Genomic DNA, 57,671 nt, shown 5'->3' with positions numbered 1-57,671 from the left:
CTTTAAATAAATCTTCAACACTCAAGGGGCGTTCGTCTTCACGCCAATCAAAACCTTTTAAGATTTTTTCTTTTTCTGGGTATTGAGATTCTGGGTATAGTTTGCCATCTACTTGATTTATTCGATTATATTCTTCAATATCGCCTTCAGCAAAAAGCATGGAAATACTTCCGGATTTTGCTTTGTCTATGCCTATTAGCTCTTGTTTATCATTACGTGTATAAAAAATAGATTCGGCATTTTTAATAATATCGACTTGTCGTAACTCATTTTCTTCATTAAACAGGCCTATGAGTCGCATGCCATAAATTTGATTGTAACCGTCTTCGCTTATTGTATCCTTACTTATAATAAAGGCATTGTTGAAAACCCTCAGAGAATCTATCTTTTCTGTTTCTGTATTTGAAATAAGGTGAATGGTGTCACCAGTCATTTGATTGGCTATGTTCCAAAGAATCGGTTTTCGTACTGTAGAAAATTTATCGCTGGACGAAAAGCGATCTATATTTATTAATTCGGTGATCCCTGTTTTTTGATTTGAATGTATAGAATCTGCCTTTCCGCTAAGGTCGGTTTTAAATATTTTGGCATTGTAATATGCTCTAATAATACGATTTTCAGGTTTACCAGTTACCATGATTTTATCTGCGTGCATGTAGATAGAATCGTTTTCTTGCTGGGTGATTGCTAAGGCCCGTTTTGTAATAAATACAGAATCCTTTTCTTTAAATACCTCGGCGTAATGGCCTTTAATAATACTATTGTTTATGGTATCTGTTACTTTTATGTTATTGCTTGCCGAAGCAAAACTAATATTGTTGTCAAAATATAAACTATCGCCTTCTATAATACGGTTATCATAATCTATTCTTGCTTTTTTTAGAGCATAACCGACTTTATTTTCGGTATCATAAAATCCTTTTTCGCAATAGGTAACACTGGTTTCTGTTGTTATTGTTGAAGGTCCAAATAAAAAGGCATGACCCGTATCGGGGTAAAAATCGAAAAAATTTGAGTTAATCGTCGATTCTTTATTTACCAGTACAACGTCTTCAACAAATTGATATTTTGGAATGTCCATATAATACCTGCCTATTTTACTGGTAATAGTCCCGGATGAGTCTTTTACAACGGTTCCGCCACTTTTATAAAAAGCCTGTTGTTTAACACGGTCAAAATATAAGGTGTCTGAAGATATAGTAGAGTTTGGATCTTTTAAAACAACGTCACCACTAGCAAATGCCAAACCTGATGCACCGCTATATTCAACGTATTTGGAGGTCATGTTAATAGTATCACCTTGTATCATTTTTACATTACCATAGGCTTCTATAAATTTTTCAGCACTATAGTGGATCGCTTTGTCGCACCACAGATTGGCACCTTCATGCTCAATATGAACTTGTTGTGCATCATCCCGTATTAGTACTTTGGCACCTGGATATTTTTCTTCATCATAAGCAAGCTTACCAGCATATTCAATTTTTATTTTCTTTTTTTCTTGTGCGTTGGCAACTATTGAGACAAAGCCAACAACAAGGGTGATAAATAAAACTTGTAGTTTGTTCAAAATATAAAAGTTTGTCGCAAAAATAACGATTATAATGATGTTTAATTATCTGTTGGGATTTTTTTATGATTTACAATGAAATGAAAAACGCCCCAAAATACTTTGGAGTGATTAATCCATAAGAATTTGAAGTGAAACTATTTTAATTGTTTTATAGCGATATATAATTGCTCAATTACGGCGCTCATTTTATTGAGATCTAAGGTTTCGATTGTATCATTTTTGGTATGATAATTTTTATTTCTGTAAAAAGATGTGTTTGTAACCATGACGGCGGGATAGTTAAAATTCCAATAGTTTAAATGGTCGGAATAATCGATGCCTCTTACTAAATGAGATCCTTTAAAAAGGATTGTTTTAATTAAGTCTTGCTCTTTCATTAATAATCCAATTTGATTGCCAAATCTGTCACTTTTTTCATTTTGAACTACAGTAATAAAATCTGCTGTATTACCATATTTTAAATTCATTTCAGGTATGGGATAACTTTGTGACCCCTTTATATCATTATAATAGCCAATCATTTCTAAACAAATCATGCCTTTAACAGCAATGTTGTTTATATGTAAATAATTTGCATGAATATAACTTCCCATTTGCTGTGTTCTAAAAAAAGGAGGCTCTTCTAAAGTATAAGCTACAAAATCGATTCTATAATTCAATTTCTCTTTTGAAAGTAATCTGGCTAATTCTAATAGCCCAGTTACTCCACTAGCATTATCGTCAGCTCCTTGTTGGTTACCATATACATCATAATGTGCTCCAATAATAATGCGCTCATTGTTTTCTATGCCAATAGAACCAATAACATTCTTATACGTTTTATCATTTACAAGGTATGGTTGAAAAGCTACAGAATCACTAACTTTTATTAATTCAGATTTAATATAGTCTGCTATGGTATTGAGTGTTTCTATATTTTGGTAATTCCTGCTTTTTTGGGTTTGAGTGATTTTTATTAAATCATTTTTAATTCTATTTTGGTTTATAAATTTAAGAGAATCTATTGGTTTTGATTGTGTGTTCGCGTAGGTTGACAATATTAAAAAGAAGATGGATAGTAGGTTTTTCATAAGCTAAAACTGTAAACGTAAGAAAGTAAGGTTTTATTAAAACTTTTTAAGAATTTCCATTGGGTCATGTTCTCCACAAACTCTCAAAAAAGAATTATCAGGATATAACAAAAGAGTACCGCCACATTTATAAACATCTATTAGAGGCCAATTTATATAATTAAAAAAGTTGTTTTTTATTAGGTCCGTATTGTCAATTATTTGACCTTTAATTTTTTCATCATAGTTATCTACCATAATAAACAATGCTAAATTTTCTTTTTCTTTAATGGCTTTAACATACTTTTTTAGATTTATATTGTTAACAACATTGCATTTATGATCAATAGCATATCATATTCTATGATAATAGTATCATTCGGTGCAATTTTAAAGTCAGAATTAAGCTCTAGAAAATGTACTATTTTAGATTTAATGGAATTTGAAATATTTCCCCTGTATTCAATAGGTATCATACCATACTTCGCATTTTTATTTTTTAGTCTAATTTTTATGCCTCCTTTATTTTTTAACTTTCTAAATTGTATTTTAGAAAGAGGGTTTCCAAAATCATCTATATATTCTCCATTTTGTGAATAAGAAAAAGTATTAAAAATAAGAGCCATTAATAAAATTTGAATTGAATTTTTCATAAATATTTAAAAGTTATTTTATTAACTGAAATTAAATTGATATGTATTTAATATTAGTTTATAAAAACCTTTTTTTAATTGATTTTTTTTAAGTTTAAAGAAGTGTTTGGTTTTTTATTTTAGGAGCTATCAATTAAAATTTTCAGGGTTTTTCAGATATTTTTTCTTTTCTCTTTTTGTAAATTCTTGAAAAAAAGTGGCTTCATTAAAGTCTATGATATAATCGTTTTTATGTTTTAATTGTTCAGATCCATTAGTAGTATAAAAGTATGGCGTTAAAAACCCGTTATTACTTTTTTGCTCTTTTAATGATACTTTTCCTTTCAAATTAAGGTCATTGTTGATCAAATAATAAATATGGAAATATAATCTGTAAGTTGAATCATTAAAAGCGTCCAAAATGCCTAATTGGGATTGCGGATATACGGTTTGTCCAAGCTTAACAAGAAAAGAATTTTTCTTAAAACCTTTGTATGAAGCAAAGGTACCATCGGAATGTTCAATAAGAATACTGTTCATTTTGCTTTTGTAACTGTATTGTGTTAGTGTATCTGTATTAAATTCATTAACGATTTTAACAACAAGACCTTTTCTCATACTACAAACCGTATCGGCATAAGTTCTATCAATAACATAAGATTTCCAGTTTGAAGGTTTTTCGCTGCCAAAATAAACCTCATTTAAATTGGTACTCTCAAGTATAGTTATGCCTTTTTCTTTTTTAAAGGGGAGAGTATAAGCAAATAGCTTATCTACTTTTGGGTTTGGGGTTCCTTGTATGTAAGAATATTTATAAGAGAAATTTATAGGTTGTTCTTTGTTAATGGGCTTTAATTTAAAAAGTCTACCAGAATTGTTTTTAACGACTGTATGATATTTTTTATTATAAGTGTTCGACAATGATGTAAATTCTATACTTATATAGAAACTACCAGGAAGCTTTTTTTCATAATAAAAATCAACACTGTTATCTGAGTTTCTTTTTATGTTAATGGTGATGTTTTTGTTTTGTGAAGTGAGGTTATGACTAATTCCCAAAAGAATTAGGAAAATGATGATTTGTTTTTTTTTCATTTGGTGTTTAATAAATATATGATCTAAACCGTTAGCTATGGAGCGTATAATTTGATATTAAGTTAATTATTTATCCCAATATGTTTTGCCTTGGGTCTTTTTTATAGAAATAATTTTTTTGGTTTCATATATTGCTTGGTCAAAAATTTTATCAGCATCAAAAATTCCATTAGATATTTTATTTCCCTCAAATTGTACAGTAATTTTTTGCTTATCTCTATCCAAATCTTTTAATTCTTTTTTTAATTTTAAATATTCATTCTCAGTAGTGTAAACATTAATTATTTTCTCAGATTTTGTCTTTAATTTAAAGAATGGTTTGCCAAATAAGTCATGCTCTATTAAAATTTTAAAATATTCGCTTGATTTCTTTTCAGAATCGGAATAATTATTTTGATTTGGGTTTGTAATTCCTTCCTTGAATTTTTTTAGCTCTTCATCAGGTAAATTATATATGATACTTTGGAAGTCAATCAATTTGATATAAATATCACCTTGAATAATTTGTTTGTTTTGCTGATTTGTTTCTTTACATGAAAATATTGTTAATGTCAATATTGTTAAAAATAGATACTGTTTCATAATATGTTTTTATTTAATTTATAATTTTATGAGCAATCTCCTGATTTCTTAGGCGCATTACCTCCATTTAAATCTCTGGTAGCTCCAGGCGGTAAGGTTAATTCTCTTATATCTTCACCTAAATCACCAGGGTTTCTCCCTTTAAAAAGTGTTATGCCAAATTGTGAACCTACTCCAAGAGTACTGGGTAAATTTAACCCTCCTAATGATGCTACTTTGATACCAAAATCTGAACAATTATATTTATTTACATCATATTTTACAGGATAGTTTTCTACATAATTAATGATACCACTCAGTTGGTTTGATGAAATATCAACAGTTATACTCACATGATATGGTGATCCTGAATTATCATGAATTTCACTGTCCTGGCTACTAAATAAGTTGGCAGCACCCCCATTATCTGGATAGAAACCTAAGTTTCGAATGACTCCATTTTGTTCAATCCCAATGAATGTATGCCCAAGTCTTGCAGTTACCTCTCTAGAGTTTTCAATAGCCTGTTCAACATAAATAGTTAATTTTGCCGAATTCGATTTGTCAAAACATTCTAATTCCTTTTTTACATCATTTATTTTTGGTGTGTTTGCTGTTTCTACAAACATTTCTCCTTCTTCTAAAAGAAGCCTATTTCCATGAATAATAGGAACTTCAGAGTTACCCAATTGTGGACTTATATAGTTATTGTATGAAGAACTTCCAGAATTGTTACTACCTACATAAACATACTCGTAAGTCGTTTTGTTATATACCGAGTGAGTGTATTCTTGAGTACCATTTGGGTATATTTTATACCAGTCTGTATAATGAGTTACAGTAACCCATCGATAATTTCTACCACCTCCGCCAGTAGGACCGTCCTCATTATCTCCTGGTTCTTCTTTTGCTGGAAGTTTTAAAAGCAAATTTCCAGTCTCATCAGAGAATTCATTAATTTTTACCCCATTTTCATATCCTATAATCTTTAAAGCTTCTCCTTTTAAGTTATAGTGGTATAAAGTGCCAGAAAACCCATTAGGAGAAAAATACGATATTGTATTAAGCATTCCTTTATCTTTTGCTAGGAATTTTACAAGCTGTATATTCCAAATATCCACATCGTCTTTAATTGCAAGTAGTTTGTATTCATAATATAGTTTTTGATTGTCATTTTCAAAAAGATTACTGCTTGTGAAAATACTATTAAATTCATAAGTAATAGATTCATTATTTAGGTTCTCTATTTTATAATAATCATCCCAATTAATACTTAAATTGTCTTTAATAGTATTATCATTAAAATTCTCAATAGAAAATTCGTTTCTAATTTTTTGGATATCATTTATTGGTGTTTCTCTAATATTTTCTTTATTACAATTAGTAAAAAATATAATGATGAGAAATAAAAATGTAGTTTTTAAAAATATTTGTTTCATGTTTAAAAGTTAAATTAATTAATGAAACAATATTAATATGAGTATAGGTAGATAAGGTTCAGTATTTTCATAAAGTTACATATTTCGGACACTTTTTTTATATTCTATAGGCGTTTTTCCTGTTAATTTTTTAAAAGCCGTATAGAAGCTAGATTTGGAATTAAATCCAGCCTCTAGGCCTATAGCAATAATTGTGTAATTATCGTAATCAGGATTAGTCAACATTACCTTAGCGTCATTAATTCTTAGTGAATTTATATAGTCATTAAAATTTAAACTAGAATTTTTATTTATAAGTTGAGAAATATAACCTTCACTCAAGTTAAGTTTTTTAGAAAGTGTTTTTAAAGATAAGGAGGGGTCTAGATGTAATTTATCACTAATTATTAAATCATCAATTTTTGAATAGGTTGTAGACTTCTCTCTATTGTTTGCAAGTGGTGACTTTTTATGTGATTTATTGGAAATTTTACTTCTTATTTCTTTTCTTTCTTGATATAAATGTTTTTGTAAAATAGCCGAATAACCTATCCAATAAATTAAAATGGACATGCCAATCCATAAAGGATATAAATAATAATACCCTTCATTAAAAAAACTTTTGAATATACTTAACGAAATAACCCATAGAATGCAAAGTAAGATTCCCAAAAGTAAAATTCTTTTAAGCCATTTTGTTTTTATAGTAACATCATGGATATTGTATTTTGAATGATTTTTTTGATAAACTATTAAGAGTCTAAAAACTAAAACAATGATTGTGACGGAGAAAATGATAGAAATATATTCTACAATTAAATTGAAAATTTTTATGATAGCTAGATCATCATTTAATAAATTTCTAACTACTAAGTATATCATACTTAGTAAAAAAGGTATGAATAAATATATGTTTTCGTGTTTGTTGATTTTTTTATTGAGATAACTTTTAACAAAGAGAAAAAAGAATGGGAGCATTAAAAATTCAAAAGGAATAAATAATAGGCTGTTATCATCGTATTTATATCTAGGGATTATACCAGTATCAATAAACCAATATTGTAGGTTGCTAAAAGCTAAAGCTAAAATTGTAAAGGCGAGAAAGTAATTAGTTTTTGAATTAAGGTTTTTATTTAAAAAAATGATCAAGCTAAAAACAAAACCATGAATAATCCCAGCAAGAATTATGACATTATATACATTAAAATTCAGTTCCCCCATAAAACAAATATAAAAGAAAAAGACTACTAAAAAAGTAGTCTTTTGTTTTAATTATAAATGAGAATAGTTTTTAAATTTTATGAAAAATTGTTCTTTATTTTGGTCTAGTAACAAACCAAAAAAAACGCCCCAAAATACTTTGGAGCGTTTTTATAATAAATATGTATTGTGTAGTATTTAATGTACCAATTGTTCCCTGAAAATAGTTTGTTTTCTATCAGGACCTACAGAAACAATGGTAATAGGGATTTCCAGTTCTTTTTCTAAAAAGGCAATATATTCGTTTAAGGCTTTTGGTAATTGAGATGCTTCAGACATGGTCGTTAAGTCTTCATCCCATCCACTAAACTCTGTATATATGGGTTCTACATTTTCTGGTTCTATGTTATAAGGGAAATGGTTGATAACGTCTCCTTTATATTTGTAAGCGGTACACACTTTTAAGGTTTTAAAACCAGAAAGCACATCGCCTTTCATCATCATTAATTGGGTAACACCATTTACCTGACAGGCATATTTTAAAGCGATTAAATCCAACCAGCCGCAACGTCTTGGACGCCCTGTAGTGGCACCAAACTCATTACCGACACGTGCCATGGTTTCACCATCTTTATCAAAAAGCTCGGTAGGGAAAGGACCAGAACCTACGCGTGTTGTATAGGCTTTAAAAATACCAAATACGTCTCCAATTTTGTTCGGCGACACACCCAAACCAGTACAAGCACCTGCCGCAGTTGTATTACTTGATGTTACAAAAGGATAGGTTCCAAAATCGATATCCAATAAGGAGCCTTGTGCACCTTCTGCCAGAATGGTTTGTCCAGATTTTTGTGCCTGGTAAATATATTCTTCAGAGTCTATAAATTTTAAAGATTTTAAAACTTCAACAGCTTTAAAAAACTCTACTTCAAGCTCTGCCAGATCATATTCTATATCTACATTATAAAAAGAAATCATGGATTCGTGCTTATCGGCCAGCGCTCTATAACGTTCTTTCCAGTCACTTAATTCTAAATCGCCAACACGAATACCATTTCTACCCGTCTTGTCCATATACGTCGGACCAATACCTTTAAGTGTAGAGCCTATTTTTGCTTTCCCTTTAGAAGCCTCACTTGCGGCATCCAATAATCGGTGCGTTGGCAAAATAATATGTGCTTTACGAGAGATAACCAAGGATTTTCTGTAATCTACATTTTGCTCTTCTAGCTTGTCTAGTTCTCCTTTAAAGATAACGGGATCGATAACAACGCCGTTACCTACTAAATTTGTCGCATCATCATGGAATATCCCAGAAGGAATGGTATGTAAAACATGTTTTTTGCCATTAAAGACCAAAGTATGTCCTGCATTGGGCCCCCCTTGAAAACGCGCTATAATATTGTAGTTGGAGGTAAGTACGTCAACAATTTTTCCTTTGCCTTCATCTCCCCATTGTAATCCTAGTAGTAAATCTACTGCCATTGTAAAAATTAGTTAAGTGTTTGATTTTCTATTTCCGTAAAAATAGAGTGAATGGTTATTAATTTCTATATCAAAGATTTCTTCGATTGTTTTTTTTATAGATTGAATTCTGGGGTCACAAAATTCTATAACTTCCCCAGTATCTGTAAGTATAACATGATCGTGTTGTCTATCGAAATATGATTTTTCGTAATGTGCCTGGTTTTGTCCGAATTGGTGTTTTCTCACCAAACCACATTCTAGAAGTAATTCTATAGTATTGTAAAGCGTAGCACGAGATACACGGTATTTCTTGTTTTTCATGCTAAGATATAACGATTCTATATCGAAATGCTCTGTGTTATTATAAATTTCTTGCAGTATAGCATAGCGTTCGGGCGTTTTTCGGTGTCCGTTAGTCTCTAAAAAGCTCGTGAATACGCTTTTTACTATATCTTGGTTTTTTGTATCTGCCTTTGCATTCATAATTCCGTCGCAAATTTACACTTTTTTTACACTCTGGTAACCTTATCGATACCATTAATTTTTTTAAGTTTCTCTAAAAGCTTTTTTATAATGGTATTATTTTTTACAACAACATTGATTTTTCCAGAAAATAAGCCATCGTCACTTTCAAAACTTAAGCTTTTCATATTCACGTGCATATTGTCTGAAATAATGGAAGTAATATCGCTTACCAAGCCTATATGGTCAATTCCAGTAACTTTAATTTGGGCTAAAAATTCTTGTTGTGACGAGTCAATCCATTTGGCCTGCATAATCCTGTACGCATAATTTGATTGCATACTAAGCGCATTGGGACAATTTTTTTTATGGATCTTAATCCCTTCATTAACCGTTAGAAAGCCAAAAACATCATCGCCAGGAATTGGATTACAGCAATTTGATATTTTGTAGTCCAGCTTTTCTTCTTCTTTTCCGAAGACCAAAGAATCATATTTAGCCGTAACTTCTTCTTTTTCCAGGTCTTCTTTTTTAATAGTTGTCTTTCTTGAGATTTTATTTTTAATAAAACTCATCAAAGCATTACTTCTAGACGCTGCGTAGCTTTTAAGCATGGTATTATCTATCGTGCCAATACCAACTCTATAAAAAAGATCTAGGCTTGTTTTAAGCTTAAAATAGTTAACCAGTTCATTTGTAGAAGCCTCGTTAAGCGTAATCTTGAGCTGTTTTAATTTTCTTCTAAGAATCTCTTTGCCGTCTTCACCTATGCGTTTTTTGTCTTCTTTTAAAGCCGATTTTATTTTACTTCTAGCTCGGGCTGTAGTGGCATAATCCAACCAGTTTGCATTGGGTTTGGAACTTTCTGAGGTTAAAATATCGACTTGATCGCCACTTTGTAATTGGTGACTTAGCGGTACTAACTTACCATTTACTTTAGCTCCCCGTGTTCGCATACCAACCTCGGTATGGATATTAAAAGCAAAATCTAATGATGTAGCACCTTTGGGTAATGATTTTAACTCTCCAGTAGGGGTAAATACAAATATTTCTTGCGAATACAGGTTGAGTTTAAATTGCTCAACAAAATCTACGGCATTTGTATCTGGGTTTTCTAAAGCTTCCTGTAGCTTATTGATCCAATTTTCTAAATTATCCTCCTTCTCGTTGTCCTGTTTATATTTATAATGAGCAGCATAACCTTTTTCGGCAATTTCGTTCATACGTTCACTTCGTATTTGAACTTCGACCCAGCGTCCTTTAGGTCCCATAACAGTAATGTGCAAAGCTTCATAGCCTGTAGACTTAGGAGAAGAAATCCAATCGCGTAGACGTATCGGGTTTGGTCTAAAGTGATCGGTTACTACAGAGTATATTTTCCAGGCTAAAAACTTTTCGTTGGCCTCTTCACTTTTGTAGATAATCCTTATTGCAAACTTGTCGTACACTTCATCAAAAGAAACTCCTTGTTTCAGCATTTTTTTTCTGATTGAAAAAATAGACTTTGGACGTCCTTTTATGGTGTATTCAAAATTTTCTTTATTTAATGACTTCTTTATAACTTCACTAAACGCTTCTATATACTTATCCTGTTCTTCCTTACTTTCTTTAATTTTATCATAAAGATCGTTATAGACATCAGGTTCGGTATATTTTAAACCTAAATCTTCAAGTTCGGTTTTGATATTGTACAAGCCAATTCTATGTGCTAAAGGCGCATAAATGTATAGGGTTTCAGAGGCTATTTTTTCTTGCTTATCTGGACGCATAGAAGCCATAGTCTGCATATTATGGAGCCTGTCCGCAATTTTTATTATAATAACACGAACATCATCATTAAGTGTGAGCAGCATTTTCCGAAAATTTTCTGCTTGTAAAGACACGTCCATGTCTTTTTCTTTGCTTAAAGAAGATATTTTTGTGAGCCCATCTACAATAGTGGCTATCGTTTTTCCAAATAACTTTTCAATATCTTTTATAGTATAATCTGGGCTGTCTTCAACAACATCATGAAGTAGAGCTGCAGCAATAGAAGTCGCATCCAAGCCAATTTCTTGGGCAACGATTTTTGCTACGGCCAATGGATGGAAAATATAAGCTTCCCCAGATTTTCTACGTTGATCCTTGTGACCATCTATAGCAATATCAAAAGCTTTACGTATTAGTTTTTTATCGTCATCAGATAGCGTTGTATAGCTAACTTTTAATAATTCTTTGTAGGCTTTGGTTATTGCTGCATTTTCTTTTTCGATCTCTTCCTCTGTCATAGATTAAAAATAACATAAAGAATATTAACCACCAACATGAAGTTTGGTTTTTTATACCTGAATTTTTTAAACCCATATTCTGCATTAGAACTTCGTCATGAAGGTTGAAAATGCAATAAAATCTAGTATGTTATTAATTTCAGCATAGTATCTCCATGGTTAAACAAAAAAATACAGTAAAACGTTAGATTTTGCAGTAGTTTCAATCTGTAATAGATTTTCTAATGCATGATACGGGTTAAAGGTTGGGAATTTAAAAAATCAACCAATTGAAGAATGGCTTTTCCGCGATGGCCAATTTCGTTTTTTAGACTCAGATCCATTTCGGCAAAGGTTTGTTGGTATCCTTGTGGTTTAAAAATAGGATCGTAACCAAAGCCAAGCTTACCGCTTTTACTACTTGTTATTTCACCTTTGCATATACCGGTAAAAGTAAATTGTTCATTATTGAGCAGTAATGTGATTACCGTTTTAAACTGCGCATCTCTATTGGTTTTGGTGCTTAATTCTGTTAGTAATTTGTTCATGTTGTCATGGGCATCACGTTGTTCTCCAGCATAACGGGCAGAGTGCACGCCTGGAGCCCCGTTCAAGGCTGCTACTTCTAGGCCAGTATCATCAGCAAAACAATCATATCCGTAATGTTCTTTTACATATTTAGCTTTTTCAATACTGTTGCCCTCAATGGTATTTTGGGTTTCTGGGATATCTTCAAAACAATCAATATCGTTCAAACTTAATAGCTTTATATGACTAGGAATCAAAGCTTGTACCTCATGTATTTTATTAAGGTTATTGGTGGCGAAAACGAGTTGCATATGCTGAGCGAATTTAAATTTTCAAAAATACTATTATATTGATTTATAAGTGAAAATATTTTATGACTTTTTATGATTTTTGTTACTCTACATTATTAAAAAAACGTGTATCTTAGATTAAGAATTTTAATATAAATAAAAATAGATATGACAGTAAATATTCAATATGTAGGTGTAGATATAAGCGAGACACTTTCGACTTTCACAGAAGATAAATTGAAAAAAATATTTAACAGATACGAGTTTTTAATTAGCGCCAGTGTGCATTTTAAACAAGACGAAAACCAGCACGATACAGGTAAAATTTGTAATATAGAATTAAGCTTACCAGGTCCTCGAATTTTTGCGACTTCTAATGAACGTAATTTTGAAGTGTCTGTAAGAGAGACGATTAAGGATTTAGAGCGTCAATTAGAAAAACGAAAAGAAGTCTATAAAACGCATTAACTTAAGTTTTATATAAGATGAATATTGAAGCTTATAGAATGTATTGCCTATCTAAAAAAGGCGTTACAGAGTCTATACCATTTCCTAAGTTACCCAATGTACTTGTTTTTAAAGTCATGGGTAAAATGTTCACCGCTACCGATATAGATACATTTGATAGTTTTAGTATTAAATGTGAACCAGAAACCATAGAAGAACTTCGTGCAGAATATGATGCATTGGAAGAACCCTCATATTTTAGCAAAAAACATTGGAGTAGGGTTGTAGTCGATGGTTCTATTCCCGATAAGTTATTGTATGAATGGTTAGATGTTTCTTACCGTTTGGTAGTCGCAAAACTGACCAAAAAAGAACGGTTGGAACTAGAGAATTTATAAATTATCGGTGATGGTAAGGTTCGTTTCTTAAAATGGTAAAGCCTCTATAAAGTTGCTCAATAATAAACAAACGTACCATTTGATGGGAAAATGTCATTTTAGATAATGATATTTTCCCATTTGATTTATTATAGACATCTTGAGAGAACCCATAAGGACCTCCAATAACTAAAACTAGTTGTTTTATACCGGAATTCATATGTTTTTGCAGATAATTGGAAAAGCCTACGGAGTTTAATTGCTTACCTTGTTCATCTAATAAAATCAAAATATCGGTCGGGTTGAGCTTGCTCATAATAAGTTCGCCCTCTTTTTGTTTTTGTTGTGCTTCGCTTAAGTTTTTGACATGCTTTATGTCTGGAATAATTTCCAGCGAAAATTTAATATAAAACCCCAAACGCTTTGTGTATTCATCGATTAGTGATTGAAGCTCCTTATTATCGGTCTTGCCAATGGCGAGAAGTTTTATAGTCATAATAGCAAAATTACTATTTAGTATTTACGAAAAACATATTTAATGATGAAAAAAATAGAAATTTCATAAATGTAAAATTTAATTTAGTAAATCAATTTCTTATTTTTGTTGCAAACTAACTAAATATATGATAACACAAGAGCAATTCGATACAGAAGTTAAAATGATAATTTCCAATGCTATAAGAGAAGATGTGGGCGATGGAGATCATAGTTCTTTAGCTTGTATTCCAGAAAATGCAAAAGGGAGAGCAAAAATATTAGTTAAAGATAAAGGCATTATTGGAGGTGTTAATTTTGCTAAAAAAGTATTTGCATACGTTGATAAAAATTTAAAATTGGATGTTAAAATAGAAGATGGAACCGAGGTTACTTATGGTGATGTTGTTATGTATATTGAAGGGCCTTCTCAGTCTATTTTAAAAGCAGAACGTACGGTATTAAATGCCATGCAACGTATGAGTGCCATAGCTACAAAAACAAGGATGTTTGTTAATTTGTTAAAAGGTACTAAAACTAAAATTCTAGATACACGTAAAACAACACCAGGAATTCGTGTATTGGAAAAATGGGCCGTGGTTATAGGAGGAGGAGAAAACCATAGATTTGCATTGTATGATATGATTATGCTTAAAGATAATCATATCGATTTTGCTGGAGGTATTACCAAAGCTATTGAAATGACCAAGTCTTATTTAAAAGAAACCGATAAGGATTTGAAAATTATGGTTGAGGCCAGAAATTTAATCGAGGTTGAGGAAATATTAAAAAGTGACGGTATTTATAGAATTTTACTTGATAACTTTGATTATGAAGATACAAGAAAAGCCGTAAAACTAATAGATGGTAAATGTCTTATTGAATCTTCTGGTAATATAAACGAAGTCACTATTAGGCACTATGCAGAATGTGGGGTGAATTATATTTCATGCGGCGCTTTAACACATTCTGTCCATAATATGGATTTAAGTTTAAAGGCTGTAAACTAGTTTTATAACTTTCAAATTAGTTTAAGGGGCTTAGTGTTTAATGACAAACTTTTAAACTTTTAAAATAAATTAATGACCAAGCCCATTGAAGACAAGCTAGATAAGATTCCAGTAATAAATGTCTTGGTGCGGGTTTTTAAGCAGGTAAAATTACCAGGTCTTGAGGGGCTGTCATTTTACGATTTATTAGAGCTTTATATTACAGGTATCGTAAGAGGGGCTTTAACAACACGTGCAAGTGCCATCGCTTTTAGTTTTTTTATGGCCTTGTTTCCTTTTTTGTTGTTTGTACTAATCATTATTCCGTACATACCAATCGATGATTTTAAAATTGAATTTTTAACCTTTTTAGAATCTTTTTTGCCGCCAAATACTTCCGATTTTTTTGTAGAGAATATATTCGAAAATATTGATAAAACGCAACAAGGAGGTCTGTTGTCATCTGTTTTTGTACTATCAATAGGTTTAATGGCTAATGGAGTAAATGCGGTGTTTTCTGGTTTTGAAAATTCATATCATGAGCAATTAACCCGTAACATTTTCAAGCAATATTTATACGCGTTGAGTATAGCTTTGATATTGGCTTTTTTACTTATTGTAACCATAGCTGTTTTAGGTTATTTTCAAATATATGTGGTACAGGAAGTATTTGAAGCTTTGGAGAATAAAGGCTATCAAGTGGAAAATCAAAATGTATTATGGACAGATATTGCCAAATATGCATTCTTTATTATTATGGTGTATTTGGCAACGGCCACCTTGTATTATTTTGGTACTCAGGAAGGAAAACACTCTAAATTCTTTTCTGTAGGTGCCTTGTTTACAACCCTGCTAATTATGTTGTCGTCTTATCTGTTTGGTCTTTATATTGAAAATTTTGGGCAATACAATAAACTTTACGGTTCTATTGGGGCATTATTAATTCTACTGTTTTATTTGTGGCTTAATGCTAATATTTTATTGTTAGGTTACGAATTAAATGCCTCACTCAATAAACTACGTAAAAGGTGTTAGTTTATGCAGTATTTTATAGATGTAATCATTCCCGTACCACTTAAAAAACTTTTTACTTATCGTATTAGTGTTTCTGAATATGATTTTTTGGAACCAGGTATGCGAGTTGCGGTACCTTTTGGGAAATCTAAAATTTATACAGGTATTGTTTATAATGTTCATAATAATCCGCCAACGGTTTATGAAGCTAAAGATATTCAACAGATTTTAGATGATGTTCCTATTGTAAAGGCGAAGCAATTACAATTGTGGCAATGGATAGCAGACTATTATATGTGTACATTGGGTGATGTGATGCGAGCAGCTTTACCTAGTGCTTTTATTTTAGAAAGTGAAACGGTAATCCAAAAAAATAATATTAAGGAAATTGATGAAAAAATATTAAAAGATGATGAGTTTTTGGTTTTTGAAGCATTGCACCATCAATCCTCTTTAAAAATCCATGATATCTCCAATATTCTTGATAAAAAGAACGTCTTACCAGTTATTAAACGACTCATTGAAAAAGAGGCTATTTCTGTTGAAGAAGAGGTGTATGAAAAGTATAAGCCTAAATTGGTTCGTTATGTAAAGCTACATGCCAATTTTTCTTCAGAAACTGCGCTTGAAAAATTGTTGGATGACTTGAGCAGAGCACCAAAGCAGCGACAGGTTATCGTGACTTTATTTTCTGTTTCGGCAACGACGAAAAAACCAGTGAAAGTTTTAGACTTATCTACCGAAAGTGGAGCATCTACAGCCATTATAAAATCATTGATTGATAAAGGTGTTCTTGAAGAATATTATATCCAAACGGATCGTATTCAATATTCAGGCGATGAAAACGAGACTACAAAAAACCTTAATACATATCAAGAAGCCGCTCTAAAAGAAATAAAGAATGCTTTTGGCAAGCATACAGTTACCTTGCTTCATGGTGTGACCTCCTCGGGTAAAACCGAAGTGTATGTCAAACTGATTGAAGATATTTTAAAGAAAGGGCAACAAGTACTTTACTTGTTGCCAGAAATAGCGTTAACTGCCCAGTTGATTAAACGCTTACAGAATTATTTTGGAGAACAAGTGGCTGTTTTTCATTCTAAATACTCATCGCACGAACGTGTTGAGGTTTGGAATCATGTTTTAAATAACTCAGGGAAAGCAAAAATAGTTTTGGGAGCACGGTCCTCCATATTTTTACCATTTGATAATTTAGGACTTATCGTTGTTGATGAAGAGCATGAACAGTCCTTTAAGCAGTTTGATCCCGCACCACGATATCATGCACGCGATACGGCTGTTGTGTTGGCATACATGCACCATGCAAAAATACTTCTAGGGTCTGCCACACCAAGTTTAGAAAGTTACTTCAATGCAAAACAAGACAAGTATGGTTTGGTAGAAATTACGAAGCGCTACAATGATGTTTTGATGCCAGATATTGAATTAATAGATATTAAAGAAAAGTTTAAAAAGAAGCTGATGAAAGGCCATTTTAGTGATAGACTTATCGAAGAAATGACCGAAACTTTACAAGAAGGGCATCAAATTATTTTATTTCAAAATCGACGCGGATTTTCACCTATTGTAGAATGTAACACCTGTGGTCATTCACCACAATGTCCTAATTGTGATGTGAGTTTAACTTACCATCAATACAGAAATCAATTGCGTTGTCATTATTGTGGTTACAATTCGGCCATGATAAAAGATTGTATGGCTTGTGGTAGTCCAGAACTGGATACTAAAGGTTTTGGTACCGAACAAATTGAGGAAGAAGTGAAATTATTATTTCCAGACTATAAGGTTGCACGTATGGATTTGGATACTACTAGAGGTAAATATGGCTATGAAAAAATAATTACAGCTTTAGAGCAGCAGGAAATAGATATATTGGTAGGAACACAAATGTTAACTAAAGGTTTGGATTTTAGAAATGTAAAACTGGTTGGTATTATGAATGCAGATAATATGCTAAACTTTCCAGATTTTAGAGCCCATGAACGTAGTTTTCAATTGATGTTGCAGGTGTCGGGTAGGGCGGGACGTACGGATGAAAGGGGAAAGGTATTGATTCAGACTTATAATCCATACCATAATATTCTACAACAGGTCTCTACTAATAACTATACAGAGATGTATAAAGAGCAAATGAACGATCGTTATAATTATAAATATCCGCCTATTTACAAGCAAATAAAAATTACTTTAAAGCATAAGGATTATAACAAGGTTGATGCAGCTTCAATTTGGCTCGCAAAATCCTTGGTGCAGGTTTTTAAAGACCATGTCTTAGGTCCAGAATCGCCACCAATTTCTAGAATAAGAAACCAGTTTCATAAAAATATCCTGGTAAAGATTCCCAAGCAGCAATCATTATCAAAAACAAAAAAAGCCATCATTAGAATAAATGATAGCTTCTTTAGTATAAAAGATTTTCGGTCGGTTAAAATAATTTTAAATGTCGATAACTTTTAGTTTAATCCGGTTTAATTGGTTAGTTAGCTGGATTTTAAATATTGTTTAAAGCGTCAACTAATTGCGTCTTTTTGTTTCGGCTTAAAGGGATTTCATAAGCTCCCACCTCAACATTTTTACTGTTAAATCTATCTATCTTATCAAGATTAACAATGTATGATTTATGGATTCTTAAAAACTTACCTTCGGGTAATTCAGCCTCAAAAGATTTCATCGTAGATAGTACTACTAGGCTCGTTTCTTCTGTAACCAACTTTACATAATCGCCAAGGGCCTCAATCCACTTAATGTCTTTGATATAAACTTTACGTTTTTTAAGGTTACTTTTTACAAAAATATGTTCGCCTTCTTCTTCGTTAAAGTCTAAAGTCAGTCTATGCTGCTCTAAAGCTTTATCTACAGAAGTATTGAAACGTTCTCTTGTAATTGGTTTATGTAAATAATCGGTAGCATCGTAATTAAATGCTTTAAAAGCATACTCGGTTTTACCGGTTACAAAAATAATTTGAGGTTTGTTGTTCAATACGTCTAAAAGTTCAAATCCATTTAACACTGGCATTTCAATGTCTAAAAAAATTAAATCTACTTGATGCGTATTTAAACCATTTTTAGTTTCTAAGGCACTACTGTACTCTGCTATTAAGTTAAGCGAAGGATGATTCTCTACCAGCTTGACTATTGAGAGACGTTGTATTGCCGAATCGTCTACTACTACACAGTTTAATGTCATAACATTTTATATTATTTCGGTTAAGATATCGACAATAGTACAAAAAATTCGGCTAAAAACCAAAAATCATCGTTAAAGCGTTCGTTTTAACATAATTTTAACAATTTTTGAAAAGCCTTATTATACTTAAATAATTGTTGTTTTATATGTATATATTAACTATTTTTGCACCCAATTTTTAACAATAAAATAGATTTTTATGAATCATTATGAAACTGTTTTCATCTTAAATCCCGTTTTATCTGAAGATCAGATAAAGGAAACAGTAAAGAAATACGAAGATTTTCTTGTTTCTAACGGAGCTAAGATGGTAGCTAAAGAAGATTGGGGGCTTAAAAAATTAGCTTACCCAATACAAAACAAGAAAAGTGGATTCTATCACTTATTTGAGTACACGGTATCTGGTGAAGTAATTAATGCTTTAGAAGTAGAGTTTAGACGTGATGAGCGTTTTATGCGTTACTTAACTGTATCATTAGACAAGCATGCTATTTCATGGGCAGAGAGAAGAAGAGAAAAACTTAAAGTAAAAGCTTAATTATGTCATCGATAGAACAACAATCAAAAGGAAAAAAAGACGGAGAAATTAGATATTTAACACCGTTGAATATTGAGACAAACAAACAAAAGAAATATTGTCGTTTCAAAAAATCAGGTATCAAATATATCGATTATAAAGATCCAGATTTCTTATTAAAGTTTGTAAATGAGCAAGGTAAAATTTTACCAAGACGCTTAACAGGGACTTCGCTAAAGTATCAAAGAAAGGTATCTGTAGCTGTTAAGAGAGCACGTCATTTAGCTTTAATGCCATACGTAGCAGATTTATTAAAATAAAATACCGATAACAATGGAACTTATATTAAAACAAGACGTTGAAAATTTAGGATTTAAAGACGATGTTGTAACGGTTAAGAACGGTTATGGTAGAAATTTTTTAATTCCTCAAGGACAAGCTATCCTTGCTACTGCTTCTGCTAAAAAAGTGTTGGCAGAAAATTTAAAACAAAGAGCTTTTAAAGAAAAGAAAATAGTTGATGATGCTAATAAAACTGCTGAAGCATTAAAAGCATTAGAAATTAAAATTGCTGCTAAGGTTGGTACCGGAGATAAACTATTTGGTTCTGTGAATAATATCAATGTAGCTGAAGCTTTAGAAAAAGAAGGACATGCTATTGATAAAAAATTCATTACAGTAACGACTGTAAAGCGTACAGGAAAATATAATGCTGTGATACGTTTACATAGAGAGGTGTCTGTTGATTTGCCTTTTGAAGTTATTGCACAAGCAAATTAAAAGTATTAACAATTAGTTAATAAAACATTTAAATATTGTAAAGCCATTCCGATGAATGGCTTTTTTTTGTTTATTTTTGTCGGTATTAATGCTATGCGCGCATAGTAGGCTAACTCTAAACAATATATTAAATGAAAAAAACAACTCTGACTGCTTTTTTCGTGTTTTTTAGTGTTCTTGCATTTTCGCAAGTAACGACTTCAAACATAAAAGGGCTAATTTTAGATGAAGAATCCAACCCGCTTCCTGGAGCAAATGTAGTTGCTATCCATACCCCAACAGGAACTAAGTATGGAGCTGCAACAAACTTTGACGGAAGATTTAACCTATTAAATTTAAGAGTAGGAGGACCCTACAGTATTACTGTTAGTTTTGTTGGTTATCAAGAACAAACGTTTAACGATATCTTTTTAACCTTGGGTAAAACACAAAACCTTGATGTTACTTTGACGGCAGATAATGAAGAATTAGATGCTGTAGTCATTCAAGGTTCTGGAGGTACAGGAACATTTGGTAGTGACCGTACAGGAGCAGAAACAAGTGTTGGGCGTCGTGAATTGACGCGTTTGCCTACTATTTCAAGGTCTGCTGCAGATTTTACCAGATTGGAACCATCGGCAAGTGGAAATTCTTTTGGAGGGAGAAACGATCAGTACAATAATTTCTCTTTAGATGGGGCCATTTTTAATAACCCTTTTGGTTTGGATTCACCAACAGTAGGAGGTCAAACAGGTGCACAACCTATTTCATTAGATGCGATAGATCAAATTTCAGTATCTACAGCACCGTATGATGTTACCCAATCAGGATTTACTGGAGCTTCAGTAAATGCGGTTACTAAAAGTGGAACGAACGAATTTCACGGTACCGTTTATGGCTTTTTTAGAAACCAAGACTTGACAGGTGGGAAGATTAAAGGTGAAGATGTTACTAAACCAGATTTAGAACAAGTACAGTATGGTGTTAGTATTGGAGGCCCTATAATTAAAAATAAATTGTTCTTTTTTGCTAATTTCGAAAAAGATGATAGAACAGATTTAGGAACTAATGGCTGGGTGCCTAATACAGGCTCTGGAGCCATTAACGAGTCTAGAGTAAGTGCAAGCGATTTAATGGACGTGTCAAACGCTTTAGGGACTTTAGGTTATAATACAGGCGCTTATCAAGGTTTTACGTATGCCTCAGAATCCACTAAGGGAATTTTTAAATTAGATTGGAATATCAATGATAATAATCGTTTAGCTATTATTTACAATTTTTTGAATGCATCTCAAGAAAAACCAGCACATCCAACGGCTTTGGGGGTTAGAGGGCCAAGCTTTACAACGCTTCAGTTTGAGAACTCTGGATATGAGATAAATAATGGACTACAATCGGTACAATTGGAGTTGAACTCGACATTATCTGATGAGATGACCAATAAATTCCAAATTGGTTATACACATTTTGATGATTTTAGAGATCCGTTATCTGCACCAGCACCAGCTATTACCATTCAAGATGGTAGTGGTTCTAATTATATTATTGCTGGTCACGAGCCATTTTCTATAAATAATAGACTGGATCAAAAAGTATTTCAACTTACCAATAATTTAAACGTGGTAAAAGGTAACCACACCTTTACAATTGGCTTTTCTTTTGAGAAGTTTCAATTTGATAACTCCTTTAATTTAGGAGCCTTTGGTTATGATGAAGATGGTGATTTTAACCAGGAGGTAGGTGCTTTTGCAGCTTACCCAGATTTGAATGCTTTTTTTACAGATGTAAATGATGGTACATTGGCTGCTGCATTGGCTAATGCCCAAAATGTTTTTGATACAAATAATGCTTTGCCAGATGGTGAAGGATGGTCTTTGGCAGAAACAAATGTTGGACAATTGGCGTTTTATGTACAGGATGAGTGGAATGTAAATGATAATTTCAAATTAACTTATGGGATTAGATTCGATAAGCCATTATATTTTGATACCAGAGATAAAATTGATGAAAATATAGCAAGAAAGCCTTTTACTTTCGATCCTACAATTCCTTATTTTAATCCAAACACCAATCAAGAAACTTTAATAGATTCAAGAACGTTACCAAATAACAAATTCCTTATTTCTCCGCGTTTAGGATTCAACTGGGATGTTAATGGAGAGAGCAAAACGCAAATACGAGGTGGTTCAGGCGTATTTACGGGACGTTTCCCATTTGTATGGTTAGGGAACCAAGTACAAGGATTGGATTTCTTCTTTTACCAGGTTGTGGATCCAGAGTTTAAATGGCCACAGGTATGGCGTACTAATATAGGAGCCGATCATAAATTTGAAAATGGCATCATTTTAACAGGGGATGTGTCTTATACCAAAGATATTAATGGCGCCCATGTACAAAATTGGGGGTTAAGAAACCCATCAGGTACACTTAATGCGCCAGGAGATAATAGACCCATTTATTTACCAACCGATAGAGGTAATAATGCCTATGTTTTTACAAATTCGGATGAAGGACGTATCTGGAATGCCAGTTTAAAGGCACAAAAAACTTTCGACAATGGTATCTATGCAAGTGTGGCTTATAACTATTTAAATGCTAAGGACGTGAACTCTATTGAAGCTGAGATTACGGGTGATGCTTTCGATTTTAACCCGAACTTAGGTAATGCCAATAATGATGTGCTGTCTTATTCTAAATATGGAGACACACACCGTTTTATAGGAGTTGCCAGTAAAAAATGGAGCTATTCAAACGATAAAATGGCAACCACAATTTCTACATTTTGTGAGTACGCACAAGGTGGGCGTTTTAACTATACTTATGCTGGTAATATAAATGGAGATAGTTCTTTTCAGAACAATGACCTTATTTATATTCCAACAGCAAGTGAAGTGCAGCAAATGCAATTCTCTGGGCCTGGCCAAGCAGAGGCCTTTGAAAGATTTATACAGCAAGACGATTATTTAAGTGACAACCGAGGTCGTTATTTTGAAAGATATGGTGCCTTATCGCCATGGAGAAGTAGATGGGATGTTAAAATTTTACAGGATTTTAAATTTAATGTTAGTGGAGATAAAACAAATACCCTTCAGCTGAGTATCGATATTCTTAATTTTGGAAACTTTATCAATTCCGATTGGGGCGTTGTAGAAGTTCCTAACAATTTATCGCCTATAGGCGTGGATACTTCTGGAGCGACACCTGTTTATACTTTTGATGAAACCTTGGCTAATTCTTTTGGATCTGATTCAAGTTTAGCTTCTAGATGGCAAATGCAATTTGGATTGCGTTATATTTTCTAAAAATAATAACAGATATATTCTTAAATTTGCGCTCCTGATTAGGGGCGCATTTTTTTTAGAGGGATTCAATTTTGATAAGTCAATTGACGCATGCAAAATTGTAAATCGAACTAATCCAGACGAAGGTCGGGATCCCATAAATTGATTTTAATCTATATGAAGTATTCAAGACTTACCAAAGAGCAATTTGAAGAATTACACCAGGAGTTTATTAACTTTCTGTCAACACAATCTATAACCGCTGATGAGTGGGCTAATCTTAAGGCAAATAAACCTGATTTAGCAGAAATGGAGCTGGATGTATTTAGTGATCTTATTTGGGAAGGTGTTTTAAATAAGGCTGAATATTTAGAGCACATATCACCACAGCATATGTACCTGTTTCGTTTAGGGGATGATAAAATGCATGCTTTGGTAGTAACTCTAAAAAATGAAATAGATATCACGACTAAAGAAGGCTATAATTGGCTTCGTGAAAACTTAATGGATGAAAACGTGGAGTTTCTTCAAGCAGATAAAGACTATACAGACGATAAAAACTTAGATAAGTTTAAAATGATCGAACAGGGCGCCGTTATAACTAAAGGTGACTTGTATAGGTATTTTAATAAGTTGATAAACTAACGGCGGATGTCATTAGGATGAAGAAAGTCTACATTACTTCAAAACAAGAACGTTTGTATTTAAAATTGATAGCTCTATTTTCAAATTGGTGACATAAGACAACTTTTGTAAAATCTAGATACATTATTTTTGATAATACTGAAGATGAGTTTTTAACAGAATAAGTAAAATGTATACAGAGCTAGAAGCATATATAAAAAGTGAGGTCGACATAAAACAATCTGAATTAAAAAAAATAATAACCCATTTTACACCTAAAAATACTGTAAGAAATGAAATGCTGTGCAATATTGGCCAAGTATGCAAGCATTTTTATTTCATAAAAAAAGGTTGTTTGAGGCTTTACGAAATTGATGCAAAAGGAAATGATATAACAGGATATTTTGCGCTAGAGAATAGTATCATTTCAGCAAATACGAGTTTTATGCTTCAAAAGCCTTCAAGAGATTGTCTCGTTTCTCTTGAACCTTCAGAGCTATTAGTGATCTCTCGTGATAACTTTTATAAATTAATAAATACAATTCCTCAATTTGCTACGGTGTATCATAAATTTATAGAGTTTGCTTTTATCCATTCTCAAATGCGAATCTATAGTTTTTTGGGCATGGAAGGTATAGATAAACTAAAATGGGTTATGGAACATGAGCCTAAATTACTATCACGCATATCTAGTAAAGCTGTTGCTTCGTATTTGGGAATGACAAATTCTACATTAAGTAAGTTACGATCTAAGCTTTAAAACATTGTCTTATGACAACTTTTTTAATAATGATACTTCTCAACTTTGCATTGTTATCGAACAATAAAGTTCATAATTAAAAAGCAATATGATGAATAAAGAAATTAAAAAAGTATTTGTGTACACCGAACTGCAATTTTCTATTCCATTCGAGAACGTTCCTTGGAAAGAAATGAATCCCAATTTATTATCTATTGATGGCCTTGTGAGAAAGACTTGGTTAAGTGGTATCAATTCCAATTCTGTAGGTGGGTTTTATGAATTTGACTCTTTAGAAAAAGCAGAAAACTTCGCTTGGAACATCTTCCCTTTTGAAGCTAAAAATTTTGGGGTGAGTTTCATGACTAAAATTTTTAATGGAGATGTTGTGGAAGAAGCAAGTAGAGGAATGAAATCACCACATTATAACTAACTGCAAGAACAAAGTTCATAAATTCTATGGACTTTGTTTTATAAAAAAATAAAAATGAAATACATATTATTTATTGTAACAAGTACAGATAAGACAGGCACAGGAAAACATCCAGCTGGCTATGAATTTTCAGAAATAGCCGATCCTTACTTTGAATTTATCCATAAAGGATATACAGTAGATTTTGCGAGTATGCTTGGAGGAAAACCTCCATACGTAGGATATAATCCATCTAATGAAACGAGTAAAAAGTTTAAAGAAGGGCGTGGATTTAAAAGGTTGAATTTTAGTCATAAACTAGAGCATATTAACATGTCCGCTTATGATGCGATTTTTTTTCCAGGAGGTCTTGGTTTAATGACAGATATGGTTGATAACCCCTTAGTAAAAGAAATAATTAAAAACGTTTACGAAACAGGTAAGATTATAGGTGCAGTTTGTCATGGTCCAGCAGCTTTACTAAATGTTATGTTGTTTGATGGAAGTTACCTGTTAGAAGGAAAAAAAATCAATGCATTTACTAGGCAAGAGGAAGAAAAAGATAATCATTTACTAGGAGATGTTATTCCCTTTATGCTTGATGAAGCATTGGTTAAGCAAGGGGCAATATTTTCTCATACAGAACCATTTAAACCATTTGTTGTTAATGATAAGAATTTAGTAACGGGGCAAAATCCAGCATCAGCACCAGGAGTCGCATTAAAAATGATTGATTTATTAGAAAAAGAAGAAGATTCATAATTTAAAAGATTGCTCGCTTTTTTTTATTAAAAAGTACCCAATGACATTTGCATTAATTATTTTTGTCGTTATTAAAACATGAAACTGTTTTGCTATTCCGTGTTTGATGCGGAATTTATTTAAAAAAATAATAATCATTAAAAAAGATTGCTGCTGGAGTTTACCTTGAGCCTTTCGACTGTGCTCAAGACAAGTTAGATAAAAAGCAGGTACTAGATATGGCTCAAAAACCAAGTATACCAAAAGGCACCAGAGATTTTAATCCAGAGCAGGTAACTAAGCGTAATTATATTTTTAATACCATTCGAGGTGCTTTTGAAACGTTCGGATTTCAACCTATAGAAACACCTAGTTTTGAAAACTCCAACACTTTAATGGGGAAATATGGTGAAGAAGGAGACCGTTTGATTTTTAAGATTTTAAATTCTGGAGATTACTTATCTAAAGCCGATAATGAGGCCTATGATACTAAAAACTCTAATAAATTAACGCCAAGTATATCAGAAAAAGCACTCCGTTACGATCTAACGGTGCCTTTTGCGCGTTACGTGGTACAACACCAAAATGAGATCGAGTTTCCGTTTAAACGTTACCAGATACAACCTGTCTGGAGAGCAGATAGACCGCAAAAAGGACGTTTTAGGGAGTTTTACCAGTGTGATGCCGATGTGGTTGGATCTAAGTCGTTATGGCAAGAGGTCGAGTTTATCCAATTGTACGATAAAGTTTTTTCGGCTTTAAAACTTGAAGGGGTTACCATAAAAATAAATAATAGAAAAATACTTTCTGGAATAGCCGAAGTTATTGGAGCATCTGATAAATTAATAGATTTTACAGTGGCGCTGGATAAATTGGATAAAATAGGCGAGGATAAGGTAAAAGAAGAAATGCGAGGTAAGGGTATTTCGGAAGCAGGGATTGCTAAATTACAGCCTTTATTCACGTTATCGGGATCTTTTGAATCTCAAATAGATGGTTTAAAAGGCATTCTTAGTGCTTCCGAAGCAGGACAAAAGGGTATTGGGGAATTAGCCTTTATAAATGCGGCGATTAAAGAACTGGAATTGTCAACGGCAACTTTACAACTGGATGTTACTCTGGCGCGTGGATTAAACTATTACACGGGAGCTATTTTTGAAGTGGCGGCACCAGAAGATGTGAAAATGGGGTCTATTGGTGGCGGTGGCCGCTATGATGACCTAACTGGTATTTTCGGAATGAAAGATGTAAGCGGTGTAGGTATTAGTTTTGGTTTGGATAGAATCTATTTGGTTCTTGAAGAATTAGGGCTGTTCCCTGAAACAGTTAATAAAAAAGTAGAAGTCCTTTTTATAAATTTTGGAGATAAAGAAGCTCTATACAGCCTAAAAGCCATTAATGCATTGCGTTTACAGGGAATAAACTCTGAATTATATCCAGATGCTGCTAAAATGAAAAAACAAATGAATTATGCCAACAAACGTGCTGTTCCGTTTGTAGTTTTGGTAGGTGAAGAGGAAGTGACTTCAAATATTTATACATTAAAGAATATGACTTCTGGTGAACAGCAAAAAGTGTCTTTGGAGACATTAATTAAGCTTGTGAAATAAAAAAGAGTCCTAAAATTAATTTAGGACTCAAAGTATAGTTAAGTAAAATGCAGATTAAAGGTTTAAGTGACTAACTCAAATAAATAAACTCAACTATCTATTTTATTAATACTTTTTTAGAAATCGTTCCGTATGATGTTTGTATTTTCAAGATGTAATTACCTGTTTTGATTTGACTGGCATTATATGTTAAATGACGTTCATTGGTATTAGTTTGAAATTTGAACAATGATTGCCCTAATATATTGAGCATCTCAACAGATTTTATCAGTTTTGAAGTCGGGTTGTTGATGATAATATGGTTCTCTTCGTTAGAATAATGGGTTTCTATGGGGCTGGCATCTATATCATCAATTCCTAAGGTTGTTTGAGCTCCAGAGAATGTAATTTCAAAACGACTTAAATATTCTCCAGCAGCTAAATAGATTTCATAATTACTTTGTTTTAAGTTCTGATATACACCTAATTCCTTATCATGTAGATAAATCTCTAAATTTTCAGGGGTATTTTCTAATTTGTCAATTGTTATGTTATTAAAACCATCCTTTTTGGTATGAAGCCCCAGTGGAATAATTGTTTGATCATTAATATGATCAATACCTTGAATCGTGAATTTTTCATTATTAATTAGCCAATACATATCATCCGCTTGGGTGTCTATGTATTTTGAATCGTAGCCCCAATCGTAATTAACAGAGGCATTTTCATCAACAGTAATTAATAATTGTCTGTGGATTTCATTAATAGAGTTAAAGCCAATTCGTAATTTCATTCTAGTATCACCAGTATTGGATTTATTGCTGGCTTTTGCTTTGTTTTTCTTTGTATTAGATGATTTTACAAATAATGAGCTGCTGCCATCCTCAGTTTGAAAAACGCGTTGACCATTATTAAATTTAATAGTACCAGCATTTTCGGCAGTAACGAAAAAACCTTGGGCTACAGGAATGTACCTGCCTGGTGTTTTAGTTGGGGTGCCTCCAGTAGCTACATCTGGATCGTTTGTACCTTTTGATGCAGCAGGAACACCTCCCGAAAGTGAATAGGTAGCATAACCACCTTGATATTCACGAAGAATATGGGAGCCACCGCCCCAATGTTCCCAAAAATATAATGTTCCTGTTGTAGAACCTGATCCTGCAATAGTAGGACCATTATCTAATATGAATTGTACGGCGTCTATGGCTGAAGGATATGGGTTACCAACTAAATAATCATTTCCTGAGCTAATATTTAGAGTAATATCGCCGTTATTAGGTTTACCGTTTAGTACATAGTTTTGTGGTGTACTAATAGAACCAGTCCCTGGACCTTTCATAGTAAAACCTTCACCTACAAGCATAGTTCCTGTACTACGTACATGCTGCCATTTAGAGTAATCATCACTTTGTTGATTGCTAAACTTCCAAATCCAGTAATCTGCAATACCTATTGGTGAGGTAGCGCCATTATATCCGGAAGTTAAAAAGTTAACATTTGTAAAAACATCTGGTAATTTATAACTATTGTTATTGGTAGAATTATTTGATAACCCTACAGGAGATGACCAGTAATTATAAGTATAAGTATCGGCAGTTCCTTGTTGGTCTCTTTCAAGTGTTCCAGAGCTGGTAGCGTCGAGCGTACTGTCTTCGGTTTGTACTAATTGTGATTCGCCCTCTAAGTCGATTTTACCATCTAATTTTAAATACCAGGAGTTTGTCAATCCAGAATTCCCATCTATTTCTAATTTGCTCCCACTATCTATAATTAAGCCAACAGTAGTAAGATCAGTATTTGTTCGTAAATCCCCTTTTATTTGGATGATCGCACAATTGGGGGTAGTACCACTTATATCCCATAAATTGCCTTGTTCCCAATTACTGGAATCAGTCCAAGCACCACTGCATGAAGATGTTGTAACATAAGGTAACGGTGCTGTTTGTCCGTCGATTATTTTTGTGTTATAAATTTTGGCACCAGAGCCCACATCTACAGAAGCTGTTGTTAAATCATCGATAATATCATCTTTATAAGTATCTAGTCTGTAATAACGTTGTAGCGACGACCAATTTAAAGGTGTTACATTTGCAGTATCAACAAAATCTGTGATGTCTAATGGAATAATGGTCCCCCTAGCAATACCTGCATTATTTTCAATTTCTTGATGGATCATTTTATGAAGCTCATTTTCAGATAATGCTTTGTCAAAAACACGTACTTCATCGATATATCCATGAAAATAGTTACTATCTGTATCTGGTTTTCTGCCAATTGTAAAACTTGATGTATCTGTATTCAAGCCACCCGAAGTCGCTGCATTGTTAACTGCTGTACCATTGATGTAAAGTTTAAAATTACCACTTAGGCAGTCACATTTATAAGTAGCGGCCACATGTATCCATTGATTTGTTGGCAATGGTGTACTACTGCTTATGGCGCTTCCGTTTGAAGATGCCGAAATACTTTTGTCTGAATTAAGCTGTATTTGGAAGTTGTTCTGACCAATAATTATTTGATCACCAGAAGATGCAGGATCTATTTTGATCCAACTCATTATTGCGGCTTCTTGCCATCCATCTATTACAGTGTTTTCGGCTGCATAGTCATTGCGACCATCAAAATACAACTGTAATTTTCTATTCAGGTCTCGAGGAGAACCGAAAACAGCATCATCTGTATCAAATAAATCAAGAATTCCATCGCCTTCAGCATCATTGGTGTCATCAATAATACCATCATCATTCCCATCTAAGCTGTCATATAAGGTATGTGAGATATCGTAAGTAGATCCATCGGAGGTCACATCGATATAATCAGGGATATTATCATTGTCGGTATCTGCTACATAATTTTCCCAACCAGAGCCAGTAGAGCCTTGATTCGAATTACCGTAACCTGTAACAAATGTATTCCCATTAAAGAAGTCGTATACATCTAGAATACCATCGGTAAAATATTCAGAAATACCATCAGAGTTAATATCGGTTTCTCTAACAGCATCTGTATCTGTTCCATCGCCGACACCATCTCCAGTAATATCACCATCGCCATTCTGATAGGTAGTACTCCCGGAATTCGTGGCTCCAGATTCATCTACATCAAAAATAGTGTCGTTATCAGAGTCTAAATCCAAGTAATTAGGTGTGCCATCTCCGTCTGAGTCTAATGTACTGTTTCCTTCGCTTAGGTCATGCATACCATTATTGTTGGCGTCTACCCAACTGCTGTTATTGGTTAGTGTGGCCTTCCCATCACTATAACTTCCTAAACCAGCTTCCACAACACCTGGAATACCATCGTTATCTGAGTCCAGATCAAAGATATCTGCAACGCCGTCACCATCGGTATCACACAATGTTTGTGATATTACAATATCGTCTATAGCTAAGTCATTACCAGCTCCACCAACCTCATTATTAATAAAGTATACATAAAACTCACTGACATTAAAAGTTAAGTTAGCTGTAAACTGATGCCAGCTCCCAGCGGGATCACCATTTATTGAAGGTGGAATGTCCCCAGTAGTTATAGAGGCTAAAACATTATTATTGACATCTCTAAATTCTACCAATATATCTGGTCTAAGTCTGGTTGCAATACCTGGAGCATCTGTAGTATCTAAATTCAGCACCCAAAAACTGTAAGTAATAGGAATATTGGGTAAAGATCCAATAATGGTTGCCGTATAAAAGGTGCCTGGGTCGTAAGAAGCATTAAACATAGCCATCCTTCCATTGGTGTCTCCAGAAGTATGATCTTCTCCTGTATACCAATAACTATCTGCCCAGCTTGCCACTTCGCCATTTGGCGTATCGTTTGTTCCATCGCCATCACCAGCTTTATAATACACAACATATTCGCCGTCACTTAAATTGTTGTCACCTAAATTTGGACATGTCGTTATACTGCTGCCAAAAGTACCATCTTCATAGCAATAGGTTGTTTCGGCATCATAGGTGGTATTAATAGTTGTTCTATTTCCCTCTCCAAAGGTTTCATTTAAAAATTTGTAATTTGTTGTTTGGGATATTGATGATGCGCTACACGATGATTCTTCTTCCGAATCAGGGATACCATCATTATCGTCATCAATATCAACATTATCAAGCACACCATCTCCATCACTATCGAAAAAATTCTGTTCGGAGCGCGCTTCAATATCAAATTGATAGGAGGCTTCATCAGCATCATTGTTGGTAATTGTTACCGTACTTGTCTTTGTGCCTAAAGTGGATGGGGTAAATTGAATTGTAAAAGTTGTGGAACCAGTAGACGGTAATACAGGAGATGAATAAAATGGCGCAATAATTGAAAAATCTGCTGTATTAGATAAGGCAATATTAGAAATGGTTAGATTGTTTCCTCCTTTATTATAAACAGTATAGGTTCTTGTTACCTGAGTACCTGAATTAGAGGTGCCAAAAGAGGTGTGATCTGAATTTGACGGTGTTACATCGCCATTAGAGATAGACAAACTGTTACCGTGAACATCTATTTCTGGTGCTGAAACTTTTATGAGTATATCATCAAAGTAACTATATTCCCCATTATCACTGGATGTACTGCTAAACCTGAATTGTGCATTAGAAGCAAGCCCACTATTGATAGTTTGATAAAAAGTATAGATATAATTGTTTGATGTAAAATCGGTTCCTAATACATAAGTTTTTACCGTAGACCAACTTGTTCCATTATAATATTGCAGTGAAAAACCTTCGCCTGTATCTATGTTTCGACCTATAAAAGAAAAAGAAAAGTCTACAGAACTATGTGCTGAAAGATTTAAAATAGGGGAAGTTGTATAGTTTTGGGAAGTGTCATTATCTTTAGAGTAAATAGATTGTGTACCGTTACTGGCATATACAGAACTCGTATTTAAGCCAGAATCCGAGCCACCATCTGTCCAGCTTTGTAATCCGCCTTCAAAATCATAAGAAGCAATAGTTTGAGATGTCACATTAAATGATGTATACAAGCTAAATATGAGTACCATCAGTGCATATCTGTGGGTCATGTTTTTCATAAATAGGTTAATTTAGTTTGGGACTAAATAGTTGTTTATAAAAAATTTTTATAAACTTAATTATGAAGCAAATATACATTTTATTTTAATAAAATAACGATAAAATGCATAAAAAACACGATGAAACGTAAGTTTTTAGTAATTTGGAAATAAAATAGCAGGTATTTTCTTTCTTAGGTAAGTGTAAGTATTGAACCGTTGTGCATTTTGATTATTTATTCTCTCTCTAACTTTTGTGCTTTAGGCAAAATCTCATAATGCACAACGGATAATTAACAAACTAACTATTTAACCAATACTTTTTTAGATATTATTTTCTCTTCAGTTTTTATTTTCAATATATAACTGCCCGATTTAATTTGGCTAGCATTATGTGCTATGTAATTGATATTTGTTTTTGGTTCAAACTTTAATAAAGATTGACCTAGTATATTAATCATTTCGGCAGATTCTATGTTTTTTAATGTTGGGTTGTGAATAATGATGCTTTCCTTTTCGTTAGAAAAATATACTTGAAGCTTGACAGTTTCAACTTCGTCAACAGTTAATGCTGAATTCGTTGAGAAAGTAATTTCAAAACGGTCCAGATACTCTCCAACTGGTAGATAGACTTCATATTTGTCATCTCCTAAGTTGTGATAAACACCTAATGCTTTATCATGTAAATAAATATCTAAGTCGTTACTTGTGTTTTCCAGATCATCTATTTTAATAGAAGTAAGCCCTTCTTTATCTGTTTTTATCCCTAAAGGAAGCTTTTGATCTAAATCAAAATTATTTACAGCTTGAATAGTATACTTAGCACCTGAGAAGACCCAAAACATATCTTCTTTATTGGCTTCAATTAAAGGTGCATCATAACCAAGATCAAATCCATTTGATGCATTAGCGTCAACTCCAACTAATAATTGTCGGTGATAGCCATCTGGAGAATCAAACATGAGTCTGATTTTTTGTCTGCCATCAACATAAGCCTTTTGAGTTGAGCTACTTTTCTTTTTTGTTCCGCCTTTAAGGAAGAGAGAAGAAGCAGTACCTTCGGCAATAAAAGCACGTTGGCTGTTTTTAAATAACAGATTGCCGCCATCTATCGTTTGTGTTAGTGCTGGATCATTGGGGTCTCCAATTAAATCTGCATCCAAAATTGCTGAGACAAAGAAACCTTGACCAACAGGAATATACCTGCCTGGTACTTTTGTACCAGAAGATCCATCATTATCAATTCTTGTATCATTATTAACGGCTACGGCTCCCCCCATCAAAGTATAGGTTGCATAACCACCCTGATAAGCAGCTAATTGGTGCGTGCCACTTGCAAAGTGATCCCAAAAATATAAGGCACCATTAATAATATTACCATTGGTATTTCTACCATCTGTTTCTAGGTTGCTTAAATTATCTTTTATAAACTCATCTGCATCCAAGGCAGAAGGGTAGGGGTTACCAACTAAATATTCGTTACCAGCGCTAATAGTCAATGTGATATCGCCGTTGTTGGGCTTACCGTCAAAAACATAATTTTGAGTTGAAGTAAAGGAGGTCCCAGAGCTTTCTACGCCTTTCATGGAAAAGCCTTCACCTATTTGTAATGTTCCTCCACTTCTAACATGCTGCCAAGACGAGTAATCATCAGCTGTTCCATTGCTAAACTTCCAAATCCAATAATCAGCAATACTAATATCGGATCCAGAAACACTACCATCGTACCCAGAGGTTAAAAAGGTAATATTGTTTGGTGATGCTGGTGTTGTCCCATTTTTTAGGATGTTATCGGTTAAACTATACGCGTTATTATTTGTCGTAGCATTGCTTAAACCTACTGGGGAAGACCAATAATTATAAGTGTATAGATCTTTGGTGCCTTGTTGATCGCGTTCTAAAGTTCCAGAGCTTGTTGGGTCCAGGTCACTATCTGTCGTTTGTATTAATTGAGATTCGCCTTCTAGGTCTATTTTGCCATCAAGTTTTAAGTAATGAGAAACTGTTAAGGCATAACCTGTATTTGTACTTGTTACGCCATCAATCTGTAATTCACCGCTATTAACAATTAAACCTAGTACGGTTCTATTACCATTTCTAGAAGCGGGAATGAGTGACGTGTCCGAATTGTCCATAGTCACATTGTGGTCTATTTGAACAATGTTGTAATCAATCGTCTCTAAAGCAGCTAAATAGGAATCAACACCAGGTAAATATTGTACATCGCCATTTTCCCAGGTTGTAGAATCATCCCAATCACCATTTTGAGTGGTTTTATAGGGTAGTGGCGCTGTTTGTTCATCCAGGTCGTCGTATCGTATCATGGAGGCGTCATTACCACTATTAGATTCATCTTTTACGCTTCCAAACACTAAGGTGTTCATAGGATAGTAGGCGATTAAATTGTTCCAGGGAATTGAGTTTATATCATTTTTTGTAGTTGCAGTAGGTAAAACTTTACCATCTGCAAAAGTGGCATTGTTTTCAATTTCCTGATTCATGATGTAGCGAATTTGGTCGGCAGTTAGTGCTACATCCCAAACACGTACCTCGTCAACACTACCTCTCATTTTTTGCTGTCTTTTAATATGATGCGCAGCACCTATGAGAAAGTGGGAATCTGAAGGTGTTTCTATAGGGTCTAGGGTATCATCACTATCTTCCAGATAACCGTCTATGTATAGGCTTGTCATGTTGGTACCAGAATCATAAGTCGCGGCTATATGGTGCCATTCATTTTCTGGTATGGTGGCCGATGTTTGTAGTACATTGTTAGAACTATCATTGGGGTCTCTCCATACCATTCTAAATTGACTGGTAGAGTTTATTCTAAAAGCATACCCGTGCGTATAAGTTTCGGCTGGAGAACCAGGAGCTTCATGGAAATAATTTCTTTTAGAGACAATATCAAACTTATCTTCTCCTACGTCACGTTTCACCCAGGCACTAATGGTAAAATCCATATTGGCTAAATCGTTTACATCACCTGCATCCAAATAAGTATCTGTTGTGGTGTAATTACCAAAATATGCAGAACGAGAACCTATAGCGACTTCTGGAGTCGAGCCAAATGTAATGTATTTGGTACCTTCAAAATAGAAATCGACTTCTAATTCTGTACCGACATCTTCCATAGTAGCCGAGGTCACATTGGTTGTAAACGAGGCATCATCAGCAACAATCATAACATATTCTTCTCCACCAGGATTGGAAGCAGAAACCATAGATTCTGGAATAGAAAGTTTAATGGTTGGTATAGAATCTGTAACCACCATTTTCCATTTTCTGGTAATGGGAGTCACGCTTACACTACTGGTTACTCCAGTACCTGCACTAAAATCTTTGGTAATATCTGTAGTTGCTGTGGTTGCACCATTGTCATGGCCCCACATTAAAAAGGTTTTATCTGCAAAAAAGGAATTCGTATTTAAACTATTATTAGCAGCAATATCTTTAATACCAATGGTAATATCATCAGCTGTATTGATGGTTTTTGATTGTTTTTGATTCAATCCTGAAATATTATCCTGACCAATACCAGTAACATTATTATTGTATCCAGCATTATCCGATTGGTCCCAAATAACACGACCGTCTGAGTCTACATAATCCTGGGACGTGCCATTAACACCTAGCGTGATACCATATTTTATAGCCAAATAAGACTCTACCTGATCTCTTTCTCCAGAGGTTAATGCCTGATTAAAGACGATTAACTCAGCAATACCACCATCCCATCTTCTGGCTGTATTGGTGGGGTGTGTACCTATTCCTGCTGTTAAAGAAGCAGGTAATGTATTCGCATTTGTGGATGCTGCAGTTTGGGCAACCCCTGCATCATATAATTGAGAATTAGAACCCGCTACAAAATCGTAATTAACTAAAAAGGGAACTCCATCAGCAATGGTAGTTGAAACCACTCCTGTAGGTACAGAACCATCATAATAGCGGCCTTGAAATGCCGTTGCACTTGTTTGTTCTATACTTACCGAGCCACTACCACCACCATTGAGGTTTAATAAATGTTTGGTGGTATTATAGGTTCCTTCGGCAACCGCAAAAATGGTCATGGTCGCATTTGAAGCTGTAGTTGCTAACATTTCATGGTTTGTACCATCAAAATCAACCATAGGATTAAAGTTAATGGCATTTTCTGTGAAAATGGGTTGGTTAGTTCCTGTTGCTTGTGTGGCATCATTATTGTTATCGGTACGGTCTAACCAGTTTAATACGGGGTCTGTATCTTCTGCACTATCGTTGGCAGCTTCCTCCACACCAGCATCTGCTTTGAGCCATAATTCCATATTGGAAGTAATCCCACCAGGACCTGTTGTATAGTCAAAATTTACAATTTGCATATTGGTGCCGACAGTAGAGGTACCGCTACCAGCACGGTGCACCCAGTGTTCTGCTTGTGTTAATGAATTTAATTTATAATTTCTCCATCCTCTACCATAACCAGCTCCTGTACCACTGTGGTAAGTCGAACCCACTACCATGGCCTGGTTTAAATCGGTTAGCCCAGCTGAGGTGATGTCTATAGTTATGGAAGCTCCAGTAGATGCATCGCTAAATCTTGTTACGACTACTTCAGGATTATTAAGTACATGCACAAAGTGACGGTTGGTACCGTCTGAGTCATGAGAACCATCGAAAGTCCAGTCGACACTTCTGGTATCACTACCAGGTTCCATCATGGGCCAGTTATCGGCATTTGCATCGTTAGTACCACCAGTAGCTGTGTCACCCCTATGGTGGCTAAATATAATAGAGTTAGACCAATTGCTTACGTCGGTAGTTGTACCAGTAGTCCCGTCAGATTGATCTTTAAGTGTAATAGAGCCTGTGTCGTTGGCGGTTGCCCCAGAATCTCCATGTAACACGGTCCAGTTGGAACCTGTAAATTCAACCAGAGTAATGTATACCCTAACATTAGGGGTGTTGGTTCCTCCTTTTTCTACTCTTAGGGTTGTACCATCGGCTAAATAGGCAATGGCTGTTGCAGAGTCTGCATCATCTGTACTCGAATCGTTCATTATCCCTGTAATAAATGGAATACAGTTATCTTTGTTTGTAATTCCGGTTATGGCTTGGTCGACCGTATACGTACCTCCATTAAGATCTATGGCATAGCGTCCTCTAACAATAAATTCGTTAGCACCACCTGAAGAACCCGTATACTCCCAAATGGAAGTGTTAAACCTTGTGTTTTCATTTTGAGAACCAGACTCTCTGTAATACGTAAGTGTCCCCGTTCCTGTTAAAACACGGCCACCAGCCATATCATCTCCTTCTCTTGCACTTGAGACACCATTGGAACCTCCATGAGTTTTTCTATTATTGTTGGCTAAAGCCACCGCACTGTTTAAAGAAGAGACAGCCGTAAAACTAGTGTTGGTGCCACCAGAATTACCTATGTCGTCTTGAATATGCTGTACATTAAAATCTTGTGAAATAGCTGTGAAACTATAACCTAGAAATATGACTAAAATAATGTGTTTGAGAAGTGAAGAGAAATTTTCCATAAGCGGTTAAAATTTTTGGTTTTTGGACCCTCTGACTGAGATAAATGTACTACAAAATTCTATGAAATGCAAGAAAAACCGATTATCTGTGTTTTTGTGAAGATGTGTTTTTTTGTTTTTTTTAAATATAATCTCTTGATTATAAGTGTGTTACTGGTATTTTTTATATTTGTAATATTTGTATTATAATGTGTAATATTTAGCCTGTATTAATGGTAGTATTTGGTTTATTTTTTAGTTAAAAACTTTAAAAATTCACGACTTATTTTAGCAGTAAAACAAGTTTTAGAAATAAGTTTTTTTACAAGATTTTGCTGGTAAATTAGAATGCTTTTTTAGCACTAATTAATTGGCAGAAAATAAAATGTGTTGTTTTTGTAGTTAAGACCTTGAAATATTGTTATTTATAACTTTAAATAGATTTGTATTTTAATAAACAGTAAGATAATATTTATAAAATAAGTGGAATATTCATCTTTTTTTTGAAAAAAAAGTATTAACTTGTTGGATACTAACCAATTCTTTTAAATATGAAAACTGTTAAGAATTTGTGTTTATTGCTATTCGTTTTATTTTTCAACGCTCTCAACTCTCAAAGTCCAAATGTTATTGTCATAATTGCCGATGATATGGGATGGTCGCAAGTTAGTACGGGATTAACAAACTTGAACAACCCCAGTGATTTTTATGAAACCCCAACCTTGGAAACCTTAGCGACTCAAGGTATTGCATTTCCGTACGCTTATGTGAACGGTGCCAATTGTGCTCCTACAAGAGCTGCGTTATTAAGTGGACAATATGCAGCCAGGCCGACCAATAATATCTTTAATGTTTACGATTTGAACAGAGGGAATACAAGTTCAAATTCGACATTAATTGGTCCAGATATGGGGCTGGCATCTAATAATAATATAGATGAAATACCTGCAAGTGCCATTACTATTGCTGAAACCATGAAAACAGCTGGCTATACGACGGCTCATTTAGGTAAGTTCCATGTGGGAGAAAATGAAGCATCCAATACTTCAAACAATGCCGCTACCGATCAAGGTTTTGATTATAATTATGGAGGCGGTACATCTGGAGCACCAGGAAGTTATTTTGCATCGAGTAGTGCGCCGTATACTTTTAGTAGTAATATTGGACCAGAGCTAGATGTATATGCCGCACCTTATACGGCTGCAGAGTCTTTAATGCTTGCTGGAGACAATTCATTAGATGGCACTCCCAAACATGTTACAGACGCCATGGCAGATGCAGCAATTGATTTTATGGAAGCCGAAAAGAACAACCCATTTTTTATGCACTTCAGTAATTATGCGATTCACGGACCTTTTAATCAGGCTAATGCCAGACCAGATTTGTATGCCAAATACGCTGCCAAAACACCTAGTCAAATGGGGCATAATAATATAGGTCAAGCGGCGATTGCGGAAGGTATGGATCAAACCATTGGTAGACTCATAGACTATTTAAAAACAACAGCAGATCCTAGAAACCCAGGAAGTATGCTGTCGGAAAACACATTGGTGTATTTCATATCAGATAATGGAGGCGCCATTAGTAGTGATGATGCGGGGCCCTTACGAGGTATGAAAGGAGAATACTATGAAGGTGGGATTCGATCTGTGACCATCGCTTGGTCTGAAGCTACATGGTTAGCGAACAAAGGCACAATAAATACGACACCTATTATAGCTTTCGATTTATATCCTACTTTGGTAGAAATGGCAGGAGGGACACTTCCTGGTGGTGGTTATGAAATTGATGGTGCTAGTCAATGGCAAATGCTAACTAATGGTACTGCTATGACTAGAGATGGTATTTTTTGGCACTTCCCAGGATATCTTATCGATTCTAATCGTGATCAAAGACCAGTATCCATTATAAGAAAAGGGGATTATAAATTAATTTATAATTACGAAACACAGTCTTATGAGCTATACCATCTAATCAATGACATTAGTGAAACAACAAACTTATTATCAGGGAGTCCAGATCAAGCGACGCTAATAATAGGTAATGATATGAGTACCGATTTACAAAATCACCTTATTAATACGTCGGCACCATTACCAACTTATAGGAGTGATGGTACCACAGTTGCTCTGCCTTATATTATAAGTACAACTGGTGGAACACCAAATTCGACAGATGGTTGTCAGGCGATAAGTGGTTACGATGCTTATTGGGATTTTGATATAGCCAGTGATGCTAATGATGCTTCTGGGAATGGAAATGATCCGAATCCAATAAATGGGACATTGACCTATGATGCTGTAGATTTTAAAGAAGGCGATCAATCGGTTGTATTTGATGGTACTGTAGATGTTAATTATAGTTCCGCAACGTTTATATCGCCAGCAACTTCGACCAGAACTGTTTCTGCTTGGGTGAAACCAACAGGATTGAGTGGTATTCAGGAAATTTTTGATGAAGGTGGTAATACAGTTGGAATAGCGATTCGACTTAATGGTTCGAACTTAGAATCCATAGTTAGGAGTTCATTAACTGTCGCTGATAGCTTAACGGCAGTATTTCCAAATGATGGGGATTGGCATCATGTAGCTTTAGTGTATGATGGTGCTAATACAAGCCACAAATTATTTATTGATGGTGTTGTAGCAGCCTCTAGCAATACTGCTCCAAGTACACTTGCTTCTCATAATGCGACAGGAGGCGGTATTGGAGGTGTTATTGGCAGTTGGGATAGTTTTGTAAATGCTGCCGATAGTTATTTTACAGGTAAAATGGATGCTTTTGCAGTATACGATTCAGTATTAAGTGACACGCAAATATATGATGCGGCATGTGTGCCGCTAACAAATTCTACGGCAGGATGCCAACCTACCAGTGGTTTTGAGGCTTTTTGGGATTTCGATTTGGCAAATGCGACGATAGGTGAAGATGCTTCGGGTAATCTGCATAATCCTATAGCGACTGTTGGTGTTGTAACAGCAGATGTATCAGATTTCAAAGAGGGTGATCAATCTGCTGTATTTGATGGAAGTTCAAGTATTCAATATTCACCTGGGTCACCAGGAAATTTTATGGAAAATAGTCATAGTGCAAGGACTATGATGGCATGGGTAAAACCAACAAACCTGTCTGGGATTCAGAATATATTTGATGAAGGCGGAGGAACTATAGGAATAGCCATGAGATTAAATGGAAGTAACCTGGAATATGTTGTTAGGGATAGTTCAACAACTTCAGTTCAAATAAGTGCTGCTTTTCCGAATGATGGCGATTGGCATCATGTAGCATTGGTTTATGATGGTGGAAACACTATTCAGAGATTATATATAGATGGTATAGAGGTAGCATCAGGAACAGCCCCTGCATCTATTGGCATACACACTGGCAAAGGTGGTATTGGTGGAAAAATTAGTGGAAATGACAGTTTTGGGAATTCCTCTGATGCTTTCTTTACAGGAAAAATGGATGCCTTTGCTGTTTATGATGGCATACTAAATGCTACTGAGATAAGTAATTCTGCCTGTGTGACACCTCCAGCTGTGGTAGCCGACGCGGGTCCAGATGTAACTATATGTGAAGGTGATACTACCACGCTAACGGCATCAGGTGGCACTACTTATTTATGGAATACAGGAGCTACTACAGCCAGCATTAATGTAAGTCCTACTAGTACAACAACTTATACGGTAACTGTTTCAGATGGTATAACTTCTGATAATGATGATGTGATAGTCACAGTAAATACAGTTCCAGTAGCCGATGCGGGTCCAGATGTAACCATAAACTCGGGAGATACAACTACGCTAACAGCTTCTGGAGGTGGAACCTATTTATGGGATACAGGAGCAACAACAGCAAGTATTAATGTGAGTCCGACATCCACAACAACCTATACCGTTACGGTTACCCAAAATGGTTGTGATGCTACAGATGATGTTATAGTGACTGTAAACCCAGTAGGGTGTACGTACTCGGTTATAAATTCTGAGGGATTTGAATCTGGTTGGGGAATATGGAATGATGGCGGTTCAGATGCATCGAGGCACAGTAATTCGGCTTATGCGACAACAGGAACTTACAGTATGAGGTTACGGGATAACACATCTACTTCGGTTGGAACTACAGATGATTTAGACTTAACAGCTTATGATGAAATATCGGTTGATTTTGGTTATTATTGTAGAAGTATGGATAATAGCAATGAAGATTTTTGGTTGCAAATATCTACAAACGGAGGTGGTAGTTTTACGACCGTAGAAGAATGGAATTTGAATGATGAGTTTGTAAATGATCAATTTTATACAGATCAGGTTATAATTTCAGGTCCATTTACGTCCACCACACAATTAAGATTTAGAGCAGACGCATCTGGCAACCAAGATTGGGTTTATATTGATGATGTTGTTATAAGCGGATGCAGTTCTGGAGGATCTTCAAAAATTAATTCTACAAAAGCAGAATTTACCGATGTAGAAGATGATTTAAGTGTAGCGGAAATAGAGGTTAAACTTTACCCTAATCCATTTAAAGAGCAATTGGTGATTAAGATTCCAGCAGATTATACTAAGTCTAATGTACAAATATTCAATATGCTTGGTCAATTGGTCATTGAAGATAATTATTTTAAAGCACCGTTGATTAAGATTCCTACTTCTAATTTAGAGAGTGGTCAATATTTAATCAATATAAATGTTGATGGAAAAGACATTCGCAAAAGAATAGTTAAGAATTAATTATAGCGAAATTTATTGTTTTTTAAAGAGGGTATCTAAAAAGTATGTTCAATGTCATATTGAGCTTGTCGAAATATTTTAAAAATATTGACAATCAATGTTGGTTTCAACAGGCTCAACCTGACAAATCAAATTATAAAGACTTTTTAGATACCCTCTTTTTTACGTTATAAAAATGTCTTATTTCTTACTTTCTTTGTTGTATTTATATAAAAAAATCGTTGAAATTATTTATAAAACTGATAAAATACATTATTTTAGTAAGAATTTTAAACAAAAAAAGCCCTGGATTTATGAAAACAATAACGACTTATTTATTGCTATTATTTACTATAGTAGTTAATAAAGTTTATTCGCAATCTCCTAATGTCATTGTTATTATAGCAGACGATATGGGGTGGTCTCAAGTTAGTACAGGATTAACGAACCTTAATAACCCAAGTGATTTTTTTGAAACGCCTAGATTAGAAACATTAGCAACCGAAGGTATTGCCTTTCCTTATGGCTATGTAAATGGTTCAAACTGTGCGCCAACTAGAGCAGCACTTTTAAGTGGTCAATACGCTTCAAGGGCAACTAATAATATATTTGCCGTAGATAATTTAAATAGAGGAGGGAATTCAACCCTACTAATTGGCCCGGATAATGGGTTGCCAAGTGGAGTTGATGAGTTACCTAAAGAAGCTATTACGCTTGCAGAAACTATGAAGCTTGCAGGTTATGCAACGGTTCATTTGGGAAAGTATCATGTTGGGGAAAATGAAGCAACAAATGTTTCAGATAATGCAGCTACAGACCAAGGGTTTGATGTTAATTATGGAGGAGGAACTAAAGGAAACCCAGGAAATTATTTTGCATCCAACAGTGGTGTGCCCTATACTTTTGGAAATAGTATTGGTCCAGAACTAGACGCTTATGCAGCACCTTATACTGCGACAGAGTCTTTAATGTTGGCTGGAGATAATTCTTTGGAGGGTACTGCAAAGCATGTTACCGATGCCATGGCGGATGCGGCTATGGATTTTATAGATACAAATATTAACAGTCCTTTTTTCATGCACTTTAGCAACTATGCTATTCACGGACCATTTAACCCAAGTGATGCACGACCAGATTTAAGAGCGAAATATAATGCTAAGGCTATTAGTAATCCAAGTGCCATGGGGCATGATAGAAAGCCAGGGCAGGCAGCTTTAGCTGAAGGTATGGACCAAACAATAGGACGGTTAATCGATTATTTGAAAACAACAGCAGATCCCAGAAACCCAGGCAACATGCTGTCTGAAAATACTTTAGTATATTTTATTTCAGATAATGGAGGTGCAGTACATAGCGATGATGCTGGTCCGTTGCGAGGAATGAAAGGAGAATGGTACGAAGGCGGCATAAGATCTGTTAGCATAGTATGGTCTGAAGCATCATGGCTAGCAAATAAAGGGACTATTAATACAACACCTATTGTTGGGTTTGATATATACCCAACATTTGTTGAAGCTGCAGGAGGCACTTTGCCAGGAGGAGGTTACAATATAGATGGTACAAGTCATTGGCAAATGTTAACCAATGGAACAGCTTTAACCAGAGAGGCTTTATATTGGCATTATCCAGGGTATCTTATAGATTCAAATCGTGATGCCAGACCAGTTTCTATCATTAGAAAAGGGGATTATAAATTAATTTATAATTATGAAACAGAATCATATGAATTATATCATTTGATAAATGATATAAGCGAAGCTACTAATTTGTTAGCGGGTAGCCCAGATTCTGCTACATTAGTAATTGGCAACGATATGAGTACAGATTTAAGAAACCATTTAATAAACATATCTGCTCCGTTACCTACATATAGAAGTAATGGACAAACAGTTCCCTTACCTTATATAATTAGTACTTCTGGAAGTGGTTCTAATTCAACAGATGGCTGTCAGGCAGTAAGTGGTTATGAGGCATATTGGGATTTTGATTCAGTAAGCGATGCTAATGATGTTTCTGGAAATGGACATGATCCTAACCCTGTAAATGGGACATTGACTTATGACGCGGTAGATTTTAAAGAAGGCGACCAATCGGCAATATTTGATGGCACTGTTGATATTAATTATAGTAGTGCTACGTTCTTATCTGAAGCGACAACAGCTAGAACTGTTTCGGCATGGATTAAACCTACTGGCTTATCAGGGATTCAAGAAATATTTGATGAAGGAGGAAATACGATTGGAATTGCCATTCGATTGAATGGTTCTAACTTAGAGTCTGTTATAAGGGAATCTACAACTGTTTCAGATGTGTTAAGTGCTGCTTTTCCATCCGATGGTGATTGGCACCATGTTGCTTTGGTCTACGATGGTTCGATTACTAGTCATAAACTATATATAGATGGCGTTGAGGTAGCTACAAGTAGCTTGGCGCCAAGTTCTATTGGATCTCATAATACAACAGGAGGTGGCATTGGAGGCGTGATTGGTAGTTGGGATAGTTTTAATGTTTCGGCAGATAGCTATTTCAATGGAAAAATGGATGCATTTTCGGTTTATAATAGTGCTTTAACAATTTCTCAAATTCAAGAAGCTTCATGCTTGGTCATTGCTAATTCAACGGCTGGTTGTCAGCCTACAAATGGTTATGAGGCTTATTGGGATTTTGATCTTGCAAGCAATGCAGATGATGCTTCTGGAAATGGTCATAACCCAACAGTTTCAACATCTACTGGTATAACATACGATATTTCAGATTTTAAAGAAGGTGATCGGTCTGTAGTGTTTAATGGGACAGAGGCCATTCAATATGCAACCAATAACACCTCTCCAGATAATTTTTTAAATGCCTCAACAAGTTCAAGAAGTGTAGTAGTTTGGATTAAGCCCACTAGCTTGACTGGAATTCAGGATATATTTGATGAAGGTGGTAAAAATGTTGGAATTGCCATTCGATTGAATGGTTCTAATTTAGAATCTATCGTTAGGGAATCTTCATCGGTTTCAACGAGTCTAAGTGCATCTTTTCCATCCGATGGCGATTGGCATCATATTGCATTGGTTTATGATGGCTCCAATACCAAACACACTTTATATATAGATGGTGAGGAGGTTGCCAATAGTAATAGTGCAGCTGCTTCTATAGGGAGTCATTTTAGTTTTGGAGGCATTGGTGGGAAATTAAGCGGTAATGATAGTTTTGTTAACGCGTCGGATGCTTATTTTACAGGGAAAATGGATGCGTTTGCGGTTTATGAAACTGTTTTGACACCTATTCAAATTCAAGACCTTAGTACCACTTGGTATTTGGATGCTGATGGCGATAACTACGCTGTGTCCACGATTCAAAATTGTACAAGTCCTGGATTGGGGTATACCACTACCATATTGCCAGTAACCGATTGTGATGATGGAAATGGTAGTATTAACCCTGGTGCTACAGAAATTCCTGATAATGCTATTGATGAAGATTGTGATGGTACTGCGCAAACTACTTTAGGGATGGATAATAGTTTTAATCTTGAAAATGTATCTATAAGCCCAAATCCGTTTAACGAAACAATTAGTATAAAAGTTCCATTAAATTATAATGATAAGGTGTTCAATATAACTTTACTCGATTTAAATGGAAGGGCTATTTATAATAAAAGTAGGGTAGTCGGTGATGGTCGTATTAAAATATTCAAAGAATTAAGTCAACTAAAAGAAGGGGTTTACTTCATTAAAATTGTTGATAAAAATCTGGGAGCTAAAGTTGTTAAGCAGTTGGTAAAATATTGATCCAAAGTAGGTTTTTGGTTTTTGTGCAGCTCTAAGCATTGTAGAACACGCATTATTTAGTTGAACATCGTCTGGTAAATTTACCAGACGATGTTTTTTATATTAATTAGGTGTTATTTTAAAAGCAAAAGCATGATTGCCTGTTTTGTTTTTAGGTAAATCGATAAATAAACCATCTGTTTTGGTTTCAAACTTTAAGTTGCCTTCGTTTCCTAATAAAGTGATGCTTTTAATACTTTGTCCGAAAAGTGTGTTGTTTTCTTTTAAAGATTTAATTTTTAGAATTCCGCTTTCTGGCCAATCTAAAACGATGGCATAAAGCACATCTCCTTTTGTTGTAAAACGAATATCATCAGCAGTATTGTCTTTGTTCTTATTTTCACTTAAATGGCCTTCTACTACCTTTGTGCTTCCTTCTCCATATATTTTAAATGGGCGTGTACCGTAAATAGCCTCACCGTTAATTTTTAACCAATCTCCCATTTCTAATAATCGTTCTTTAACAGGTAAAGGAATTTCTCCATTGGCTTTAGGTGTAATATTTAATAGTAGGTTACCATTTTTACTAACAACATCTACTAAAAAATCAATTAAACGATTGGTGGATTTATAGTTTGGATCACTTATATGAGACCACGATTTCCAATCGATAGAATCATCCGTTAGCCAAGGAAAATCTTGCTTCTTACTCATTCTAGAGCGCTCTAAATCTAAAACAGCTGTGCCCTTGGCAAAGTCATAAAATTTATAGGTAGATACGACTTCTTGACTGTTTTTGTCGGCATGATTATAGTAATATTCTAAAAATGCTTTTCTGTAATCTTCTCCAATAACATCCATTTTATTGTCAAACCAAACCAAATCAGGATTGTATTTGTCGATAATTTCTTTTAGTCGTGCCAACCATTCTTTATTGAATTCTTCATCTGCTAGCGGGTAGTATTTCTCTATGCCCTCATCTATTTCATGCGGATTTGGGGGATATTGAAAATCTCCCTTTTTCATTTTAGGTCCGTATAATCCAGCATATTCAGGATTGAAGGCGTCGGTGGTCTCATCCCAAGTAGGATACCATCCAAGAAGCCAATGGCGGTGATAAGTGGCTATAAATTTCATGTCGCGCTTTCGTATTTCTTTAGCCAATTCTCCCATAATGTCCCGTTTAGGTCCCATATCTTTAGCGTCCCACTTGGTTAAGTCGCTATCCCACATAGCAAACCCGTCTGCATGTTCAGAAACTGGGCCAGCAAATTTTGCACCAGAATTTTTAAATAATTCAGCCCATTCTGCTGGATCAAATTTTTCTGCTGTAAAAAGAGGAATAAAATCTTTATAGCCAAACTGGTCTACTGGGCCATAAGTCTTAGCATGATGTTCGTAAAACTTGCTTGCTTTTCCATCAACGGCTTCAGGGTTGTCTTTATTTACATACATCCAATGTGCATACCATTCATTTTCATATTCTGGTACAGAATATGGCCCCCAATGGCAGTAAATTCCAAATTTAGCGTCTAAAAACCACTCAGGGGTTTTGTGCTGTTTTAAAGACTCCCAATTTGATTTGTATTTTGGTGAACTTTCAGTGGCTAAATTTTCTTTCTTCTCTTTACAGGAAAGTATTATGAAAATAATAACTATAAAAAACAAGGGCTTTTTCATCTTGAAAATGTTTTAAATATATGAGCTAAATTATATAGTTTCTTATAATTTAAGTAGTACTCATGTCTTTTTATTTAGTATTTAGGGCTAATTTTTTATAACAGAGAAAACGGATCTTCCATTTTTTATTTTTTTGAAGGCGATTTTCAAAAATATTCTGAAATTTTTATAGATAAAAATCAATTTTTATACTAATTTAACCATTTGTTGTACTACTTTCTTTTTAGAATGAAGACTTTTATACCCTAAATAGATTTTCATGGAATTGCGCAGTATAGCTAATAGCTATTTTCTCTCAAGCATTGTCGCTTTATTATTTTTTTCCTGTAAAAGTGAGGAAAAGCAAAATATAGGTTATCAAAAACCGAATATTATTTATATCATGTCCGATGATCATACAGCACAGGCTTTTGGTATTTATGGTAGCAGGTTGGCAAATTTAAACCCCACACCAACTCTTGACGGTATAGCACAAGAGGGTATGATTTTTAATAATTGTTTTGTAACCAATTCTATTTGTACCCCAAGTAGGGCTACTATTATTAGCGGTCAGTATAGCCAAGCTAATGGTGTTTTAGATTTAGAGGGTGAGGTAGAAACGGAAAAACAATATTTACCTGAGGAAATAAAAAAATTAGGCTATCAAACTGCATTGGTAGGTAAATGGCATCTAACCCACAAACCTAATTTTGATTATTACAATATATTTACAGAACATCACCAGCAAGGTTCATACTTTGACCCAAATTTAACAGAAAGCGGTATGAATTATCAGCCTTTTTACGGTATGCCTGGCTATGAGGGGAAACAATATAAAGGACATAGTTCTGATGTTATTACAGATATTACTTTAGATTGGTTAAAAAATAAAAGAGATAAAAGCAAGCCATTCTTTTTGATGCATCAATTTAAAGCACCTCATGATGATTTTGAATATGCTCCACGGTATAGGGATTATCTTGAAGATACTGAAATTCCGGAACCAGCTAGTTTGTACGATAATGAGAATAATGGTTCTGTTGCTACCCGTGGAAAAAATGATTCTTTAATTCATGTTATAGGCTCTTCTGTCTCCAAAAGAAATACCATACGCCATATGGGGATGCGTATTTGGAGTTCTGAATATACAGCTAGAAACAACCCAGGTTTTGACTCTACTCAAGTAGATGGCTTAGATGATAAAACATACACGCACAAGACCTATCAAGAATATTTAAAGCGTTATTTACGTTGTGTAAAAGGGGTGGATGATAATGTAGCTCGGCTTATTGATTATCTAAAGAAAGAAGGTTTATATGACAATACGATTATTGTGTACACAGGAGATCAGGGCTTTATGTTAGGTGAACACGATTATATTGATAAGCGCTGGATGTATGATGAGTCTATGCGTATGCCATTTTTTGTACGTTATCCAAAAACAATAAAAGCAGGAACAAGAACGGATGCCATAATTAACAACGCAGATTTTGCACCTACTTTAATCACCATGGCTGGAGGTAGTCCTCCAGAAAAAATGCAAGGACATAGTTTTAAGGAAATTCTTGAAACAGGTAAGGAACCAGAAGGTTGGCAGCAATCTACTTATTATAGATATTGGATGCATATGGCACATGCTCACGAGAACCCAGCACATTTTGGCATTCGTACTAAAGATTATAAACTTATATTTTATTATGGAAAATATTGGGTAGACACAGATAACCCAGATGCTACCTGGAACAAGGGTAGTTGGGGTAATAGGTTTACAATGCATACACCCGTAGCTTGGGAGTTTTATGATTTATCAAAAGATCCACAGGAAATGAATAATGCATATAACGATCCAGCTTACAAAGAGGTTATAGCAATTTTAAAAGAGCAACTTAAAGCAAAAAGGAAAGAACTTAATGAAGAAGATGGGGATAAATATCCGCACATTCAAAAAGTTATTGATGCACATTGGACCGATTAAGTTTTATAGTCGAAAAAAGTTTTATGATTGACAATTAAGGTGAGATTTTTTAAACTAATGAGCTCTTTATTTCATTACTATATCTAATATAAGTACCCATTCAATAACTTTCAGGGGTATTTTTGCAAAACATTTTACTAGCAAATCCTCCTTAATTACCAGATATTACGATAATTAGATATGATGTCTAGTTTTTGTCTAGCCTCTTTTTTTATTACTTAGCAGTTATAAAATTAAATTTGTTTAGAGCAGTTCGGTTTGTTGTTTCAAAAAATTCAAATCATCATGCGATATTCAAAAAACTAAAAATAGTATAATATAGAATTAATAAAAACATGCCCATAACTTTCAATTACAAAATGAGAAAATTCCAATTTTTAATTTTATTAGGTTTTATTTTTTACAGTTGTAAAAATGACCTCAAAGTAGCTGCTCAAGAAACAGATTTTAATTTAAATTGGGAATTCTATTTATCTCAAGAAGATGAAAACATAAATGAGATTCCTCAAAACAAATATAAAAGTGTCAATCTTCCACATGATTGGGTTGTAGAAGAAGAATTCGACTCAACTTTGGTCAATGATGCCCTAGCCACAGGGTATTTAGCGAGTAAAGGTTATGGGTATTACAAAAAAACGTTTGATAAAAAATATAACGAAAAGGAAGTTGTTTATGCACTTTTTGATGGTGTTTATAATAACTCAGAGGTCTATATAAATGGAGAAAAATTAGGCTTTCATCCTTACGGGTATTCCCCTTTCTATTTTGAAATATCAGATTATCTAAATAAAGAGGGAGAAAACAATACGATAGCTGTAAAAATTGATCATACACGTTATGCAGATAGCAGATGGTATACAGGTGCAGGTATTTATAGAAAGGTAGATTTAATTACAAACAATAAATTACATATTCCTGTTTGGGGAACTTTTGTAACCACGCCTAAGGTTTCAAAAGAAAGTGCTACAGTCCAATTAAATGTAAAAGTAAAAAATGATTTTTCTTCTCAAGAAGATATTGGTATTGAAACAAAAATTTTAGATGCTAATAATAATACGGTTGCGACTTCTACCAACAAATTAACAATTAAAGGCAATGCTTCTAGCGAGGTGCAGCAAAGTATAGATGTAACAAACCCTAATTTATGGAGTACTATAACTCCCAATTTATATAAAGCAGTAACTTCTATTATAAAGGATAAAAAGACTGTTGATACTTATGAAACCACTTTTGGTATTAGAACCATAAAATTTGACGCCAATACAGGCTTTTATTTAAATGGGGAGAATATGAAAATTAAGGGTGTTTGTCTGCACCACGATGGAGGTTTAGTTGGAACAGCTGTACCAAAAGGTGTTTGGAAAAGACGCCTACAAATATTGAAAGACGGAGGTACTAATGCTATTAGAATTTCTCATAACCCGGCATCCACAGAGCTTTTGGATTTATGTGACGAAATGGGGATTTTGGTGCAGGATGAATTTTTTGATGAATGGGACAACCCAAAAGACAAACGTTTAAACAAAGGCGAATCAAAGAGTACCGATTATATTACCAGGGGCTATGGTGAACATTTCCAGAAATGGGCCAAAAAAGACTTAACAAACACCATGTTAAGCCATAGAAACCATCCATCTATTTTCCAATGGAGTATAGGTAACGAAATAGAGTGGACTTATCCTAGAAATGCTGATGCAACAGGGTTTTTTGATAACATGGAATGGAGTGGTAATTACTTCTGGTCTGAACCTCCGCATTCTGTAGAAAAAATTAAAAGTGAATTAGAGACCTTGCCAAGAGGAAAATACGATATTGGTAAGACTGCCCAAAAGTTGTCAAAATGGACGAAAGCTATTGATACCACTAGACCGGTAACTGCAAACTTAATTTTACCATCGTCTAGTCATTTATCCGGTTATACAGATGCTTTAGATGTCATTGGTTACAGTTACAGACGTGTCTTATACGATTACGGGCATAAAAATTATCCAGATAAGCCTATCATGGGTACTGAGAATTTAGGGCAATACCATGAATGGAAAGCTATTATGGAACGTCCTCATATTTCTGGAACGTTTCTTTGGACAGGAATAGATTATATGGGAGAAATTAGAGCGGCTTGGCCAGTTCGTGTACAGCCATCAGGGTTGCTTAATACGGCAGGATTTGCTAAGGGGTCTTATCACATGATGAAAACACTTTGGAACGAAGAGCCACACATTCATATTGCAACTCAAAACATAGAGAAATCACTCAATAAAATTGATGAAAAAGGAAATATTGTTGCTAAAGATCCTGAGAGATGGAAATATGCCTTATGGGAATGGCAAGATGTTAACGAGCATTGGAATTACAATGATAACGAGATGATTTCTATTGAAATCTACTCTAATTGCCAAGAAATAGAGCTGTTCTTGAATGACAAATCTCTAGGAAGAAAAAAACTTTCCGACTTTGAAGATCATATTTATAAGTGGGGTGTTCCTTTTGTTGAAGGTAAACTAATTGCTAAAGGGATCAAAGATGGTGTGGAAATTACCGAAGAAATTGTTACAGCCAGAAAAGGAACAAAAATTGAGCTTGCTTCTCAAGAAACTTCTATAAAGGCCGATAATTATGATGTATCACATATTATTCTTCAACTTACTGACGATCATGGGAATCCTGCTAAAACAGATGATAAACTAATCACTTTTAACATAGAAGGCGAAGCTAAATTATTAGGGGTCGATAATGGGTGGAAAAAGAGTGTACAAAAATTTCAGTCTAATCAAGGAAAAACTCATAATGGAAGAATCTTATTAATCATTCAAGCTAAAGATGTACAAAGCCAAGTTACGGTTACGGCATCTGCCGAAGGATTAGAATCACAAAGTATTACAATCAACATAAATTAAAATATTAATAATGAGTATACATATTTCAGATTTTGGAACATTAGATGGAGAAGTTATTAAAGAATATGCTTTAAAAAATGCTAATGGCGTTGAAGTTAAAATCACCAATTATGGTGCAACAGTTACTACCATTAAAGTTCCAGATAGCAAAGGGAATATTGAAAATATAGCTTGTGGCTTTGATACTCTGGATGGGTATTTTGCAAAAGATTATGTTGAAAATGCCCCATATTTTGGTGGAACAGTAGGCCGTTATTGTTCTCAAATTAAGGATGCAAAGTTTACATTAAACGGAAAAGAATATCAATTAGCAGGTAACTGTGGCCCTAATAATTTACATGGTGGAGCTGTTGGATTTGATAAGAAAATTTGGAGTGCAGAAACGATCGAAAATTCGAATGGATCTTCTGTTAAATTTAATCTGAAAAGTAAAGATTTAGAAGAAGGTTTTCCCGGGAATGTGGATGTTGTGGTGACCTTCACATTAACAGAAAACAATGAGTTAAACATTGATTATGTAGCAACTCCCGATGAAGATACCCCCTTATCATTAACCAATCATACATATTTTAATTTGAATGCTTTTAACTCTAATGTAGAATGTCATGAAGCCCAAGTTAATGCAAGTAAACGATTGATGCTAGATGATACAGGAGCAGCAACAGGTGATGTTGTTAATGTTGAAGGTGCAGCAGATGATATGCAACAATCAAAAAAAATTGGGGATGCACATAAAGAAATGGGAGATGGTTTTGAAAATTTCTACGTACTAGACAACGAAAAGCTTGATTTCGTAGAAGCGGCTAAAATAACATGTCCAGATTCTGGGAGGTCATTAACGGTTTCAACTTCAGAGCCCGTGATGTTATTATATACTGGAAAATATACTTCTGATGCTATAAAGCGTGAAAATGGTGAACAATACGGGAAGTATAGAGGATTCTGTTGCGAAACGCATCGTTATCCAAATGGACCAAACATTGAAAGTTCGCCAAAATCTATAACCAAAGCAGGAGAAACATTTAAAAGCAGAACCCAGTTTAAGTTTAACTGGTAACATATTACTAACTAAATATAAATATAAATTATGATTGAAGGAATTGTTTTAGCCATAGGGGCGGGCTTAATGCTTGGACTTTATGCGTTACCAGAAAAATTCACAAAAGATTTTAAATTTGAAAATACGTGGGGATTATTTTTTATCCTAACTATGTTTTTAGTGCCTATTGTAGCATCCATAACACTTATAAACGATTTCAGTAATGTATTTGCTCAAGTTCCAACAGATATATTATTAAAAATGGCTGCCGCAAGTGTATTATGGGGAGTAGGTGTTATGATGTGGGGTAAGGCTATCAACCATATTGGTTTATCTCTAGGTTTTTCTTTGTTTATAGGTACTGTTATTCTGGTAGGGTCTATTATTCCTTTTTTCGTAGATGGTATTCCTGAGGGAAATACGTTTATCACCATTCTCATAGGAATATTAGTCGTATTGTTTGGTGTTATTTTTAACGCTAAAGCTGGATTAACAAGAGAGAAAGACGAAGCTAAGACAGATTCGGCAGAGAAAAAAGGCTCCATGGTTACGGGGATTTTAATTGCTGTAGTTGGTGGTTTGTTGGCTACTGGTTTTAGCTATGCGAATGCGGTAGGTAGACCATCAATTCATGAGGCTTGTCAGGCTGCTGGTAATGCAGACTGGGTGACGGCAGTAGGGGTTATGTTCCCGATTTTTATTAGTGGTGGTATTGTTATGGCTATTTACTTTGCTTATGAGTTATCAAAGAAAAAAGCGTGGGGACAATTTAAAACACCACATTTTGGAAAAAACTTTATACTAATCCTAGTGATGGCTATTTTTCATTACGCTGCCTCCGCTTTATTTGCATTTGCAGCTTTTAAGCTAGGAGAAGTTGGAAATACTGTTGGTTACGCCATATTTAATACGGCATGTGTTGCAACTGCAATAGTAAGTGGTATTATCACTAAAGAATGGATAAATGCTTCATCTAAAGCGAAAAACTTTTTGTATTTAAGTTTGGCTTGCATGATTGGAGGGATAATAGTAATAGCTTATGCAAATAGCTTGGCTTAATATTTTAAAATAGAAATGATCAAAATTATGAAAAGAGTACCACAATTATTATTCGTATGTGTATATTTTATATTGTTTGCATGTAACGATAAAAAACAAGAAAAAGTAGAGAAAGAAACGGTTAGTACAACAGCTGATGTTATAGAGGTCACCGACGAGCGACAAGATTTTCTTGGTATAACCAATAAAGATAAACTAAGTGCTGCGAGTAAGCGTGCGTTAAAATGGCCTAAAGATTTAGGTAATGATTGGTTTTTTGATTACCAAGTACAGGATCTAAAAGGTGATTTGGCATATGAAGAAGGTGTCGTGCGAAGAGATCCAAGTGCTATGATAAAAGAGAATGGTAAGTACTATGTATGGTACACGAAATCTGTAGGGCCAACTGATGGTTTTGCAGGAGATATTGAAAAAGATAAGGTTTTCCCTTGGGATCGTTGTGATATTTGGTATGCAACTTCTGAAGATGGTTGGACTTGGAAAGAAGAGGGACCAGCAGTATTAAGAGGGGCAAAGGGAGAGTATGATGATCGTTCAGTATTTACGGTTGAAATAATGAAGCATGAAGATATGTATTACCTATGCTATCAAACAGTAAAATCTCCTTATAATGTTCGTGTTAAAAATCAAGTAGGTTTAGCGTGGTCTAACTCACCAGATGGTCCTTGGGAAAAAAGCAAAGAACCTATTTTAAGTCCTGCAGATAATGGTGTTTGGAAAGGTGAGGAGCAAAACCGTTTTGCAGTTGAGAAAAAAGGTGATTTCGATAGCCATAAAGTACATGATCCATGTATACTGCCATACAAAGGAAAATTCTATTTGTATTATAAAGGCGAGCAAATGGGAGAACAAGTAACTTTTGGAGGGCGTCAAATTAGACATGGTGTTGCCATTGCCGATAACCCTAAAGGTCCGTATGTAAAGTCTCCTTATAACCCAATTAGTAATAGTGGTCATGAAATCTGTGTGTGGCCATATAACGGAGGTATTGCTTCATTGATTACTACTGATGGACCAGAAAAGAACACGGTTCAATGGTCGCCAGACGGTATTAATTTTGATATCAAAGCAGTTGTAAAAGGAGCACCACATGCTATAGGCTTAAACAGATCTGCTGATAGTGAAGAAGGGCCTGTTGACATTTTAAAATGGGGCTTGACACATCAGTATAGAAGTTATGATTACCAGTATATAAGACGATTTTCAACGTCGCAAAAAAAATACCATACAGCCAAAGGTGAAAAGGCTAAATAAAGATTAGGTTTTATCATTCGTTTATATTTTAGGTATCACTTATTTTCAAAAAAAGAAAATTACCTAGAATATAAACGAATGAAAACCATTTATATTAAGATACCAATCTAAAAATTACTTCTCTTTCTTTGTTTCTTGCATTTGATTTCCCTATATCGAATTGCATAAACTCTCCATAACAATATTTAATTTACTATTCGTTCATAAGGAATGCAATAAGCTACTATTTATTCGTAGTTTAATCTAATAGAAAAAGTTGCATTGTTTTTTAGAATTTAAAAGCCAACAATAATATGCAAGCTCTTGAGGTAAATGGCATTGTTTTAAAACAAGTTAAATAACAAAAGAACGGTATTTATGAGTTTTCTACTTTATGCTCAAACAATAAAGTGATTTCCACATTTCTTTTGCTAAAATATATCATATGTTCTAGCAATTTGGACATGAGGCGTGCTTTATTGTGTTTAAAATTATCAATTTAGCAGTATAAGCTCTTACAGTTATGCTGCAGAATACTTAAGAGGTTTTGAGTTTATTAAAAGAGGTAACCTGTAACCTCTCGCTCAAAGTTAGTTAGTTTTTAATTTGAGTTAGTTTTTAAATAAGAGCATATCTTTTAAGGTTTGCTCTTTTTTATGTTTAATACTTTCTGTAATAAAAAGTTTTGAGTGAATTCTTAGTTTGTTAAATAGCTTATAATATATTTTTGATCATGCACAAAAGTTGTGCTTAGGTATAAATTTACGCTAACCTCAAGTGAAAGTATTCGACATGTTTGATGCTTTTAATCTTTTTCTTATGAGGTTTTAATACTCGATGATAAAATATAGAGAAACCTCAGACTTCTGTATGAGTATTTAAAGAAAAAATAGAGTTCTTATTCATTGCTCTTTGATTTTCGAACATATTCACTTGGTTTAACTCCAAACTGTTTTTTAAAACATTTGGCAAAGTAAGATGCCGTGTTAAAGCCTGTCATGTACATGATTTCCTTAACGGATAAATCACTAGATTCAAAAAGCTGTACTGCTCTTTTTAGTCTAATATTTCTAATGAATTCACTTGAAGAAAGACCAGTGATTTCTTTGAATTTTAAATATAGATTGCTTCTACTATG

The 57,671-nt window shown here is 34.3% G+C and carries 38 protein-coding genes (2 of these 38 only partly in view); 21 read left to right on the top strand and 17 right to left on the bottom strand.

The annotated features are described in order from the left end of the window. The 11 genes from HHX25_RS01835 to HHX25_RS01785 form a co-directional block, all read right to left on the bottom strand. Positions 1-1,570 carry the 5' portion of an OstA-like protein gene (locus HHX25_RS01835; RefSeq protein ID WP_169669473.1) on the bottom strand. It extends 266 nt beyond the left edge of the window, so 1,570 of the gene's 1,836 nt are visible here — the first part of the coding sequence; its start codon is at positions 1,568-1,570; its stop codon lies beyond the left edge, outside the window. Positions 1,571-1,707: 137 nt separating this feature from the next. Continuing rightward, positions 1,708-2,643 carry a M28 family peptidase gene (locus HHX25_RS01830; RefSeq protein WP_169669471.1) on the bottom strand — a complete coding sequence of 312 codons (936 nt, stop codon included), beginning with the start codon at positions 2,641-2,643 and terminating at the stop codon, positions 1,708-1,710. Positions 2,644-2,936: 293 nt separating this feature from the next. Further along, a complete protein-coding gene (locus HHX25_RS01825) occupies positions 2,937-3,275 on the bottom strand; it encodes a hypothetical protein (RefSeq protein ID WP_169669469.1) in 339 nt (112 codons plus the stop codon). A gap of 129 nt (positions 3,276-3,404) precedes the next feature. Beyond that, positions 3,405-4,349 carry a hypothetical protein gene (locus HHX25_RS01820; protein WP_169669467.1) on the bottom strand — a complete coding sequence of 315 codons (945 nt, stop codon included), beginning with the start codon at positions 4,347-4,349 and terminating at the stop codon, positions 3,405-3,407. Between the two features lie 66 nt (positions 4,350-4,415). Next, a complete protein-coding gene (locus tag HHX25_RS01815; protein ID WP_169669465.1) occupies positions 4,416-4,931 on the bottom strand; it encodes a hypothetical protein in 516 nt (171 codons plus the stop codon). Between the two features lie 26 nt (positions 4,932-4,957). After that, positions 4,958-6,349 carry a hypothetical protein gene (locus HHX25_RS01810; protein WP_169669463.1) on the bottom strand — a complete coding sequence of 464 codons (1,392 nt, stop codon included), beginning with the start codon at positions 6,347-6,349 and terminating at the stop codon, positions 4,958-4,960. Positions 6,350-6,424: 75 nt separating this feature from the next. After that, the gene (locus tag HHX25_RS01805) at positions 6,425-7,210 is read right to left on the bottom strand and encodes a helix-turn-helix domain-containing protein (RefSeq protein WP_169669461.1); all 786 of its coding nucleotides are present in this window, start codon (positions 7,208-7,210) and stop codon (positions 6,425-6,427) included. A gap of 516 nt (positions 7,211-7,726) precedes the next feature. Beyond that, positions 7,727-9,013 carry an adenylosuccinate synthase gene (locus tag HHX25_RS01800; protein WP_169669459.1) on the bottom strand — a complete coding sequence of 429 codons (1,287 nt, stop codon included), beginning with the start codon at positions 9,011-9,013 and terminating at the stop codon, positions 7,727-7,729. A gap of 12 nt (positions 9,014-9,025) precedes the next feature. Further along, positions 9,026-9,478 (bottom strand): Fur family transcriptional regulator, encoded by a 453-nt coding sequence (locus tag HHX25_RS01795; RefSeq protein ID WP_169669457.1) that lies wholly within the window; start codon positions 9,476-9,478, stop codon positions 9,026-9,028. 26 nt (positions 9,479-9,504) lie between these two features. Beyond that, positions 9,505-11,724, bottom strand: a complete 2,220-nt coding sequence (locus tag HHX25_RS01790) for a RelA/SpoT family protein (protein WP_169669455.1) — start codon at positions 11,722-11,724, stop codon at positions 9,505-9,507. A gap of 221 nt (positions 11,725-11,945) precedes the next feature. Next, positions 11,946-12,542, bottom strand: a complete 597-nt coding sequence (locus HHX25_RS01785; protein WP_169669452.1) for a non-canonical purine NTP diphosphatase — start codon at positions 12,540-12,542, stop codon at positions 11,946-11,948. A 147-nt stretch (positions 12,543-12,689) separates the two neighbouring features. On the opposite strand from HHX25_RS01785, the gene hpf reads away from it, so the two are divergent. Both hpf and HHX25_RS01775 read left to right on the top strand, forming a co-directional pair. Continuing rightward, complete coding sequence (gene hpf, locus HHX25_RS01780; protein ID WP_169669450.1) at positions 12,690-12,989, top strand: ribosome hibernation-promoting factor, HPF/YfiA family; 300 nt, start codon at positions 12,690-12,692, stop codon at positions 12,987-12,989. Positions 12,990-13,006: 17 nt separating this feature from the next. After that, positions 13,007-13,366: an MmcQ/YjbR family DNA-binding protein gene (locus HHX25_RS01775; protein ID WP_169669448.1), complete on the top strand. Its 360-nt coding sequence runs from the start codon at positions 13,007-13,009 to the stop codon at positions 13,364-13,366. 1 nt (position 13,367) lies between these two features. On the opposite strand, the gene rlmH is transcribed toward HHX25_RS01775, so the two are convergent. Beyond that, positions 13,368-13,841 carry a 23S rRNA (pseudouridine(1915)-N(3))-methyltransferase RlmH gene (rlmH, locus tag HHX25_RS01770; protein WP_169669446.1) on the bottom strand — a complete coding sequence of 158 codons (474 nt, stop codon included), beginning with the start codon at positions 13,839-13,841 and terminating at the stop codon, positions 13,368-13,370. 127 nt (positions 13,842-13,968) lie between these two features. On the opposite strand from rlmH, the gene nadC reads away from it, so the two are divergent. The 3 genes from nadC (at position 13,969) to priA (ending at position 18,300) form a co-directional block, all read left to right on the top strand. Continuing rightward, positions 13,969-14,829: a carboxylating nicotinate-nucleotide diphosphorylase gene (gene nadC, locus HHX25_RS01765; RefSeq protein WP_169669444.1), complete on the top strand. Its 861-nt coding sequence runs from the start codon at positions 13,969-13,971 to the stop codon at positions 14,827-14,829. A gap of 72 nt (positions 14,830-14,901) precedes the next feature. Further along, a complete protein-coding gene (locus HHX25_RS01760) occupies positions 14,902-15,843 on the top strand; it encodes a YihY/virulence factor BrkB family protein (RefSeq protein WP_169669442.1) in 942 nt (313 codons plus the stop codon). Positions 15,844-15,846: 3 nt separating this feature from the next. Then, entirely contained in the window at positions 15,847-18,300 is a 2,454-nt protein-coding gene (priA, locus tag HHX25_RS01755) for a replication restart helicase PriA (protein ID WP_169669440.1), read from the top strand. A gap of 34 nt (positions 18,301-18,334) precedes the next feature. Here priA and HHX25_RS01750 read toward each other — a convergent pair whose 3' ends face one another. Beyond that, positions 18,335-19,030 carry a LytR/AlgR family response regulator transcription factor gene (locus HHX25_RS01750; RefSeq protein WP_102754690.1) on the bottom strand — a complete coding sequence of 232 codons (696 nt, stop codon included), beginning with the start codon at positions 19,028-19,030 and terminating at the stop codon, positions 18,335-18,337. A 199-nt stretch (positions 19,031-19,229) separates the two neighbouring features. Here HHX25_RS01750 and rpsF point away from each other — a divergent pair, with 199 nt between their 5' ends. The 9 genes from rpsF (at position 19,230) to hisS (ending at position 27,713) form a co-directional block, all read left to right on the top strand. After that, positions 19,230-19,568 (top strand): 30S ribosomal protein S6, encoded by a 339-nt coding sequence (gene rpsF, locus HHX25_RS01745; RefSeq protein ID WP_169669438.1) that lies wholly within the window; start codon positions 19,230-19,232, stop codon positions 19,566-19,568. A gap of 2 nt (positions 19,569-19,570) precedes the next feature. After that, a complete protein-coding gene (gene rpsR / locus HHX25_RS01740) occupies positions 19,571-19,867 on the top strand; it encodes a 30S ribosomal protein S18 (RefSeq protein ID WP_019388303.1) in 297 nt (98 codons plus the stop codon). A 13-nt stretch (positions 19,868-19,880) separates the two neighbouring features. Continuing rightward, positions 19,881-20,327 carry a 50S ribosomal protein L9 gene (rplI, locus tag HHX25_RS01735; RefSeq protein WP_169669436.1) on the top strand — a complete coding sequence of 149 codons (447 nt, stop codon included), beginning with the start codon at positions 19,881-19,883 and terminating at the stop codon, positions 20,325-20,327. Positions 20,328-20,458: 131 nt separating this feature from the next. Continuing rightward, positions 20,459-23,608 carry a TonB-dependent receptor gene (locus tag HHX25_RS01730; RefSeq protein WP_169669434.1) on the top strand — a complete coding sequence of 1,050 codons (3,150 nt, stop codon included), beginning with the start codon at positions 20,459-20,461 and terminating at the stop codon, positions 23,606-23,608. A gap of 156 nt (positions 23,609-23,764) precedes the next feature. Next, positions 23,765-24,232, top strand: a complete 468-nt coding sequence (locus HHX25_RS01725) for a DUF6495 family protein (protein ID WP_169669432.1) — start codon at positions 23,765-23,767, stop codon at positions 24,230-24,232. Positions 24,233-24,401: 169 nt separating this feature from the next. Then, a complete protein-coding gene (locus tag HHX25_RS01720; protein ID WP_169669430.1) occupies positions 24,402-24,971 on the top strand; it encodes a Crp/Fnr family transcriptional regulator in 570 nt (189 codons plus the stop codon). Between the two features lie 88 nt (positions 24,972-25,059). Then, positions 25,060-25,383 carry a hypothetical protein gene (locus tag HHX25_RS01715; RefSeq protein ID WP_205957972.1) on the top strand — a complete coding sequence of 108 codons (324 nt, stop codon included), beginning with the start codon at positions 25,060-25,062 and terminating at the stop codon, positions 25,381-25,383. A gap of 54 nt (positions 25,384-25,437) precedes the next feature. Further along, positions 25,438-26,124: a type 1 glutamine amidotransferase domain-containing protein gene (locus HHX25_RS01710; protein WP_169669428.1), complete on the top strand. Its 687-nt coding sequence runs from the start codon at positions 25,438-25,440 to the stop codon at positions 26,122-26,124. A 218-nt stretch (positions 26,125-26,342) separates the two neighbouring features. Continuing rightward, positions 26,343-27,713, top strand: a complete 1,371-nt coding sequence (hisS, locus tag HHX25_RS01705) for a histidine--tRNA ligase (RefSeq protein WP_169669426.1) — start codon at positions 26,343-26,345, stop codon at positions 27,711-27,713. Positions 27,714-27,810: 97 nt separating this feature from the next. Here the strand turns inward: hisS and HHX25_RS01700 are convergent, their stop codons facing one another. After that, positions 27,811-32,718, bottom strand: a complete 4,908-nt coding sequence (locus tag HHX25_RS01700; protein ID WP_169669424.1) for a LamG-like jellyroll fold domain-containing protein — start codon at positions 32,716-32,718, stop codon at positions 27,811-27,813. Positions 32,719-33,002: 284 nt separating this feature from the next. Further along, complete coding sequence (locus HHX25_RS01695; protein WP_169669422.1) at positions 33,003-38,222, bottom strand: LamG-like jellyroll fold domain-containing protein; 5,220 nt, start codon at positions 38,220-38,222, stop codon at positions 33,003-33,005. Positions 38,223-38,752: 530 nt separating this feature from the next. Here HHX25_RS01695 and HHX25_RS01690 point away from each other — a divergent pair. Both HHX25_RS01690 and HHX25_RS01685 read left to right on the top strand, forming a co-directional pair. Beyond that, positions 38,753-42,934: a LamG-like jellyroll fold domain-containing protein gene (locus HHX25_RS01690; RefSeq protein ID WP_169669420.1), complete on the top strand. Its 4,182-nt coding sequence runs from the start codon at positions 38,753-38,755 to the stop codon at positions 42,932-42,934. Between the two features lie 293 nt (positions 42,935-43,227). Beyond that, positions 43,228-46,692, top strand: coding sequence for a LamG-like jellyroll fold domain-containing protein (locus HHX25_RS01685; RefSeq protein ID WP_169669418.1), 3,465 nt, complete (start codon positions 43,228-43,230; stop codon positions 46,690-46,692). A gap of 102 nt (positions 46,693-46,794) precedes the next feature. Here HHX25_RS01685 and HHX25_RS01680 read toward each other — a convergent pair whose 3' ends face one another. Continuing rightward, positions 46,795-48,351: an alpha-L-fucosidase gene (locus tag HHX25_RS01680; RefSeq protein ID WP_169669416.1), complete on the bottom strand. Its 1,557-nt coding sequence runs from the start codon at positions 48,349-48,351 to the stop codon at positions 46,795-46,797. Between the two features lie 259 nt (positions 48,352-48,610). On the opposite strand from HHX25_RS01680, the gene HHX25_RS01675 reads away from it, so the two are divergent. The 5 genes from HHX25_RS01675 to HHX25_RS01655 all read left to right on the top strand — a co-directional run bounded on the left by HHX25_RS01675 (position 48,611) and on the right by HHX25_RS01655 (position 56,554). After that, positions 48,611-50,305, top strand: a complete 1,695-nt coding sequence (locus HHX25_RS01675) for a sulfatase family protein (RefSeq protein WP_169669414.1) — start codon at positions 48,611-48,613, stop codon at positions 50,303-50,305. A gap of 359 nt (positions 50,306-50,664) precedes the next feature. Beyond that, positions 50,665-53,202: a glycoside hydrolase family 2 TIM barrel-domain containing protein gene (locus HHX25_RS01670; protein ID WP_169669411.1), complete on the top strand. Its 2,538-nt coding sequence runs from the start codon at positions 50,665-50,667 to the stop codon at positions 53,200-53,202. Positions 53,203-53,212: 10 nt separating this feature from the next. After that, the gene (locus HHX25_RS01665; protein WP_169669409.1) at positions 53,213-54,259 is read left to right on the top strand and encodes an aldose epimerase family protein; all 1,047 of its coding nucleotides are present in this window, start codon (positions 53,213-53,215) and stop codon (positions 54,257-54,259) included. A gap of 30 nt (positions 54,260-54,289) precedes the next feature. After that, on the top strand, positions 54,290-55,300 hold the full coding sequence (locus tag HHX25_RS01660) for an L-rhamnose/proton symporter RhaT (protein ID WP_169669407.1): 1,011 nt from the start codon (positions 54,290-54,292) through the stop codon (positions 55,298-55,300). Positions 55,301-55,327: 27 nt separating this feature from the next. Then, the gene (locus HHX25_RS01655) at positions 55,328-56,554 is read left to right on the top strand and encodes a glycoside hydrolase family 117 protein (RefSeq protein WP_169669405.1); all 1,227 of its coding nucleotides are present in this window, start codon (positions 55,328-55,330) and stop codon (positions 56,552-56,554) included. A gap of 877 nt (positions 56,555-57,431) precedes the next feature. On the opposite strand, the gene HHX25_RS01650 is transcribed toward HHX25_RS01655, so the two are convergent. Beyond that, positions 57,432-57,671: the final stretch of a hybrid sensor histidine kinase/response regulator transcription factor gene (locus HHX25_RS01650; RefSeq protein ID WP_169669403.1), read on the bottom strand. The gene runs 3,975 nt beyond the window's last position; the window shows 240 of its 4,215 coding nt (coding positions 3,976-4,215); its start codon lies off the right edge, out of view; its stop codon occupies positions 57,432-57,434.

This window comes from Flavivirga algicola, assembly GCF_012910715.1.
GTDB lineage: Bacteria > Bacteroidota > Bacteroidia > Flavobacteriales > Flavobacteriaceae > Flavivirga > Flavivirga algicola.
Note: the sequence above shows the minus strand (reverse complement) of the source record. Positions and strands in the feature narration are given on the sequence as shown.

Excerpts from the sequence above, each read along its gene's own strand:
- HHX25_RS01830 (WP_169669471.1), bottom strand. The coding sequence starts at position 2,643 with ATGAAAAACCTACTATCCATCTTCTTTTTAATATTGTCAACCTACGCG.
- HHX25_RS01825 (WP_169669469.1), bottom strand. The coding sequence starts at position 3,275 with ATGAAAAATTCAATTCAAATTTTATTAATGGCTCTTATTTTTAATACT.
- HHX25_RS01820 (WP_169669467.1), bottom strand. The coding sequence starts at position 4,349 with ATGAAAAAAAAACAAATCATCATTTTCCTAATTCTTTTGGGAATTAGT.
- HHX25_RS01815 (WP_169669465.1), bottom strand. The coding sequence starts at position 4,931 with ATGAAACAGTATCTATTTTTAACAATATTGACATTAACAATATTTTCA.
- HHX25_RS01810 (WP_169669463.1), bottom strand. The coding sequence starts at position 6,349 with ATGAAACAAATATTTTTAAAAACTACATTTTTATTTCTCATCATTATA.
- HHX25_RS01805 (WP_169669461.1), bottom strand. The coding sequence starts at position 7,210 with ATGATATACTTAGTAGTTAGAAATTTATTAAATGATGATCTAGCTATC.
- HHX25_RS01800 (WP_169669459.1), bottom strand. The coding sequence starts at position 9,013 with ATGGCAGTAGATTTACTACTAGGATTACAATGGGGAGATGAAGGCAAA.
- HHX25_RS01795 (WP_169669457.1), bottom strand. The coding sequence starts at position 9,478 with ATGAATGCAAAGGCAGATACAAAAAACCAAGATATAGTAAAAAGCGTA.
- HHX25_RS01790 (WP_169669455.1), bottom strand. The coding sequence starts at position 11,724 with ATGACAGAGGAAGAGATCGAAAAAGAAAATGCAGCAATAACCAAAGCC.
- HHX25_RS01785 (WP_169669452.1), bottom strand. The coding sequence starts at position 12,542 with ATGCAACTCGTTTTCGCCACCAATAACCTTAATAAAATACATGAGGTA.
- hpf (WP_169669450.1), top strand. The coding sequence starts at position 12,690 with ATGACAGTAAATATTCAATATGTAGGTGTAGATATAAGCGAGACACTT.
- HHX25_RS01775 (WP_169669448.1), top strand. The coding sequence starts at position 13,007 with ATGAATATTGAAGCTTATAGAATGTATTGCCTATCTAAAAAAGGCGTT.
- rlmH (WP_169669446.1), bottom strand. The coding sequence starts at position 13,841 with ATGACTATAAAACTTCTCGCCATTGGCAAGACCGATAATAAGGAGCTT.
- nadC (WP_169669444.1), top strand. The coding sequence starts at position 13,969 with ATGATAACACAAGAGCAATTCGATACAGAAGTTAAAATGATAATTTCC.
- HHX25_RS01760 (WP_169669442.1), top strand. The coding sequence starts at position 14,902 with ATGACCAAGCCCATTGAAGACAAGCTAGATAAGATTCCAGTAATAAAT.
- priA (WP_169669440.1), top strand. The coding sequence starts at position 15,847 with ATGCAGTATTTTATAGATGTAATCATTCCCGTACCACTTAAAAAACTT.
- HHX25_RS01750 (WP_102754690.1), bottom strand. The coding sequence starts at position 19,030 with ATGACATTAAACTGTGTAGTAGTAGACGATTCGGCAATACAACGTCTC.
- rpsF (WP_169669438.1), top strand. The coding sequence starts at position 19,230 with ATGAATCATTATGAAACTGTTTTCATCTTAAATCCCGTTTTATCTGAA.
- rpsR (WP_019388303.1), top strand. The coding sequence starts at position 19,571 with ATGTCATCGATAGAACAACAATCAAAAGGAAAAAAAGACGGAGAAATT.
- rplI (WP_169669436.1), top strand. The coding sequence starts at position 19,881 with ATGGAACTTATATTAAAACAAGACGTTGAAAATTTAGGATTTAAAGAC.
- HHX25_RS01730 (WP_169669434.1), top strand. The coding sequence starts at position 20,459 with ATGAAAAAAACAACTCTGACTGCTTTTTTCGTGTTTTTTAGTGTTCTT.
- HHX25_RS01725 (WP_169669432.1), top strand. The coding sequence starts at position 23,765 with ATGAAGTATTCAAGACTTACCAAAGAGCAATTTGAAGAATTACACCAG.
- HHX25_RS01720 (WP_169669430.1), top strand. The coding sequence starts at position 24,402 with ATGTATACAGAGCTAGAAGCATATATAAAAAGTGAGGTCGACATAAAA.
- HHX25_RS01715 (WP_205957972.1), top strand. The coding sequence starts at position 25,060 with ATGATGAATAAAGAAATTAAAAAAGTATTTGTGTACACCGAACTGCAA.
- HHX25_RS01710 (WP_169669428.1), top strand. The coding sequence starts at position 25,438 with ATGAAATACATATTATTTATTGTAACAAGTACAGATAAGACAGGCACA.
- hisS (WP_169669426.1), top strand. The coding sequence starts at position 26,343 with ATGGCTCAAAAACCAAGTATACCAAAAGGCACCAGAGATTTTAATCCA.
- HHX25_RS01700 (WP_169669424.1), bottom strand. The coding sequence starts at position 32,718 with ATGAAAAACATGACCCACAGATATGCACTGATGGTACTCATATTTAGC.
- HHX25_RS01695 (WP_169669422.1), bottom strand. The coding sequence starts at position 38,222 with ATGGAAAATTTCTCTTCACTTCTCAAACACATTATTTTAGTCATATTT.
- HHX25_RS01690 (WP_169669420.1), top strand. The coding sequence starts at position 38,753 with ATGAAAACTGTTAAGAATTTGTGTTTATTGCTATTCGTTTTATTTTTC.
- HHX25_RS01685 (WP_169669418.1), top strand. The coding sequence starts at position 43,228 with ATGAAAACAATAACGACTTATTTATTGCTATTATTTACTATAGTAGTT.
- HHX25_RS01680 (WP_169669416.1), bottom strand. The coding sequence starts at position 48,351 with ATGAAAAAGCCCTTGTTTTTTATAGTTATTATTTTCATAATACTTTCC.
- HHX25_RS01675 (WP_169669414.1), top strand. The coding sequence starts at position 48,611 with ATGGAATTGCGCAGTATAGCTAATAGCTATTTTCTCTCAAGCATTGTC.
- HHX25_RS01670 (WP_169669411.1), top strand. The coding sequence starts at position 50,665 with ATGAGAAAATTCCAATTTTTAATTTTATTAGGTTTTATTTTTTACAGT.
- HHX25_RS01665 (WP_169669409.1), top strand. The coding sequence starts at position 53,213 with ATGAGTATACATATTTCAGATTTTGGAACATTAGATGGAGAAGTTATT.
- HHX25_RS01660 (WP_169669407.1), top strand. The coding sequence starts at position 54,290 with ATGATTGAAGGAATTGTTTTAGCCATAGGGGCGGGCTTAATGCTTGGA.
- HHX25_RS01655 (WP_169669405.1), top strand. The coding sequence starts at position 55,328 with ATGAAAAGAGTACCACAATTATTATTCGTATGTGTATATTTTATATTG.